Genomic DNA, 54,992 nt, shown 5'->3' with positions numbered 1-54,992 from the left:
CGCCTGAACCGCAGCCGGGCGAATCAAGCGATCCGAAGCGCGCGCGATTTCGAAGAGATCGAAATCGTCGATCTCAAAAAGACGTCTGGATGGTGGACATGGTGATGCGCGAACAAAAGGGAGGCGAACGTATGACAAACGAGAAAAACTGCCTGCTCGCTGGCGTTTGTAAATTCGCGGGAGACCCGGCGTCTTGTACGTCGCGGTGTCCCTTTTTCGTTAATCTGCACGGGGTCGACGGCGTGGGATCAATCGTCGGTAACGCAAATATCCCGCGCGACTACCGCATGCTCACGCTTAACACGTCGCCGGCAAAGGACGCTCACGTCCGAATAAGAAAAGACGACGATAAAAATAAAATCGTGGCGCCGGATGAAAATAACTCGACGATACCTATCGGTCATATTCTTAATCGATATGTCTCTTTATTCCCGCGTCAATTCGAAGAGGGAGCGGAGGCCATCCGCAGTCTTTACCTATACAGCGAGCAACCGGGAAAACGACGACGGCTGCCGCGCTGGCTAACGAGTTCATTATTCGCCACTATCTCGGCGCGAAGGCTCGCGGGCTCCAGCCGATGAGCCGTCCTGCGTTCTTTCTTTCGATGAACCGCTGGCATGCGAAATTTCACGAGTTCAATCGGCGCAATGTCCCGGAACATATCGGAGAACCTGCTGCGATCGAATATTACGAGACCCATAATATCGCGAAAAAGGCGCCTTTTCTCATTATCGACGATATCGGAGTACGGGAGGCGTCCCCCGCGTTCAATATGGACGTACTGGACCTCGTCGACCATCGCGTCGCGAATAGGCTGCCGACGGTTTATACGTCGAACGTACCCGTCGAGACCTTAAAGCGCATCTATGACGACCGTGTTTTCGACCGCGTTCGCGATCTCTGTCTCATTCTCGAATTCGCGGGCGAGTCTCATCGCGGCTTAAAATGGTAAGGGAGGCGGTATCATGCATAGATTTCGACCTGGGGAACGCGTTTTGCTACGAAACGAGGACGGAACGAAGGAGCTGACGCGGATCGTCGAGCTCCTCGTTTTTAATCAGGAGCCGCATTATATTGTATCGACCCGCGGTAATTTTCCGATCCCTGAATATGCGCTCGAGCCCGTGGTCGATGGACTTTTCGACGACATCGACGTTGAGCCCGACGCTTTGATCGAGTGCAAATTCGACCTCGGGGACATCGTAAAGGCTCGCGGGTACGGCGAGCAGAACTTCCGCATTATTAGTCGCCTGATTATGATCGAGGAGTCAATCGAGGACGACATCGCGTTCGAGGTCTCGTATCTCGTCGCACCTGTCGGCCATACTCCCGACCCGTGGAATACATTGGAGATGTACGAAGAGGATCTCGAGCTCGTACGGCGCGGACTAAAGAAGGACGTCCCGGAGTTTCACACGCCGACGCCCGAGGAGTTCATCGCGAGACGTGGCGGAACGATTGCGAGCACTCCGAAGCAAGGCGGACCAAAGCATCGCGAAGAGGAAAAGCGGAAGCTCGCCGCGTTGAAGAAGAACCGCGAGATGATCGAACGCGCAAAAGCGGAGATCGACGATTATCTCGCTCTTTATGCCGAATTCGGCGGCGAAAAATACAGACGAAAAATCGAACGATTGACTCGCTTTATTCAGCGCGTACCGTCCCGCGCTTATGAAATCGAATAATGCGAATGAGCACGGCAGGCATGCGGTTAATTTCGAAGGTTTCAGACTTGGGCGACGCGGGGGTATTCAAGCGTTTCGCCCTTCGCCCTTATCACTTCGCGACAGAGCTCGAGCGGAACCTCGTCAAATATATCGAAGAATACGGCCATCGGAACGCGGGCAAAGCGCCGAGCCCGGAAGAATTAGGTGCGGAATTCGGTGAATTTGCCGATGAGTACTTTCCGAATGTGCCTGCATCCTTCGATTCTCTCGCCGAAGAGATTAAAAGCGAATGGGCGGAGCGGGATCTTATTCAATTTTTACGCGAATATCCTCGCCTCGCAGAGAAACATCGCGGAACGGATCTCATAAAGGCGATTCGCGAACAGCTCGAAGCAATTGAGCGCGAGGCCACGACGCAGAAGAAAATCGGGTATACTCTCGCGGATCTCGGACGGATGGGGCGCGAAGAGTACGAGCGCCGCAAAGATGGCAAGTCGTTTAAAATCTGGAATACGCCTTTTCCTACGCTGACGGAAGGGATCGGCGGCCTACACTCCGGCGACGTTTACGGGATTATCGCCGAATCCGGCCGCGGGAAATCGTACCTCTGTATCGCATTTGTCGATGAGCTGCTGCGGCAAGGTGCGACGGTTCTCATTAAGTCTTTCGAGCTCAAATGGTATACGTTTTTCTCGCGGTTAATCTCCATCGCTACTGCTCGCGACGAGCTATTCTACGATGATCGCGTAAACCAAAAAGTCGGCATTAAGATCCGCGGTATTCTAAACGGAAAGCTCGAAGCCGCGGAAGAGTCCGCCTATTACGACATGCTCGAGATGCTCAGCGATTATTATCCCGGCGAGATTATCCTCCAGGCGAAAAGCGACGATCACCTCACGCGGTCGCTCGCCGATCTCGATCGGGAACTCTCCGCAAATCCCTCGATCGATGTCGTCGTTATGGACCCGTTCAATAATATATCGGACGTTTACCAAGGACGAAACGCGAACAAGACCGCAGGCGGCGCCGCTGAATACGCCGCCCGTCGTTTCGAGCAAATCATCGGGGAGCACGACGTCGTCGGTATCTTCACGATTCAGGCCACGATCGAGAACTCGAAGCTCGATAAGGAAAAGATCCGCGAAGGAAATCGCGAGCTCAAGCTCCCGACTCGCGACCAAGTCAAAACGACGAAGGCTGCGCTTGAGATCGTGTCGAACCTGTTCTCGTTTGACAATGTGAACGGGAACGCGCGGATCGGAACCGAGAAAGGAAGAAACGGGGGCTAGGGCATCATCGTCGATCTCATCGCGTTACTTGATTGCGGCGTGATTCGTGAAGTCCCGAGCGGGGAAGCCGTTCGCGAGCAATTCACCAATATTTTTTAAAAAAGTATTGTCACTTGTGGGAGATAAGTGGTAGAATAGTATTCCCTCCCTAAAGGAGAACGTAAGTTCTCGTTATGGAGGAAATTTCGAGAAAGTGGACAAAAAATCCGGGAAATTCCCGAATAAATTTTATAAGGAGGATAGGCTATGAGAATCGGCGGTCATTACGTTTCGGTAGATGTACGCGCTGAGCTCGAAGCGTTTGAATGGGACGGCGCAAAATGGTCCGAGAGGAAGCTCCAAGCGAGGAGTCCTTTCCGCGAGGATTCGACGCCGTCCTTTTACGTCTGGCTCGAAGATTCGCCGATTCATAATGCGTATGCTGGCCAATGGGGCGATAGCGGCGGGCGCGAATACGTCCGCGGCTCCTTCGTCACTCTACTCGCTTACCTCCGCCAAGAAACCGAAGACGAGACGCGAGAATATCTTCTCGCGAAATATGCGCCTGGTCTCGTCGGCGGGAATTTGATCGAAGCGCATCGGGCAGTCGCTCAGATTTTCGAGAATTCTCGAGAATTTAGTCGAGCGATTCGGAGAAAGCCGATCGATTTCTCGATTCTTAAAAAATACGCCTTTCGTCATCCGTACCTAGAACGGCGTGGAATCAGCGAACAGGTTCAGCGCGCGATGAGAATCGGATACGATCGCGAGCAAAAGGCGGTCGTTATTCCGTGGTTTAATCAGCGCGGCGAACTCGTCCAGATTAAGCGCCGGAGCGTATCTTCGAAATTTTTTCGCTACCTCTCAGCGGATGACGGAGGCTGGCCGGTTCGCGATCTCCTCTACGGGATCGACGTCATTCATCGCAAAAATATCGAGCATGCAGTTATTTGTGAAGCGGAGATCGACGCACTTTACTGCATGACGAACGGGATACCCGCGATCGCGGTCGGCGGCTCGAGCTTCTCCGATAAAAAGCGCGACTTGATTCTTCGGAGCCCTCTCCGCCGACTCACCATCGCGACGGATAACGACCAGGCAGGCGAGAAGCTAAAGCGTCAGATCCTCGCCAGCCTAGGCGGCTCGATTCAGCTTAATATCCTTAAATTCCCAAACAATTCCTATAAAGACCTGAACGACATGCCCGCGGATCTCCTGAAAAAGTGCGTAGAGCAAGCAGGAACCACGAACCTCTTGTCTAATTAATATATTCAGCGATGAAATGCTTTTCTACTTAATTATGGCTAATATTTACTATTTTTCATTGACAAGCTAACGCCTAATTTACTATATTTAATTTAATGAAATAAAATGGGATACTCGTGCGGCAACACGAGAAACCCGCGAACCCAAAAGAAAAAGACTGGCGGCAACCAGTCCTTTTCAAAGTGCGTCGTTATAGTTTTTACGCTTGCGGATAGCGGCAACTATTCGCGAGCGTCCCCGCCTATCGCATGGCATGCGAGGATAGGCGAAGTATGCGGTTTTTTGCAATACTTACTCGTATTGTATCAGACCGCCTCTATTTCGTCAACCTCTCTTTTAGCCTCACGGGTCGATCCTCACGACCTTCTCGATAGGCACCCCTAAGTATTTGCAGATTGAATCGATCGTCGAGAGCTGAACCGATTCGCCTTTTCGAAATTTGGCAGCGGTCGGCTTCGAGACAACGCCTTCATTTATCAACTCGATCAGCTTTTTATTCTTTTCCTCCAGAGTAGCGAAAAGGGGGTCGTATGAGATCATTTCCAATATTCCACCTCCGAGATAAGAACGCGAGAATTAAAGAAAAAACGAGATAAAGGTTAATAAACGCTAACCTTCGCCGTTTTTGGTCGAAAACAGGAAAAAGGAAGGTTAACATTTCTTAACCCTGGGAGTATTATATACATACGAACCAAACACACGAACCAAACGCATCTACACACGAAAAATTTTCTCGAAAAAATTTTCGCTGAATGTGTGACACTCGCTATTATGGCGTGTGTAATAGGAATGAAGGGCGAAAAACAAATCGAAAACAGAAGGTTAACGAACATTAACCACGGGCTAATTGCGCCCTAAAGGAGCGATTTTATTATGAAAAAATGTTTGTTTACTGTGATGAAAAATTCCGAAGAAGGTAAAAAACTAAACGAGATTTATGAGCAATACGCCAATGGTGACGATTACGCGCTTGCGGAGGCGGTTCATCTCTTGCGGAAAAAGATCGAAATAAGCGCTCGCTGTCTCGAGATTAGTTCAGGCATTCCCACAGAGGAGTTCAACAGTGCGATTACCTGCGCAATTTGGAACGCATTCGCAAACTTTAAGAAAGACGGAGACGGATGCTTCACGTCATATCTTAATAAGGCCGCTTCCTGCCGCATTATTAACGTCCTTAAAAGAGCGGAGGGAACATACGCAAAGCATGTCACGCTCTCCTCTCTCGAGTCCCTTTACGGCGATGAAGATTACGCAGTTCATGACGTAATCGAATATCGCGACGGCATCGCGACGGCATCCTCTTCGCTCTCATATGTAACCGATGACCACTTCGAGTCGATCGCGGACGCATCTAGCAACGTCGAGGCCACAGTCATCGATCGCATGATGGTCGAAGAACAGCGCGAACTCATCGATTATCTAAACGACCAGGCGCCCGAACATGTTCGCGTATATATCGAGGAAATGTACGAATGCGGAGGCGTTCGCTTTAATCCGATGAAAAAGCAAGATCCGAATAAGTCGAAACAGGAAGAACTAGAGGAAAAATCGCTTCGACAAATCGCGAACAAATACGGTGTGCATCCGTATAAAGTGAGTCGTGCGTACAAAAGTCTCCGCGGGTTTTACGATCCGAAGAAATTCGGCGATATTAACGACTATCTTTTCCGCGTCGGCGAAATTTTTCCGCGCTATTAACCAACGAAATAAACCACGATGCGCGCACACGTCGGGCATGTCCTTTAACCTTTAACATAATACCCGATTGTACCGCGCGCATGCAATACTTTTTAGAAATTAAACCAAAACACGCGCTTTTTACAACGGAAGGATGTACACCGACGTATCGAGCGGCAATACCGGTCGCTCCGTCGGCGAAACGGCACGGCCGCGCCTATGACACCGAATGCACGGAAATGCTCGCAGTCATGCCGTTCGTGCCGTTTCGCGGGCGTAGTGACGCCTAGTAAAACGAGAGGAGATGTGCCGTTACCATGCTTAAATGGCACAAGATACTCGACAGTCTACTCGTCGGTATAATGGCGATCGTTACACTGGTTGAGCTTTTTATCGCTCACGACTACAGCGAGGCGAGCGCCTGGAGTTTATCAATGTTTCTTTATGTTTTATTGATTGAGCGGCGATGACCGCCGGTCGAAGGGCATCCCGCGGGGTGCCTTTCCGCGGGCGTAGCGCATCGCCTACGACCCGGATAAATACAACCGGGAGGCTTGATACGATGAGTATCCGCGACCAACTGAAAAAACGCGAACAAGAGCGGGAAGAACGAAAAAACCAAACACAAGAAAGCGATTTGCCGGAGGGCGTATCTCGTTACATTCAGAACCGCGAGTTAAAAGACGGTAGAACTTTTATTATCCTCGACGATCCGGATGATTGGTACTTTTATTACGTCCATGAGGACAGCTCATTCAGTCCGCGTGAGACATACGTCAAAAAGCATTCATGCTTACACTCACCGCGCGACATTCACGCGAATTTTGAGAAGTACGCGAGACCAGGAAAAAGCGCCTGCCCGTCCTGCGCAGCCGGAGTCAAACGGAAATTGTATTTCATCGTCCGTTTGTTTGACGTAGAGTACGGAACATGGCGCGTGTTTGATACGAAGGAATTCCATGTGCTGAACCTCATCGAGGCTTACGATAAGATCGAGAAGACCGCACGCAAATTCAATAAAAATTATTCGCTGATCGGTGATGTCGTCACGCTGAGAAAATCGGACAAAACCTTTACGCTGGAGTCCTCCGACTTTGAGGTCCCTGCGGAAATGTCCGAAAAAGTAAAAGCGATGATCGACGACCGTCCGAATTACACCGACCTCGCATACTTCCGCTCCGTGGACGACGTTGTTGCGATCGTGGAGGAGGCGGCAGAAGGGCACGCTGATAAGTCTGCGCTGGCAGCGTTCCGTAATCAAGGAGCAGATGCTAAAACGGACGCACCTCAGGGTAAAGACGATTCCGTAAAGCCAATTGAAAACGACGGGGACAGACTTGATAACCTGCCGTTCTAAAATCGCCGGGCATTGTCCCGGCTTTTCTTATTTCGCGAGGAGGTGATCGAATGACTGCACAGCGGAAGATCCGCGAGAAGAAGAAGGCCGCGCAACCGTCCGAGACGATGGCGGAAGCATGGGCGCGTATCTTCGAGATGAAGTTATCCGACCGCGACCGAGAAAAGCTCCAGGCGGTAAAGGATGCGATGGACCGCGGCGAGATTGAGCGCGATCCCGCCGACATGTACACGAAAACGGGCGCGTTTAAGAAGTTCTCGAAGGCCGAAGCGCTCCGCATGTACGACCGGATAAAAGAAAGTATCCGCGAGCAGAAGATCCGCGATCTAGTCGAGAAGACACCGGATACCTATCGCCTGATTCTAGACGAAGAGGAACTCGAGCAAGTCGTCGACAATGCACTCCGCGAAGAATATGTCGCGCTCGATACCGAGACGACCGGTCTCGACGTTTACGAGGACGTGATCGTCGGGATCTCTATTACGTTACCGTCGCGCGACGAGCATTTTTATATTCCGGTCGCGCACGGCGAAGCGCATCCCGACGGATATTACGTCGCGCCAATGGACTTCGGGGACGATGCGGAAAAGGTCGCGCAGCTCCCGCGCTCGTTTGTCCTCGAGATGCTTCGCGACGTGCTCGAGAGTGAAAAAGTCGGGAAAGTGCTCCATAATGCGACATATGACGCGCACATGTTTATTCGCCACGGCTACGAACTAAAAAATATTGTCTGTGATACTCAAGTCGCGATGCACACGCTTAATGAAAACGAGCCGTCGTACAAATTGAAGGATCTCGCGACGAAATACCTCCGCGAGCCGTCGGACACATTCGACGAGTTATTCGGGAAAAATTGTCGCTTCGATACCGTCCCGCTCCGCGTTGCGTTGGCCTATGCTGCGAAGGATACGGACATCACGAATCGCCTTTATCTATTCCAGCGCGAGCACTTCGAGAAGCTCCCGAAGCTCAAAAACATATACGAGAAAGTCGAAAATCCGTTAATCCCGGTCGTAATCCATATGGAGCGTACGGGATTCATTCTCGATCAGGAAAAAGCGAAAGAGTACGGCGAGCAGTTATCGAAGGAGATCGCGGAATTACAGCGCCAACTCGCCGAGCATTTCGGCGACATTAACTTAAATTCGCCTGACCAGCTCGCGCGCGTGATTTACGACGACTTGAAACTCGGGCGGACGCTACCGCTTGACCTGCGCCAGAAGCGCTCGACGGACAAAAACGTACTCAAAAAGCTAAAAGGCGAGCATCTCGCGATCGAGGCTCTACTCGAGTATAAGAAAAAGACGAAACTATACGGGACATACGTCGAGGCGCTGCCGAAGCTCGTCAAAAAAGACGGGCGTATACACGGACAATTTAAGCAAGCATCGACCGTAACTGGGCGATTCTCGTCAAAAGACCCGAATTTGCAAAACCAGCCAAAAGACGCGCGGACGATGTTCGTCGCGCCGGAAGGATACGCGATCCTCGGCGCCGATTATTCGCAACAGGAGCCTCGATTGCTTGCGCATTTTAGCGGTGAGGAACGGCTCATCGAGGCATATCGCGAAGGAAAGGACCTCTATCAGCTCGCGGCGGCGGAGACGTTCGGGCTCCCGCTCGAAGCGTGCGGAGACGGGTCTAAGTACCGCAAGATGATGAAAACGGGTATTCTCGCGGTAATGTACGGCACGGGGAACAAAACACTCGCAGGACAGCTAGAGGTATCCGAAAAAGAGGCGGCGGACTTTATCAAGTCATTCTATAAAAAGCACCCGAAAGTAAAGCGATGGATCGACGGAAACGTCGAATTTTGCCGCCGACATGGATACGTCGAGATGCTCGGAGGTCGCAAGCGCCGGCTTCCCGATATCTACAGCGACGAACGATGGAAAGTCGCACAAGCCGAGCGCCAGGCGACAAACGCGATTATTCAGGGATCGGCCGCGATTCAGACAAAGCTCGCCTTAATCGAACTGTATAAATTAATTCAACGTAAGCATGGTTGGCGGATTCTCGCACAAATACATGACGAGATCTTATTTTATGTTCCGCTCACGATTACACCCGAGGAAGTTCTCGAGATTAGAGACGTTATGTTAAACGCGGTTAAACTGTCTGTCCCGAGCAAAACCGACATTGAGGCAGGCACGCGCTGGGGCGACTCGGTAAAGTTCCATCAAGATGAGCGCGTGTGGTATCGCACGATGGTAAAAGGCGATCAAAAAGCAAAAATCGTCACGCCTGACCTCGGGCTCGCGATTAAAAAGTTTTACGACGGAATCAACGCCGGATGGACGCCCGACAAAGACGAATAAAACGGAGGAGATACTATGAGCATCCGAGACCATTTACGAGAACGATCGACCGGAGAGAATCGAGGAGATCGCATCGTCCGCGAGTTTCTCGAGCAACTCGACATGTACTACTCGCATCCTAAATCGAACTTCTATATCGAACGGATCGAGCGCGAGTTCTACGAACAAAAGCTCCAGCATCTCACGTTTCAGCCATACCCGAATGATGGACTCGTGACATTTGGCGCCTCAGGTACCGATAAATGCGACCGCGAGGTCTACTATCGGAACCAAAAGGAGAAGCCAGAGAAGCGCGAAGATATTCCCTTTCGCGGACGTCAACGACGACAAGGGACGGCGATCGTCGATTACGTCCAGCTTGACCTTTTGCACATGCCGGAGCGGCTCGGCGATAAGGCGAAATTTACCGTTGCACGGACAAAGTCGGGCGAGTTCGCGTTCGAGGACGCAGTGAAGCATCGCGCCGTGTTTACTGTTCGCTTACCTGACGGTTATGTTTGCAAATTCGCTATTACTGCGAAGCCGGACGGGATTCTCGAATATGAAGGCCGTCGGCTTTTGTTCGAATACAAAACGAAAGCGACCGGCATTAAATCGATGAATCAAAAGCTCGATTATTCCGGGCCAGACGGACATCACATAGACCAAGTTGTCGCGGAATCCCTCGTGTTTGGTATCCGCGAGGGAATAATCCTTTACGAGTCAACACAAAAGCCGTCCTGGTTCAGCGACGAGGAGAAGAAAAGTGTATCAAAAGGTCAAAAAACGTGGATCGACGGGAAGCCGCTCGCAGACTTGCGAGCTTTTTATTTTTCCGTCACGGCCGCAAACCTTCTCGCGAATTCCTGAATCTCGTGTTCGAGATAATGCGTGCAGAAGGAGAGCCGGGATTCGTCAATCTTGAGGAGCTTGCACGGCGCCGACTGGCCGCGCTAGGCAATACGAATCCATCTCGCGAAGTACTCGACGACATGATTGAACGTGTCGGGATGAATCCATGCGCGGAAATCATCCTCGAAAGTTACCAAGTATGCAACCTAACGACTGTCAACGTCGCGGCGTTCGTAGATGACGGGAAATTCAATTATGACGAACTTTTCGAGGCGCAAAAACTGAGTGCCCGTGCTGCATTACGCATGACGCTCCCGAATCTTGAGCTCCCGCACTGGAACAAGACGCATCATCGCGACAGGTTGACGGGATGCTCGCTTACCGGTTGGCAGGACGCGCTCGACCGCCACACAGGCGGAGCTGATTCGATCGGAGAAGGCGGCGAAATCCTGCTCGGAATTCTCCGCAAACAAGCACGGAACACTGTGAACGAGTACGCGAAGGAGCTGCGGGTGCCTGTGCCGCTTCTTACGACTGCGGTTAAACCGGAAGGAACGTTAAGCCAGGTCGCAGGCGGCGTATCGTCTGGATTGCATTATTCGCACGCTCCATACTATATTCGTCGCGTACGAATTAGCGCTCATGATCCTATCTCGAAGGCAGTCCGCGCTATGGGCTGGCGCGTGTATCCAGAGGTCGACACACCAGGAGAAACAGAAGAAGAACGTTTGAAAAACGCACGGACTTTAGTCTTAGAGTTCCCGATCGCTTCCGGTGCAAAGCGAACAAAAGATGATATTACGGTCGAGGAGCAGTTTAAAACGTATTTCCGATTCCAGCAAGAATACACCGAGCATAATGCGAGCAACACGATCCACGTCCGCCCGCATGAATGGGAAATCGCCGAAGACATCGTCTGGAACACATGGGACGATTTCGCGGCTGTCTCCTTCATTTCTCATGGAGGGGGAACGTATCAGCTCGCGCCATACGAAACGATTTCTCGCGAGCAGTACGAAGAGATGAAAGCGAAAATGCCACCGTTTATCCCGGAAATTCTTCGCGCTTATGAGAACGGCGAGGAATTCGACATCGGATCGGACGGATGTGAGGCGGGTGTGTGCCCTATCCGCTGATTTCTGCGCCCTTCGGGGCGCATAATTTTTTTTTCTGAGAACGTGACACTCGTATTTATGACGTGTGTAATAGGAATGAGGGGAGGTTATACGATGACGAAATACAAACTGACGCCTCTCGAACGAATCGAAGCACTACGACGAAACATCCTTATCCATTCGTGCCTTTACTACGTGCTCGACTCTCCGATATGGGACGACGCGACATACGACGCGAAAGCGCGAGAGCTTGCCGAGCTACAGCGCAAGTATCCCGAGGAGGCAAAGCGCGGAGTATACGCGGAGGAGTTCGCGGACTTTTCCGAGTCCGTAACTGGCTTTAACCTCCCGATCCGCGGCGAATGGGTCGTTAATAAGGCGCTTTATCTGCGCCGACTTCACGACGAGAAAATCAAAGGAGGACGAGCAGATGAAACATGAAGCGCATATCATTCCGCGCGAAGAATGGACGGATGCGGACAATATATACGAAAAATTACTTGAGGAGGACGATAGAATGTCGAAGTATTACACATTCGTAGATATCGAGACGACTGGGCTCGACTACCGCGCGGATCAAATAATCGAGATTGCCGCGTTAAAAACTGACGGGGAGCGCTTGCTCTCCGTTTTTCATACGCTGGTTAAGCTCGGCGAGTTTTACGAATTAACGCCCGAGATCTCGGAGCTTACAGGGATTAAGCAAGAAGATCTCGCGAATGGCATGGACGAGTCAGAAACGACTGAGCGCTTTATGCGGTTCGCTGGCGATTCGATCATCGTCGCGCATAACGCACCGTTTGACCTTTCGTTTATTTACGGAATGCTCCCGTATTTCGATGACTCGGTACGGCCGGAGTTCATCTGTACTCGCGCGATGTCCTTCCTCGAGAATCCGTTCAAGTCCGCGAGTCTTGCGGAGTCATGCAAGCGTCATAAAATCCCGGTCGTTGGGCATCATCGCGCGCTGACTGATGCGCTCATGACGTTCGAGCTTTTTAAAATCCTTCGCGAAAAACTAGACGCCAAAGGGATCGACTATCAAAACGTCGTTATCGACTCGGAGGAGCGCCCGCTGAATTATATTCCGGTTGGTGCGAAGGTAATCAACGCGGAAAAATTCCGCGCGAAGCTGGAAGAGAAAGAGGAACAATGGATTGCCGAAAAGTTTGGCAATATACTAAGCGATCCGAATAAGAAATATTTCACTAAACCCGACGGCATGACGCACAAAGAGTTTATGGAGAAACTCATGAGGGAGGCAAAACGCTCATGAAATATGACGTTTATTACAACGGGAAGCGGTTCGATAAAATCGAGGACGCGGTGAAACAAATTCCCGCCGCTCCTCCGTCCTATCCGATTTACTTCGACCCGTCGCCAATGGCCGCGAAAGTAAAAATCGTCCCGACGCATCCCGACGCGGTGCTGCCGAAATACGCAACGCCAGGCGCCGCGGGCTTCGATATCTACGCGGTCGAGGACGTTATCATTCAGCCGGGAGAGACGAAAGTCGTACCGATCGGACTCGCATTTGAGATCCCGTTCGGTTACGAGTTGCAGATTCGCCCGCGCTCGGGGATTTCGCTCAAAACCCCGTTACGAATCGCGAACTCTCCGGGAACCATCGACAGCGATTTTCGGTCGGAGGTCTGCGCCCTCGTCTGGAACAGCGCGGAGACTCTATGGGAGTTTGACGAAGACATAAACGAATACTTTCCGATATTTGCTAAGACAGTTTTTACGATCGATGAAAAAGAAGTTGAGTCTCCATCGGGCGAAGTGGTTTACGGAGCGTACATCATTCGCAAAGGTGAAAGGTTCGCGCAGGGAGTCATCGCGCCGGTCGTCCGCGCTCAATTCGAGATCGTCGACAAGCTCAGTGAAACAGAACGAGGGGGCGGCGCTTTTGGCTCGACTGGGACACGCTGAGAAGGCCGCCGCTATCCTCCGTGCGGTCGAAGGGACGCTCAAACACGAGGGCATGCGCTTAACCGACGAGGAGCGCGCCCTCGTTCTTCGTTTTGCTCGCGGAGAGATCAGCGAGGATGAGTTCTACGCAGAGGCGCTCGCGTTGATCGAGCGTGGATAGGTTACGCGAATTTTTATATGACTTTATATACCCGTTATACCCGTTTAACCCGACGTTGTCGATCCTCGCGGCGCTCGTCGGGTTTATTTACGGGCTCAAAGTCGGAAAGAAAACGAAACGGAGGCGATCGAATGAGAAAAAACGTCATTCTTCACGGCGACTGCCTCGAAAAACTGCGCGAAATCTCCGATAACTCGATCGACGCAGTCGTGACCGATCCTCCAATTACGCCGCCGGGAGGTATCGTATTAGACCCCTTCGCCGGTAGCGGTTCGACCATCGTCGCCGCCAAGCGCGAAGGCTTCGACTATCTCGGAATCGAGCGCGAGGCGGAATACGTCGAGATCGCGCGCGCTCGGGTCGACGAAGATAGCGAAAAGATCGATAAGGAGGACGAATAAATGGGCGAATGGATGATAAGCATCTTTTCAACCAACGAAAAGATAGAGCGGGCGAAAGAGATAATTAAAGAGGTCTACCTCGCAGATAATCGACCGTGGGTTGTCGGATTTAGTGGCGGAAAGGATTCTTCGGCGGTCGTTCAGTTGACGTTAAACGCATTAGGTGAGCTGGAACCGGAGCAACGTCAGAAAAAGGTTTATGTCATTTCATCGGATACGTTGGTCGAGACGCCGCTAATCATTAACCAAATCGACAAGGCGCTAGCCAAGATCCAAGCGGAAGCAAATCGACGCGAGATTCCGGTCGAGACGCAAAAAGTCAAACCGGAAATCAACGATACTTTCTGGGTTTCCATTCTCGGGAAAGGTTATCCGACACCAAGACAAAAGTTTCGGTGGTGTACCGATAGAATGAAGATTAAGCCCGCCAACCGTTTCATTCAAGAGAAAGTATCCGAACACGGCGAGGTCGTCATGGTACTCGGGGTACGGATGGATGAGTCGAAAAGCCGCGCCGAGTCGATAAAATCGCATACGATCGAAGGAACGCACCTGATGAAGCATTCCACGCTCCCGAATGCCTACACGTTCGCACCGATCAAGGACTGGACAACAGACGATGTTTGGGAATTTCTTCTCGACGAGCCCGTGTGGGGCGAGGAAAACCGAAATCTCCTACAATTGTATCAGGATTCGGACGGAGAGTGTCCGCTGGTAATTGATGCGGATTCGAAAAAAGTGTCTTGCGGAAATAGCCGCTTTGGTTGTTGGACTTGTACGGTCGTCAATGAGGACAAAGCTCTCAGCGGCTTTATTAATAATGGCGTCGACTGGCTTCGCCCTCTCTTGGAATATCGGAATTACCTCGTGAAAGCCCGCGAAGACCGACGAATGCGGCAGAAGTGCCGGACAAATGGGCGGATTTACCTTACGGAGAATATGAAGGGACTGGACATGGAGAAAGCGGTCGTTATTCAAGAGTCCGAATTAAACGAATACTTGACGAAAAACAACATCGATCTCAAAACGGTAGAGGATCTAAATTTAATTGTTGAGGTTCCAGTCGAGGGCGAATTACTTCCGAAAAAGAAGACGCTCGGATTAGGTCCATTCACTATAAAAGCGAGGAAGCAGCTTTTTCATCAACTCATGGAGACGCAAGAGGAGATCAGAAAATATTATGGGGTAGACATTGAGCTTATCAGTCCCGAAGAAATCGAGGAGATCGAGCGGCTATGGGCAAAGGAGGGCGCATAAATGGGCGAAACGACATTAAACGTAAAGCTACTCGCTCACACACAATTGTCGGCAGGCTTTTTTAATATACTCGCGGAGGCTGACGAGGATCTCGTCACGCATACACTCGTCGATAAGGACTCGCAAGCGGTCGCGCTGACCGCGATCCGTACGTGCTATTCCGCGAACAAGCCGACGGAGATCATCGTTAAGGAGGGCTCGCGGTATTTCGGCCGCGAGGCATCCGACGGAGAAGGCGGGAGCGAGGCGGATCGACTGATTCGCCATATTATGCGCTCCCGCCACCTCTCGACCTTGGAGCACCTAAATTATACGTTCGCGATCGAGGGACTATCGCGCGCCGCGCTCGCACAATTAACCCGGCACCGGCACATGAGCTTTAGCGTCCAGTCTCAGCGCTATGTCAAATTCGGCAGCGGCGACCGCTCGGGCGGGTTCGATTACGTAATGCCGCCAATCGTTCGCGAAGAAATCGAGGACGCCGAGGCAGAGTACGACTACTTAATGCGAATTATTCAGGAAACATACGACCGGCTCCGTGGGATGGGAGTACCCGCCGAGGATGCCCGCGCAGTCCTCCCGAACGCCGCCGCGACGAATCTCGTAATGACCGCGAACCTGCGGACGATTCTCGAATTTTACAGCAAGCGCAAACCTGGGCGTGGGGCTCAAATAGAAATTGCTACGCTTGCGGAAAAGATCCGCGAAGAAGTCGTCGCCGTTGATCCATGGGTATCTCAATTTTTCGAGGAGGTCTGATCGGATGATTAAAATCGGGCTGGTAGGCGAAGCGGGGGCGGGAAAAGATACCGCCGCCGCTTATCTTTGCGCAAATTACGGCCTTTACCGTCTCGCTTTCGCGGATCGCATGAAATGGTATTTTGGAATGATGCACGGGCTCATAGGGACGGTCGAGGAGATTCGCGAGTTGGTCGACGCACGCAAGGAGCGTGCTGCGCTGATCTCCTACGGACAGGCATACCGCGAAGCATATGGCGAGGACGTGTGGATCGAGGAACTGTTCCGCGACATGGACGCATGCTGGCGATGGATGGAGCCCGCGGGATTCGTCGTCACTGACATCCGCCAGCAAAACGAGCTCGACGCGCTGAGAGAGCGCGGATTCGTCATCGTCCGAGTAACCGCGCCACTTGACGTTCGAATCGAGCGCATGAAAGAGCGCGGCGACGATTTCGATCCGTCGTTTATGCGCCATCATACGGAGACATTCGCGCAGACCGTCGAGCCTGATTTCGAGATCGACAACGGCGGAAAATGGATCGGGCTCGCGAACCAATGCGACTATATCATGCGCGAGCTGCAAATCAGAGAGTCCCGAGAGGAGGCGATGCAATGAACGGCGCATTTACTTTCGTCATCAAAGACGCGATTTCGCGGCCGAACGGAGAGCACTCGCTTATATTCGAGGTAAGAGATTCTAAAGAAATGAGCGCGGAGGCGGTCGTAATAGGTCTCCTCGATCATATCGAGAAGATATTCGGAGAGTTCGACGGGACAATTATGGCGGTATTCAATCGTACATGTGAGCGATGGATCGCCATCTGGACATATCAAAGCATAGCGGGGAGGTGATCGCGTGATCTTTCGCGCTCTCGGCGCCGTCGCGCGATTATTGTGGGCGGAGGACGACGAGCGAGCGATAAGAATCGAACGAAGAGGAGAAAACGATATCAACGACGAGGAGTATATCGAAGATTTAGGCGACGGCTGCTTTTCGATTGACTTTGCTGCGTATGACGCATCCGTCAACGACAAAATATACGACTTAACGACGAATCAGGCGCCGAAGTGCTCACAATGCAAAAAGCGACTCCCTGCGCCTGAGTTTTCGTGGCATGGGCGGCTATATTGTCGCAGGTGCCTTCTAACCTATGACGTGCTCAAGTCCGAGATGGACCCGAATTTGAAATGTTATCGCTGGCCGATCGCGATCGTGTATCTCGAGGATGGTGTACGATTTCCGATTCTCTGGAATTTTCGGAGGGATACGCTCGAAGAGTGGAGATATGCCCGGCGCCACGGCCTCGACGTCGAGTTTTACGACCCGATCGGCTCGAAAATCATCATCGAAGCGGATATGATCACGCGGTTTAAGGTCCCGAATGAGTGCTACGTTGAGGTATGGACGACGTCGATCGATGATTTCGTCAAAAAGAAAACGGGGAGATGATCGTATGATGAAGCGCGCGGAAATGGAGGCGCATTTAAAAAGCGGGGGCCGGCTCGGGTTTTTCTGCGACGATGCTTTTTGCGAAGCCTGGCTCGCGGAGGACGGCGTTCACCTGGCGATCTTGCCTAAAGACGGTGAAGAGATGGAATTCGTCGGAGACCTCGACAAATTATACGAGATGCAAATCGATCTTGAATTATCGCTCTTTCCTACTGCGGATAGAAGGCAATAACAAAGCGCCCCTTTGTGGGCGCCTTATTTTTTGCCCAAATTTCGCGGATCGTCTGGCGCGTCGTATCCCTCGAGCCTAAACGTCCACCATCCGTCGCCCTCTTTTCCGTCGTAGACATAGCGATACGCGCGATCGTGCGGTATTTGAAACTTGCGAAGGAACCCGGTTACGGTCGCGTAGGCTCGCTGCCCGTCGAATGTGACGGGGCGGTGATCGGTGAGACGCACGACGTCTGGCTTAGCGAGTCCGATGCGCTTATTAACGGGATCGTACGCGAGGTATAACTTTATCGACCGACCTTCGCAGCCTAATTCGCGCTGGAGCGGCTTATTTAAGCGGATTCGCGCCTGCTTATCGATCGTTATCGCAGGCGTACCTGACGGCCTGCCCTCGCGCGCAGAATACGGAATCAACGGCATGAGTTTCACCTCCGATTTTTGCTTACGCTTCAATCTTACCTTATCGAACCAACTCGCGCAACGTAGACGAGCAAGGACGACAAAACAAGCGAAAAATTTTCGCTTTAAATGTGACACTCGCTTTTATGACGTGTGTAATAGGAATGAGGACGATAAATAAGAGGAGATGAGCGAAATGATTAAAACGATTAGAACTTACGAGGTCGAAAAGGTGAGCGGAGTCGCTCGCTTTATTAATAGTTACGCCAAAATATACGAAATGACTCGCGACCATAGAATCGACGCAAAGGACGCAATCGCAGACATGCGCGCCGCCATCAAAAAGGCGGATCTCTCAGTCGGAGAAAAATTCGCGGTTATTAAGGCGTCATCCACTAGCGAATATCTATACGATGAAGAAGAACGCCTGTTTTTCTCGGCATGCGCGAAAATCGCCGAGGTTTTCCGCGCCGAGGGGTACGGCGTGATGGAGATTAATCGATTCGTTTATTAAACGAGGAGGCGATCGCGTGATTAAAAATCACATTGGTTACGGGCTTCGTAACGATGAGAAGCCCTACGCTCATAAAATCCCGCCGGGTGGTAATTGGCGGGACTTACCCGAAGAAGATCAACGTGCATTTATGAAAGGTTCGTTTAACAACGGCGGAGGTAACGCGGGTCACCTTCGCCGTTTGTCGTGGGATGAGCCCGCGCTCACGGTTACGGCGTCAGTCATGGCTAAAGCGAATTGTCAGTTACACCCCGGACGAGGAGGCGATCCGATGGAATATCGCGAGTTTAACGTAACCCCAACGCTTCCGCGAAACGGATTAACCGTCGCGGAGCTTTTCTGCGGCGGCGGACTGATGGCGGTCGGACTGAAAGAGTCCGGTTTTTCTATTGTCTGGGCGAACGATTTCGATAAACGCGCGGTCGAGGCGTATCGCCATAATATCGGCGATCATGTCGTACTCGGAGATATAACGAAAATCGACCCGAACGACATCCCGGACGTAGACGTAATCGCGGGCGGTCCGCCTTGCCAAGACTACAGCGTCGCCGGTAAAGGCGAAGGAGAAAACGGAGAACGCGGTCGCCTCGTCTGGACGTACCTTAACATTATCGAGAAAAAGCAACCGAAAGCGTTCATTTTCGAGAACGTAAAAGGACTTGTCGGAAAACGCCACCGCAAAACGTTTGACGCGCTCCTCGAAAAATTCGACGAGATAGGATACGTCGTAAGCTGGCGAGTTATCAACGCTTGGGACTATGGAGTCGCGCAAAAACGCGAGCGCGTATTCATCGTCGGGATTCGGAAAGATCTCGGCTTTACTTTCGAATTTCCCGAGCCTGATCCCGCGGACTACCGAACGCAAGTCCTTCGCGACGTGATCGGAGACTTACCGGAGCCTCACGGTATTGAATTATCGGAAAAGGCGGTCGCGTATCTCGAACGCGATCCGCGTCACTTGCAAAAGCACCGTCCGCCGACGTATAACGAGGCGGTGCCGACGCTTCCCGCAGTTTTGCATAAGGGCGTCCCCTATGGCCTTTTTTATCCGAATCACGATGACAAATCCTACTGGACGCCGAAAAGCGAATACACCTACGACCAAGCGAACCGTATCCAGTCGATGGATGCCGCGTCGAATACGATACCCGCGCATCATAACAGCGGGCAACCGATTCACCCAACGCAAGCGCCGCGCCGCTTTACCGTTCGCGAGTGTCTCCGCATTCAATCGGTTCCCGACTGGTACGTCATTCCCGAAACGATCTCACTCTCTGCCGCGTATCGGATCGTAGGGAATGGAGTCGCGAGTCGGGTCGCTTGGTATCTCGGAAAGGCACTCGCGGAGCAGTTAAAGCGCTAAATATCCGGTCGCGCTAGGGCGTCCCGATCCGCTCGGGGCTCCCGATGGGCGCTCGGATATGATGACACCGAGGCCTAGAGGAAAACGGTAAACGAGGAGGAATGCGCTTTATGAAGTGGAAAGCGACCGTAAAATGCCAATACGTAGGTGCCGGCGACTGGAAAACAGAGACAACCGTCATCGATGCACCGACGCGCGAGATCGCCGAAGAACTTGCGGATCAATGGGCGGCCGCGTTCGACCTGGACGGTTATTATCCTGAAACTCCGGTCGTAGAGCCCGCGCAATAAAAGGAGGCGATATCATGCGCGACAAGTGCCGCTTAAAACGGCGCGGATATGTCGTCGTATTGAGGAAAGATCGCAACTTTGACGGCGAGGTAAACGTCAAGCTATACGAGAAAAAGCGGATGCCGCTCCTGCGCATCCCTTACCGCAAGAAGGTCGATGAATCTACGCTATCCGCGAGTGAGTTTAATTTCGATTATCTGAAAATCATCGATAAGGTAATCGACACATATGAGACGTCGAAGCAGTCGCAGAAGATCCTCGAAGATACTCAGCGCTTCCACTGGAGGAAGCTCGAGGAGCTTATCCGCAAACAAAAAGAGCGGGGATAATTCCCCGCTTACATTCGATCGGTTTTCCCTTAGCGATTTAGAACCGTCAAAACCCGTTCAAAAATCGTACGCACATGTGGTACAATATGAAGCGACTAATCACTAACCTACTCATTAACCTATTCCGCCTCATGCGCGAAGACTTGCGTCGGTGGCGCGACGCGGTCCTCGGCGCGTGGGCATGCTCGCATGTGTTTCGACATCGCCTCATATGCTCGCCCGAGGCTGACGTCATCCGCGACTAGGCAGCCGTTAGGACAGCGCAGGCGATAACGATCAGGGTCGAGGATAGTAAACTCGTAACCTTCGATCGTGGTATATCCCGCGAGGCTCACGAAATCGCCTCCTTTTCTAAAAATTCGGTACAGGTATAGTATAGCGCGTACGTCGAAACATTGCAACATTGAAAACAATGCGGGCGAAATATATAATAGAAACGGGTGGAGCTCATGACGACTAAACCGCGACGCAATTATAACACGACGTATAGAACGGACTTATTAAAAGCGATCAAAAAGCTCGCCGTAGAGCTCGACAAGCGAGAGAACGAGCTGATCGAAGAAGGAATGGAGCTCGTCCTCGAGAAATACGCTAAGGGAGCGGATCGGTTAGATGGAAATGAAGGAGATAACGGGAGTTCTTAACCAACTTTTGCAGGGACAGTGCGAATTATTAGAGGATAACCGCGAGTTTAAAAAGACGCTCGTAAGCATGCGCGAGCAATTCGAAAAAGAGCTCGAGTGCATTCATGAGCTCTTGGACAAAGTCGAAGAGAGCATCGCAGGAATTCTCCGCGAGCTGAAAACCGCCACGGAGGCGACCGCGTATCTTTCGCGCGATGTCCTGATCCTGAAAAATCGAATCGGTTAATGTTTTATTCCGCGAGGCGTCCGAATATCGGGCGCTTTTTTATTTACCAGAAAGGAGCGATCGCATGAAACGAAACGAAATTTATAACGGCGACGTTATCGAAACCCTGCGGACTTTCCCGGAGGGTATTTTTAATACCTGCGTAACCTCTCCGCCTTATTGGGGACTGCGCGATTATGGTGTCGAGGGACAAATCGGCCTCGAAAAAACGCCGGAGGAATACGTCGCGAAAATGGTCGAGGTATTCCGCGAAGTGCGGCGGGTGCTTCGGGATGATGGAACGCTTTGGCTTAACCTCGGGGATAGTTACGCGGCGAACCGTCCGAACGGTGCAGTTCCTCCTACGAATACGAGAAATAAAACCGGACACTACGGAAAGACAATTGTTCCGGACGGTCTAAAACCGAAAGACCTCGTCGGCATACCCTGGCGCGTGGCCTTCGCTCTCCAGGCTGACGGCTGGTGGCTTCGGAGTGACATAATATGGGCCAAACCCAACGCGATGCCGGAAAGCGTGAAAGACCGCCCGACCAAAGCGCACGAGTATATTTTCCTTTTGTCGAAAAGCCCGAAATATTACTACGATGCGGACGCGATAAAAGAGCCGCTTTCAGCAGCGACGGTAAGCGACTTTAAACGCCGCAAAAACCTTAATAACAAAGGGACGCATGGAGGAGTTCGAGCTGACTTGGCTCGAAGTCGTGCTGATTATATCCCGAAAGACGGTAAGCGAAATAAGCGGACAGTTTGGAGCGTAAATACACGAGCATTTAAAGGCGCACACTTTGCAGTGTTCCCGCCGGATTTAATCGAACCATGTATTCTCGCGGGATCGCCCGAAGGCGGGCTCGTCCTCGATCCGTTTTTCGGTTCCGGTACGACGGGACTCGTCGCGAGACAAAACGGAAGGGACTTCGTCGGGATCGAATTAAATCCTGAATATATCGAGATCGCGCGCGAGCGTCTCGGGCTTTGGATTAACGAATAATAAGACGAAAAGGGACGATGAGAAATGGCGAGTTTCAGTTTCGATAAGGACAATCACCGCGAGCAATTCGCGAAGGCGGTAACGCGCTTGGTGACCGACGATTACCCATACGCTGAAAAAATCGCGAAGATCGAAGCGCTCACCGAGGCGTATGTTCTACAGACCGGCAAGCGTCCCGATCCGCGAGAACTCGATGAGCTTGCGAGCTGGTTGATCTTTGGGACCAAAGGACTCTCGCTGAGAAAGAAAAACGAGATAAAAGCGATGAGAGATAAATGCTAGGGTTTACATTTCTTAACCCTTTTCGTATACTGAAACGGACGAATTAATGATACGAAAAATAAAACGAAAAGGGAGACGATAAGATGAAAATGTTTAAATCGCCGAGCGTTTTCGATATCGCCCGCGCTGTCGGTTACTTGTTGCTCATCGGAAATATGCTTATCTCGTATTACCACGCGCTAGAGCTGGAGAGGGCGCTCGTAGCACTTCCCGATCCCCTTCCGCATGTTTGGGTCGTAAGCCTCGATCTCGTGTTCATCTTGTCGGTAATCGTTCTCTCTCAGTCGGGAGGGAGGGGATTCCTCCCCTGGCTACTCTTCTTATTCGGACTGGCCTTTACGGGGTGGTCAAATATCCGCGTAAGTTTCCTCGCAGGCGATCGCGAGGGGATAATCGTGAACGGATCGACCGTCGTCGCGCTCCTTCTCCTCGAGTTACTCCTCCGCTGGATGGAGAAAAATCGCGAGATGTTCGGACACTCAGACAAAAAATCGGACACCTCATCGGACAGTCGGACGGACGACAAAGCGGCCGGACAGCATAGGGGACAATCGAACACTGCCGGACAAATTAACGGACAGTCGATCGGACACCTCGGACACTCCGACTCGTCGGACAGTAAACCGGACATTTTGTCGGACAACCAGGCGGACGAGACGGACAGCCTAGTAATTACAGGCTCAGCGACGGACACATCGGACATGTCGGACACTGCCGCGAAAATGCGGGCGGACACTGAACCGGTCACTCGGACAGCAAAAGAATCGGACGGACAGTCGCATAAAGCGGCGGACACCAAAACGGACACCTCGGACAGCGGAGAGAATCGGACGAAAAAATCGGACACTCGGACGGAACGCAAAACGGACAAACGTACGGACACCCAGACGAAATCGGACAATAAAACGGACAATGTGTCCGAACATCCGATCGCAGTCGCAAAGCGTCTCATAGAAGAACTCGGAGATTATCCGAGCATTCGGAAGCTCGCAGCAGAAGCAGGCATCAGCAAGCATAAGGCCGACAAGATTCTAAAAGAACTTAAAGCGCAGGCTAGTTAATAATCATCAGGGGGTTATAAAATGAAAAACAATGCTTTACACTCTCGCATGGCTGACGTTCTGTATCGTAGATTTAAAAACGACTGCATGGAGTACGGACTGTCTATCTCGGAAGCGATCGAGATCATTATCGACCGCGAGATCGATCGACTGGAAGCGCTAAAAGAAGCGATCTCGCATGAATTCGTTTCACCGAAGAAAACCGCTGATCCCTACGAATGGGCTGCTCGTTTCGTACGCGAGCACGGCGCCTTACCTAGTCGCGGAATGATCGCAGAAGCGACGGGCGCGTCTGAGTGGACTGCCAGAAAAGCAAGACAGGCCGCGGAGGAGCTTTTAGACGAAAAAGAATAAAGCAAGCGCACGAGGCACCTCTCCCCTACTCCGGGAGGTGCCTTTTTCGTTAATCCAAACGGGAGGGATGCGGAATGAAAGATAAGGGAACATGTGAAACCTGCCGCTATTGGACACAAACCGGAATCGAGGATAGCGGGCTGAAACTGACCAAAACCGAAAATTGGTTTTATGGCGTTGGTAAATGCACACATCCCGACACTCTTCACGATTCCCCGCCGAGCTTTAACTCATGTCACCTTTGGAAAAAGAAAAGGAGGGCGAGATGATGCGCGACGTAAATCGCGATCTATACGGCGAGTATATGGAATACTCACTCAAATGTTTTGAGGAAGGTAAATTCCCTGTCAATTATACGGAATGGCTCGAGGAGCAAGTTTTAAAACTGCGGGGAGGCGATGCGGAATGAAACCGACGATCCTCACGGGGGCGGATATGTTTCCGCTCAAAAAGGGAGACCTGGCGATCCTTAAGCATACCTATTTCGCGCTCAAAGGCGATATGAAGCCGAGCTATTCACCGGCATATGTAGGCTTCGGTGGCAAGAAGCCTCGCGAAGAAAATAAGTCGCCTATCTATCCGGAGCAGGTCGTCGCGGTCGTTCGCCCAGGCTGGCGACTGTCCTCCGCTTTTATTTCCGGTGATACCGTCGAGGAGACCATCGAAAAGGCATGGGAAAATCGCAAGGGAGGCGATGCGAGTTGATTCTCGACATAATCTATACGATGGATAACGTCCGAGGCCTGCGCGAGCTTGTCCCGGACGACTCGATCGACTTGACCGTTACGAGTCCGCCTTACGATAACCTGCGGACTTATAACGGCTTTTCTTTTGACTTCGAAGTGCTGGCGCATGAGCTTTATCGCGTAACAAAACCGGGCGGCGTGGTCGTTTGGGTAGTAGGGGACGCGACTATTAAAGGATCGGAAACTGGAACGAGTTTTCGACAGGCGCTTTATTTTAAGGACGCGGTAGGGTTTAACTTGCACGATACGATGATTTATAAAAAGGTTGGCTGTGGCGCCACGGGATCTAATAAGGCATATCTACAAAGTTTTGAATATATGTTTGTCTTTTCTAAAGGGGCGCCAAAAACCGTAAACCTCCTTTACGACAGGAAAAATAAACACTGGAATACTACTGGGAAATATTCAACAAAAACAACGAGGAAAAAGGCAAACGGAGAGATAAAAGACGAAAGGAGAAAACCGTCTAAAGAATACGGAAGGAGATTTAATATTTGGGAGTATAACCATGCCGAAATAAGATGGAATGCTGTTAGATATGGCTTCAGGCATCCCGCCCCTTTCCCAGAAAGTCTAGCGAAAGATCATATTTTATCGTGGTCGAATCCTGGCGACGTTGTCCTCGATCCGTTCATGGGCAGCGGTACAACCGCGAAAATGGCGCTTTTAAACGATCGGCACTATATCGGCTTCGAGATAAGCGACGAGTACGTCGCGATCGCGGAAGAGCGCTTACGTCAAGCGAAAACCCAACGAGGAGGCGGTCGATGATGACCAAACGGGATTTATTACGCGATCTTGAGATCGCCAAAAATGCAACGCCGGGGCCGTGGTTCGCTTATCACCGCGGCGGGGTCGGTGGGTTCGATTATGAGGTCACACTCCCGGACGATACGTTTTACGTAATCGCAGCGGAGTTATCCGAGCATAACGCTAAATTTATCGCCGAAGCCCGTGAAGGATGGCCGGAAGCGATCCGCCGGGCGATCGAGGCGGAAAATGAGCTCGCCCAGCTTCGCGCCGAGATTCAGCATCACATCGACTTAATGATGAGCGCCGCGGAGCTAATGTCGGACGATGTTGACCCGGAGCAACGCGGGAAGGCTGACGCATATCTGACAGTCGTGAAGGCTTTGCGGGAGATTTTAGACTGCAAAACGGAATAGATGCGCATATAACTCGTATGAATTGGAGCGCTCCATGTTGGGGCGCTCTTTTTATATCCACTTATAGCGAAAAACAATACGAAAGGGGCGCGCGGATGCATCAACGAATTTTCCTCGAATTGAAACTTGAAGGCAAGCGAAAAAAGAATCGGAAGCCTACAGTCGAGCACATATACGAGTATAGCTTAAACGATGATGGTACCGCGATTTTACGAGTCGATGACGGACGGCGAAGGGTCGAATCGCTAGTCGACGCGGAGACGATCGACATCCTCCGCGAGAATGCCACGCGATTGTATACCATCGCGAATGCAAACGACGAGATATACATTCTCGCGGCTGTAAACGGACGAAATAAACCGATTACGCATCTCGTCGTCCCTCCGGGTCCGGACGAAGTCGTCGATCACCTGAACGGGGACACGCTCGACAATCGCCGCGAAAATCTGCGCGCAGTCGATCGGGCAACCAATCAAAGAAACCGGAGGGTCTCGCATACAAATAAGACCGGTTTTCGCGGCGTACACGAAAATAAACAAACAGGTAAATGGACCGCGTCTATTTTTCTCGGTCAATTTGACACGCCAGAAGAAGCGGCGAAGGTTTACCGCGAAGCATACGAGAGGCTTTTTCCGGGTGTACTTTTCCAAGAGTAACGCAAATAAAAGGAGGCGGTCGATTATGGCCAAGTTTGAGAAGTGCTATTGTCTCAATTGTGAAGATTATTTTTATGTACTCAAATGGCAACCATCAAAAGAATGTCCAAACTGCGATTGGGAAGAGCCATGCGAAATGCTTATCGAAGAGAAGGAGGCGGAATAAATGGGCGCAGGCTCAATCGATTTAGAAAGCAAGCGCAAGCGGGTCGAAGATCTTTACCCGTACGAATCGGAAGGCATCGCGGCATTACTCGACGACTTTTATCGCGTGGAAGCGAGAGCGTATGACCGCGCGGATCTCGACTCGTACACGGTGATCGCGGACTTAAAAATCGCGTTGGATACGGACTGTTTAACGCCGCGGCAGCGTCAATGTATCGCACTGTACTATTTTTGCGAACTCTCTCGTGAACAGGTCGCCGAGCTTCTCGGAGTCGCGCGTCAGTCTGTCGATGAGTATCTCGCAACGGCGCACGAAAGGCTCGCGCGCGAAATGAAAGAAGGTGGGGCAGCGAAGAAAGGACGGCGAGTCAAACCGCTGCCAGGATCGCGACCTCTTAATCGATGGATTAACGACATAGCCGATGGCGCGCCGATCTACGATCTCCCGGAGGATGTTGCGGAAGATCTTCTCTATTGGCTCAGCGAGCGCGGGGATGAGCGCGCCTGGGAGACGATAAGACAACGCAGGCACGGCGCGCCCGAGTTAGTTTACGATACCGTCGAGCATGCACATATACACGATCGCCAGCTCTGGTATCGATATAAACGCGAAATATACGACGATCATCGAAACGAAAAAGAAGATCGATTCGGCTTTTATTGGTGATCCGCGAAAATATTTTTCGGGTTATCCCTGCAAAATTGTCGTTTTCTTTGTATCGTCCTTATGAACGGGAAGGAATTTAAAACCAGCGCCAGGGGCGAGCGCATAATCGCCCCGCTTTCGTTATCTTAACGCGGCGAGCAGGACAGGAATGGGGTAACCCTCGGGATTACACTCATGACCCTCTCTTGCTCGCTCGGCTAACCGAATCAAACATACGAGGAGGACGGACAATGGACGAAAAACGACTCGAGGCGCTTTTCGCCGCGCTGAGCTTGCTCGTGCAAGTGCAACAAGCCGGACATAAGGTAAGCGCGGAGATTAATCGCGTCGTCGCAGCAGTGCTGAAAGAAATCGGCGTATAACATATCGATATTTGATTAGTAGCCGCGCACCGATTCGCCAAGACCGCGAGCGAGGGCGATAGGGCGCGGTGAGGCGGGGGACTAAGTTACTCGCGGTGCGTCTCCCGGTGCCCACAGGATCTGGAGGTGGTGGGCGTTTTATATGCGCATCTTATTCTATCGCAACAAGGACGGAAATGGTTTTCCGCCACTACTTAGCGCGTAACATAACGCACACAGCACGCGCCTCACGGGGAGCGCTCGCCTGGACGGGCGGGACGCCACGATCCGCGGGGCGCGGTATACATACCGACGGAGTAGGGTCGCTCCCGAAAAGGACTCCCCCGGTCCCTGCCGTCGGATATTACTTTTAATGCGGGGGACAAAAATCGAATGGGGGATTCGATAAAATGAGCAAGAACGAGCAGCTTAAAAAGGGTGCAGAATTAGCAAAGCGCCAAAAAGGGCAGCTTATGCATGACGGAGGTTACGCGATGATTACTCACGAAATCGGCCGCGATCTATTACCGCGACTCGTTGAAGAGCACGGAGGAAGAGACGCAAGGGACGCGATCGCGCTTTACATTTACCTACACGCACACACCAGCGGCGAAAGCGCGAACGATTTATATTTATGGGCATTTCCGACCGTCGAACGAATCTGCACGGATACCGGGATCGATAAAAACCGCTTAAAGAAAGTAACGCGGATATTAATAGACAACGGACTCCTACGGGCGATTAAATTACCGTGGAGGGGAAACGTCAAAAACGTTTACTTACCGCTTTATTTTCCGATAAATCCGAGCGATTATGCTAGAACGGAACCCGCCGATTATGGAAAAACATAATCCGAGGGGGTGTAAAAGCGGAAAGTAATAAGAACAAAGTAATAAGAACAAAGTAATAAGAACAAATATAATAAGAATAAATATTACGACAGTAAATAAAAACGATTGATAACGAGTATTAAGGCGAATAAAAAACGATTGATTAGCTCGCTTACGCTCGCTAAAACTCCTATCGGAGTTTTCACTCATACCTTTATAAGCGATTAATAAATCGATTATAAAAGATAGCGCGAGACATCGTTAATATACGATGAAGGGGCGACTTTATCCCTTACCTCGCGCTTATCTTTTACGAATAATATAGACGAGATATGAAGCGATGAGTCACCAGGCAGCCAGCCGGCCGCCGCCACACATCATCGTCCCGGCGCTGATTCTCTCGCGCCGTGTATATGCGCATGGATATGCGCATGAATATCAAACGAGGAGGAATGGCGAAATGGAAAACGAGAAGGACAAAACGCGCGAAGAACTCGAGGAGTTGTACGCAGAATTAAACGCCTATAAAGAAACGATGAAAGCAAACGATGCGCAAGAGGTCGCCAGCAGTCAAGCCGAGGACTTTATCCGCGAGCATAGCGACACATTCGCTGATTTAAGAGAGCGGGTAATGAACGCAGGGACAATCGAGGTAAAGTTAACGCGACCCGAACTCGTTTTAATTTGCGAAGCCCTTACCGAGTATATGCGCATGTATATGCGCATGAATAACTACGACGGTGTATGCGCATCTAAACACACAGTGATTGAGCCGCTGTTAAATCGTCTCATCAGTCGCCACTTAGACTATCAAAACGCGCGGGATTATGAGCTAGAAAAACTTATGCGCGAATTTGTCGAAGGTGTCCGGCGCTTGTTTCGCGTTAAATGAATGCTAAAAACGAGGAGGAATGATCGAATGGAGTTTACGAAAGAGGAGGTCGCGCTTTTACGGACGGCGCTCTATCTCTTAGCGAATCAAGTCGCGGGAACTTTTTATATAGGTAGTGCCACGGAGGACGAAGTTACGGCGAAATTACTTGCGCTGAAAAAGTTATCCAATAAATTCGATCGCTATCAAGCGGAGGAGGAATGACACGATGAGTTTAAAAGCGCAATTCTCGAAAAGGGAGCTCGAGGCTCTCCGCGCAGGAGTCACTATGTTAATCGTGCAGCAACACCGCGAGATCGCCGACTATGGCGCGAAAATAATTGCGTATTACTTAGCCGATGATTCGACCTTCGCGTCTCTCTCGAGCACTCTCCGCATGCTGCAAAATCTAAGTCGGAGATTATCCGAAGAGCTGGACGCGTGGGAGCCCGAGAAAGAAGAGGAGGAGTGAGCGATGAAAATATCGGGAGATAATCTTAAGCTGGTACACGATGCGCTTAACGAATACGTTCACGTCCTGGCGCAAAAATATCGCGATGAATTTTGTAAAGTGCGAGAAGACCGCGAACGGTCGACTGTTTATCTCGACATACTGGATGCCAAGATGATAAAGGCGCGGGTTCGCCGAAGAGATTGACGAATATTTGAGCGAGGAGGAATGACGAGATGGATATGCACATCTATAAACCGTCCCGCGAAAGGTTGCGTGCAGCCCGAGAGCGTTTAAACCAGCGCGACAAAACGCGTGGAACTCCCGAGGAGCGTATGCGCCATCAGCTCGAGGTTTACCTCGATATGAAGGAGTTTCAGGATCGCGTATATGGTTATATACAAGCGCTTTTAAATGCGCATATAGAAGAGGAGGAATGAGCGATGAATATTACCGTTGAGGTAACCCGCGATGATATTAAACGCTTAATCAACGGTCTTTTTACGTTTAAGGAAAACTTAACTCGCACGTATTATTCATATCCTCCAGAAGAACGCGAGGAGATCACCGCGGAGATTAAGCGCATTTACGAGTTACGCAACTATCTCGCGCGCGTTGTCGAGGAGCACGCATATGGAATCAATGCCGCGCAATATTATCCGCATGAATCTGATGCGCTTAAAGAGCTTGAGCGCATATTTGACGAATACGACGAGACTTTCCGCAAATTAAAAGAGCGATGACCGCAGTCACGCCAGCAGACATCCGCATAGCTTCATCGATTGCTATGTCGCGAGTTTGTCCGTACCATAGTCGCGACTATTAAGCGAAGCGTCCGCTACCCTCGCGAAAGGAGGCCGCGATCATGATCCGCTATAAAGGAGACCCGGAGCCGATCGAAACCTGATCGAATCGCATGTAAAACTTCAAAACTTCATAACCCCGCGACGGGATGCTCAACGCGTCCCTTTCTCGCGGGGGCTTTTTTCGTTTGGAGGGATAATCGATGAGCGAGACGGTTCGATACGACGAGGAGCATGACGTATTATATATTTTCTTCGGTTCGGTAGCGCCTGGTTATGAGGACGAGGTATATCCAGGCGTTTTCTTGCGAAAGTCCGAAGAAACCGACGAGATAATCGGCGTTATTATTTTTTGGCCGCGAGCTTAACGACTATATGCGTAACTATTATTTTCACGGAAAGGAGGGCGCACGGTGGCTAAAAGGGGACGTAAACCGGATCTAACGAAGCTAAGCGCGGAACAAATTGAGGCCGCGATGCTTCTTGCTGATCCGCACAATAAAATGACGCAAAGAGAAGTCGCGCAAAAAGTCGGAGTGCATTATAACTCCGTCTGGAATTGGCTGCATAAAAACGAAGATTTCCGCGACTTGATCGAATATTACCGCGATCAATTCCTTAACGACTTATATGGACTCGCGATTAAGGCGCTCGAGACGCAGTTAAAGCGCAATAATACCCGCGCCGTCGAGATTTTCCTTAAATCGCAAGGCAAACTTACGGAACGGCACGAAGTCGAGCAAACGATCGAGGACAAGCGCGACTCCGAATCGCTCGAGGCTCAGCTCGAAAAATTAAAGCGCGAGCTCGACGGAGCGGAGGGTTAACGATGGGCGCTTATTTTATCGGCGGGCTCCTTATCGCGATCGGGCTCGTTTTGCTAATCGGACCGTTCGCGAAAGATCGGAAGGAGGACGACAAATGAATGACACGGTTTTGACGCTATTTATTTTATTCGTAAGCAAGGACGAAATTGTGTCCTTTTTATCGGGGGTGTGAAATATGTATATCCATCTAGACAAAGATGATGTATTCAAAGCAGTCTTGCAATATATAGGCATTCAGGGTCAGGATATGGGGAAATTTTTTGTATCGGAAATTTACTTCTCTTATGACTGCGATGCCAATGGGTATGAGTACATCGACGGCGTTCGCATTCATGTTGAGCCGAAGTAATAGAACCTCTTTTTGTTTGAGGTGATATCATGATGAACAGCGAGGAGTTAGCGCTTTTAGTTACGCACATCAGCCAAAGCGCGGGTATGTCTCGCGATCGCATTAAGCGCGAGTATCTCGGAACGATCAAGCGGCTCATTCGCGCTGAGTTCCGCGCAGATGATATTTACGTGATGGTCCTCGCTTTAGTCGAAAATAACAAGGCGCGCGATAAGTGGCTCGCGAAGCAGACGAAGCCTGGCGCGATGAAAAGAGTAAAGCGCCTTCTTCGTCGTTTGGGCGGCGTATAGTCGCGGTGCCGTTTTGGTAAGATTCGATATGATTTAGCCGTCAAAAATCCGCTCGTCCTGCCGGACGAACAGACCGATGAAAAATATCGGGGGAGGATAGACGAGGCCAGATTTTAAGCGGGATTCGGGCGCTTTTTCGGCGGAGGCAGGCGCAATAATTGCGGATATACCCGCGTATTATCCGTAATAATGCGCGCCTAATCGATCGCGCAAACCTAGACGAATTAAGCGCTCCGGCAATCGCGATCGTACGCGCGAATAATACGCGTATAAATAGTACGTGAATATAACGCGACATAAAATCGAAATGGATTACGAATAATTGGGTATGCGACTAGGGTACGGGCAGGGAGTCGCGGAAGGGAAAGCGCCAAGCCTAGCGCGCCTGCCTACCGCATCCGCATGCGCTATGCCTTGCGCTTGGACCAATGCTTGATGCTCGTTGTCGTTGCGCTTGACTCAGCGTTTAGGCTCAGCGCATATCGCTCGTTGCATCATTCGCTTGTTGCTTGTTCGTTTGATTGTCTTTTCGCTTTGACTTTTTCGTTTTGCTTCAATCGAAACGAAAAACGCTTTTGATTCGCTTTGCAGTCAGCGAACGGCACGGACGGTGAGCGTTAAGTCCCCCACACCGCCCCCACACCCCGGCAGGGCTCGGGAGCTAACGCCAACAAAAAATACGCGACGGGTTCCGAGATTCGGAGGTCGCCGCGAGAGGAGGATTTTGCGATGGATAGACCGCGAGACGTGATCGCCGAGTTAGTCGAGAAAATCGACCGAAATCACTCGATCAAATACTGCGAGCAGTTGGGCGATCTATTCGTAAGCGTTAAGATGCACGACGGGCAATACGGATCGATAAGTCGCGTTTGTAGGGTACGAAAAACAGGCGACGAACACGCGGACAGGATTGCCGCGCTTGAATGCCTCGTTAAGAATCTCGCGCATGATCTCGCGCAAAAGGAGGCAGCCGAAAATGATAAACGTTAGGGATGCGATTAGATGCGCATATAAAGCGGCGCTGGCCTCCGTAGCGCTGACGTTTTCCGCGATGATCTATGCGCATGATCCCGCGCAGGTACACGCCGCGGGAACTCCAGTCGTTTATCTCGTGCCTCACGCAGACGATGAGACGCTCTCGATGTCGATCGATATACGGAATCGCATTCACGAAGGACGGCCGGTGATCCTCGTCCTCGCATCCGACGGAAAGCACTCGAAGGCTCGCGAAGTAGCAAACGGCCAATATGACGCGGAGAGCTACAACGCACCGACATCCGGTGCGGTCTATTGCCACTACCACAAGCGCTATCACAATCCGATCGCGGAGCATTACGCGGACGGATATCTTACGATGACTAAATTCGCGCAGACACGAATCGACGATTTTATTCGCGTAGCTGGGGGCGCGTATGGCACGCCGTCCAGCCGGATTTACATCGAGCACCTTCCGAATGATGGCTTTACGTATTCAGACGTACACGCTTTAATCGCGAAATACCACGCGCTCTATCCTACCGCGGACATTCGGACGACGTCCTGGGGCGATGTTCACGCGGATCATGCAATGCTCGGTCGCGTTCTGCACGATATGAAGGTAAACGGCGAGCTCGGAAACGTCGGGACCGTCTATTTCTGGTCGATCGCTTCGCGGATGGCCGACGCTACACCGCCGCGAACACTCTATCACGGCGTGCTCACCGACCCGTCTTACGATTGGTGGTACATCGAAAAGGCGATCACATATTACAAAACGTTCGATCCCGCACACGGGCGCTATGCTAACGGATATCATAGCGTACCGACTCAGTTCGACTATTTCGAGAGTAAACGCGATATTTACTATCATTACAACTAAACGAGCGATGATTGAGAGGAGGTGAAATCGATGGATAAATTCGTGCGCTCCTGCTGCTTCGACTCGAGCTGTCCGGGCGAATGCAAAGAAACGAGCAACGGCGTCGTTTACTGCCCGGAATGCGGTCGCGAGGATTTCTCGACTATGAAATAAGTCGACAAGATGTTATAATCGAGAGCGGATCAAATTAAACGGAGGTTCGCTCATGGAATTGATGCCAGCCGAATCGTTTCTCGCGGGAATTAAGCCGTCTTGCTACGAAAACATGTCCCGAGTACCGATTGATGTATTGAGAAAACTCGAAAGATTCCCGCGTTTTTCTGTTTTTCCTGGGTACGATATATTCTTTCGCGACGAGCAGTCGCGTAATGAGTTTGCAGAAGCAGTCGTAAAAATCCCTCGGGATAGCGCAGAATTTCACCGCATTTTGGGTCTTGCGCTTGGTTTTCCTCCGCGGGCTGTTGATTTCTACGTAAAGAGGGTTAGCGGAGAGATCAGCCTCGAACAATTTTATGAGCAAAAGGTCGGTTTGTATCACGCCGGAGTATGGTGTACAGGGCATAAGCGCGACATCGTCGTAAATATGCGCTGGCTATGGGAACGATATCCATATAACGATAAATCAAGAGTCGCGACTTACTACAATAACGACCGCCAGGCGTATCCAATCCAATATGGCGACTATGAAGCTTTACATAACCTTGCGGAGGCGCTGAATAAAACGCCTACCACAACCGCATGACCGCTGAAGCGGTCTTTTTTGTTGCGCTTTTATCTGCGCATATACATAACACGCGCCGCCTCAAGGTGGCCTTTTAAAACGCGCTCAGAGCGAATCTAATGCGGTTATCAGCGCGATTAATTCGCGCCGATACCTACCATACCAGAGCGAAAATAAATGCGCTTAGATCGAAAAATAGAAGGCGATTTTACACGAGAGGATGATGCGAAAATGGACGATCGCGAGCATCGCATGCTCCGCACGCTCGGCCAGCAAGGGCGTCAGCTAAAGAACCAGCTCGACAAAGCGCGGGCGCAGATGGAGAAAAGTCGATCACTCCGCGATAAAAAGCTATATGAGGACGCATATCGAAAATGGCTGCAGCACGTCGAGAGTTATCGGAAAGCATTTCTCGGATGAAAGGAGGCGGGGACGTGCTCGACTACAAAGAACGGATCGACCGCGAGAAGCGGCGCGCGAGAATGAAGTTACTCGAAGAATATAACGACCTGCTCGAGAAAAAGAAGCGTAAGGAGAGCGGTCTCAGTGAGCGCGAGCTTAAGACGTACATTGATAATCTCGAGGAATTAAAGGTACTCCAGCGCATCGACCGCGCGGAGGAAGACATCCTCTATTTCATGTACGAGTATTTCAGCGCGAACCGTAACCCGGAGAACGAGACGAACCTCGTCCCCGATCCTAACTTTACGATGGACGACGCGCCCGAGTTTCACCGGGAATTGTGCGACATGCTCCGTCAGGTCACGCGGCGCGAGCTGAAAAAGGTCGCGTACGCTGCACCTCGGGGGCACGCGAAATCGGCTTATCTTTCGAACTGCTTTCCGCTCCATGAAGTCGTATATAACAAGCGGAAATATATTCTCATCATTTCCGAAACCGACGGGATGGCGCAGAAGTTCGTCGAGTGGATTGCGGACCAATTGAAGCATAACGCGAAGCTCCGCAACGACTTCGGCTCGCTTCTCGAGGTTAACCCGCGGAAGAATGAGCGCGATAATCAGGAGGCGTTTTTGACGCATACCGGGATACTCGTCGAGGCGTCATCAATGGGTAAGCAGCTCCGCGGGAAGCGGAATAAATCGTATCAGCCGGATCTCGTGATTCTTGACGACTTGGAATCCGCGAAGAATACGAATACGGCGGATTTACGCGAGAAAAACCTCGAATGGTTGAATAAGGTCGTAATGCCGATCGGAGACAAAGAGACCGCGTTTGTTTATATGGGGACGATCGTCCATGTAAACGGACTGCTCCCGTATGTTTTGAATAGCGCCGATTTTAAGTCGAAAATATACCGCGCGATTGTCCAGCCGGCCGAGCGTACCGACTTATGGGATCAATTCGCGGAGATTCTTCGCAATCGTACCGATCCCGACCGAATGGAGAAGGCGCGGCGACTATACGAGGAGAATCGAGACGAGATGCTCCGAGGCGCTCGCGTTCTTTGGGAATATCGCTGGTCATATTTCGATCTCATGGTCGAGAAGGTCGAGCGCGGGACGAAGGCGTTTAACTCCGAGTATCAAAACAACCCTATCGACGAGGAGTCACAACGCTTTCGACCGGAGACATTTATTTACTTTGATTATAAGGATCTCATCGATGAGAAAACGAAAAAGCCGATCACACTCGAGTATTACGGCTTTTGGGACCCTGCAGTCGGCAAAAAGCGCGGTTCCGACTATAATGCGATTGTCATTATCGGGCGATGCCGTCGTACGGGCGTCCTTTATGTCCGCGAAACCTGGGCGAAACAGTGCCCGGCATCGGTCGCGATGACCGCCGCGATCGATTTAATACAAAAGTATAATCCGCGGATATTTGGCGTCGAGACGATTCAGGCGCAGCATGACTACTACGTCCAACTTCGGACGGCACTTACGAAGGCGGGGCACTATACGACAAAATTAAAGCCCGTTCCATATCAGGCAGGGAAAAAGGAAGATCGCATCGACGTTTTAGAGCCACTTTTTGAGAACGGAACGCTCCGACTTATGCGGCATCAGCATTTACTAATCGAACAGTTGGAAATGTTTCCTAGCGGAGATCACGACGATCTCCCGGACGCGCTCGCGAGTTGCGTAAACCTTGCGGGCGGAACACGCATGCGGAAGTCCTACTATAAAAAACCGCTTGGATTATAAGGAGGTGAGCGCGCGTGGCATTCGATAATCTGCCCGATCTTTTCGAAATTGGCGAGTATTATCCGCACCCAGCCCATGAAGACCGGATCATGCGGTACAAGTATAATAAAAAGCTCTTTAAAGGCGAGCATCAAGAGATATTCAAGACTTACACGAACCAGTTAAAGCGCGATCTCGGCCAGGACGTCCTTTATGTCGCGTCGAATATCGCGGGCATCATCTGCAAAAAATCAGCCGATTTCCTTTTCGGTGAGAAGCCGATTTTCAGCGCGGGCAATAGCGAAAACTCGCCGGAACAGGCGAAACTCAACGAGTACGTCGATAATAACCATCTCCATATAACGAACTATGAGAGCGCGCTCTCGAACGCATACCGCGGCGACTCGTTCTATAAGATCATGTGGCGCCAGGAATACGGCGGAGAGTTACCGCAGGATATCGACCCGTTCCGCGTATTCATCAGCGCGCAGAATGCCGAGTATGTTTTTCCGCAAACCGACCCGAACGATGCGACTCGGATCATCGCGTACCATATCGCCTATCCGCAACAAATCGTGGGCGATAACGTACCGCCGCAAGTGCCGGGAAGCGGATATATCCCGACAAACAATACGCAGGCACTCGCGCAAGTGCCGAACGTGCGGCACGAATGGATCTTAAACGTTGAATCTCATTATCCCGGCGAGATCCGCTATCGTAAATTCAAAATGGACGAGGTGCAGTACGACGCGAATCTCGGCGAGGTCGTAACGTGGCGCATTACAGAAGAGATTGACGCAGGAAAAGATCCCGTCATAACAGGCGTACCGTTCCCGTTAGTTGTTCACGTCCCGAACTACGCGACGGACGACACATGGGAGGGAATCGACGACCTCTCGGAGCATTACGGACTCCTCGAGGAGATAAACAATCGCTTGACACGGATCGCTGCGATTCTCGACAAACACTCCGATCCTGCGATGGCGGTCCCGGCGGGCTCGCTCCAAGAGGACGAGAACGGGAACCCGGTATTTTATCCCGGCCGCGACAAAATGTTCGAGGTCATGGATAAAAACGACATCATCCCGCAGTATATCACCTGGGACGGCCAACTTCAGGCTGCTTTTGAGGAGCTAAAAATGGTCGTCGACCAATTGCTTATGAACGCGGAGATCCCGCCCGTTGCATTGGGTCGCGATAACTCCGGGACTTCGGGCGCGTCCGGCCTGTCGATTAAGTTTCGCATGAACTCGTTACTCGCAAAAATTAACCGGAAGCGCCAATATTACGAGAAAGGACTAAAGCAAGTCCTTTTCATCGCGCAATTACTCGAGCAGGCGCGGCGCAAGGCGACCAGAAAGCCCGTCGACTTTACGCCGACCATTCCGCGCATTCACTTTAAGGATGGCTTACCACGGGACGACATGGAACTCGCACAAATCGCGTCGATCCGTACCGGCGGTAAGCCGACATGGTCGCAGAAAACCGCGATCATGGTACTCGACGACAAAACGGACGCGCAGGCGCAACAAGAGCTCGACGCGATTCAGCAAGACGAACAGGCCACGCGGCGCTTCAGACGATCTTCGGGACGGAAGCGCTCAGCGGTATGATGACGCTTATTAATGCTTCGCCGGGACAATTCAAAAAATTAAAGCAATCGCTTCTCGACTCGGCGGGCGCATCCGCGCAAATGGCGCAGCAAATGCAAAACAACTTGAAAGGCGCCGTCGAGCAGCTCGGGGGAGCCGCGGAAACTGCCGCGATTCAATTCTATAATGGGCTATCTCCCGCGCTGAAAGACGTTGTCGTAAGGCTGACCGACTTTTTGAATAAACTCTCGGAAAATGGAGCTTTCCAACGCTTCGGCCAAGAGATCGGAAAGCTAATCGAATTCCTCGCGAGTGGTGAGGGTCGCTTTATCTTAACCGCAAGCGCGATCGCTCTCGTCGGGTCGAAAATCGTGTCGATGCTGCCAACCGTCGGGGAGCTTACGATCGCGGTCCGCGGATTATGGGCGTCATTAGCTGCGGGCGAACTCGCGCTCGGTCCCGCTGGATGGCTTGTCGCTGGACTCTCGATCGTGGGCGGATTAATGGCAGCGACCGCGGGGGATGTCCGCGAATATACCGGCGTTACCGTCCAGTCGGTAAAATCTACTCTTTCGCAGATCAGCGCGCAAAATAAGCTCATCGACTCATTTACCGCGTTGCAACAAAAGAGCAACCTCACGACGGCTGAGTTCGGGCGATATCTCGACCTCCAAACGCGCCTTAAAACGGAAACCGACCCCGCAAAGCAACGTCAACTCGCGAACGAAATGGCGAACCTACAGAAAAAGTCGGGACTGTCTAATACGGAATTACAGCGCATGGTCGACTTAAACGCGAAGATCGTCCAAACGATGCCGCAGGCCGCGACGACCGTCACCAACTACGGGAACAAAATCGCGAGCGCTGCGTCACAAGTTCGCAAAATGAACGACGAGCAGTGGAAAATGACCGAGCTTAAGCTATGGACGCAAGTCGCGAACGGGGTCGCAAATGTCGCACAATGGCAAAAAGAGGCGGCAAACTACGCGAAGCAATACAACGAGGCATCGGCGAAAGCTATGAAGGCGCAACAAGATCTCGCCAAAATAACACCGCAGGTAACCGCGGCGGAAAATGCGCTCGCAGAAGCGCGTAAAACCGGGAATGGCGCGGCGATTAGAAACGCGGAGCAATACCTCCTCAAACTGCAGCTCCAGAAAAAAGAGATCGAGGATCAGTTGAATGAATCGACCGCTATCGCAGATGCGAACTATAAAAGTTTACAAGCATCTAATGCAAAAATCGCATCGCTGAAAAGCCAGCAAGCTCTTTTAAAAGAAATAATTTTCCAAGAGCACGGGATCACACAAGAGAACCTAAAAAGCATCCCCGCGCTCCAAAAACAGGTCGATTTAAATAATATTAAATTAGTAAAGCTACAGCTCCAAAAAGACGAACATCGCGGAAATACAAAAGAAATAGATGCGCAAATCAAAAAGCTCACCGATCAGAATAAATCGTATCAAGACGCGATCAACAAGCTAAAACAAATCGAAGGCAGTCAGCAAGACATAGGCGGCGAGATCGATAAAAACAAGAAAAAGCAACAAGATTTAAACGCAGAAATCAACAAAAAGACGAAAAAGAATATCGACAACTCCGACATGGACAAAGGGAAGCAAAAGGTCGACGACGTAAACAATCGCATCCATCAGACGATAAAGAAAAATATCGACCTCTCGCAGTTCGGAATAGGCATAAAAAACGCAGACACAATGAATGGCAAAATTCGCAGCGTCGTAATGAAACCCGTCGACCAGTCGTCGATTAACTCCGCAATTAGTCAAGCGAACTCGTTGCACCAAAATTTAGGGCGGAGCCAAACGAAACACGTATCAATTTTTACGACGATATACGAAACCATCAAGTCGATTGTAACCGGCGAGCATCATCACGGAGGAATCGTAAAACGACACAGCGGCGGCCCCATTCCCGGTGGCGTTGTCCCTGGCCGCGAAGAGGTTCTCGCTCGCTTGATGGGCGGCGAAATGGTGCTCACGCAGCACCAGCAGGCGAAACTGTGGGCGCTCATCAATGATGCGACGACATTCGCGGCTAATAGCAACGCGGCAACCGGAGCGGAAATCGGAGACGGACAGAAAATCGAGTGGCACACGACCGTCGTGCTTGACCGTCGCGTCTTAGGAGAAGCAGTCGACGAGGTTATGTATGATCGACAAACTAATAAGCTACGCGCGAAAGGCATCAACGGGAAAAGGAGGGCGTTTTAATGGAAATCAATTTTAACGGGGTATCAAGCGCAGATCATTCGCTAATCGTAACGCAGGTTAAGCGCGGCGTCCTCCCTCCCAAAGCCGCGCAAATGCTAACGGCTCCCGGACGTCCGGGGGCGTACTTCTTCCGCTCCGAGACGGGCGTCACTACGTTTACGGTCTCGTTCGATCTTATCGGAGAGGCTACGATCGCCGATTTCGAGAATAGGAAGCGCCTCATCGCCGAATGGCTCGACGTCGATGAGCCCGCGCCGCTCGTTTTCGACTATGAGCTCGATAAAACCTACTATGCGATTCCCGACGGTAACTACGACCTTGAACGAGCGGGGACTTACGGATCGTTTGACGTGACGTTCATCTGTCCCGATCCGTACGCTTACGGGATCACGAAAACGGGGACAGTCGCGCAAGTATACCCGGCATTCAGTCGCGGCGGAGGTATCCGCTATAGGAACGACGGGACGCAAGTCACCGCGGATTATCCGTATTACCAGCCGGGAAAATTCGGCGACGCGATTCTCATCGAGGAAGGCACGTCGAATCTCCTCACGACCGCGAGCGTTCCCGCGGCAGAAGAGGTCAGCGTTACGCAAGGCGGAAACTATACGCTCAGCATTTACGGAACGAACCCGAGCGCCAAAATCGAGCATAAGCGCGTCGAAAATATCGCGAATACGACTCTCGCAAAAGAGGGCACCGATTTCTCGCAAACGATCGACACGACATGGAACACCGGAACATTATCGGGAACAGTCGCCGCCAGCGACGGAACGAATCAATACGGCATTCTTCAACTCGCGAAAAGCGGGACGGATCTCTCGAAAACTTGGACGAGTGACACGGACTTCAGCGGTGGATCGTTTTCAGGTACCGCGGTTTATGGAACGGGTACAAACGCTTATATCGCGCTAAATAACCAGCCTAACTGGGGCACCCGCGACGGCATGACGAGCCTCTCAACGTGGAATGGCTCCGGTACTGCTGGAGCGACCGTCGATCCCGGCGGATTTATCCGCGTTACATCGTCCGCGTCGGTGAATGTTGGGATCGATCGGCAACCAGCCGTTACATTTACGAATGGCTTTACGCTTGATTTCCGCGCACGTACGAGCGACGGAAACAGCTCGTTTTATATCTCGGACGGTTCCGTTCGATTTAGCGACGCGATTCCGTCGACTAATGGTAATTGGTCTTGGTTCCGTATCCGTATTACGAACTCAACGACGGGCTACCTTTACCAAGACGGGACACTCATCAAGACGCTCACGAGTTCGTCATATTCGACTCGGCGGATTCTCCTCGGATATCGTTCGTCAGGAACTGCGGGCGCGACGTACGATTTCGACGCGGTATACTTTACGATCGGCGCTGACTACGGACCGCCTCCCGCGAATCATACCTATACGGGGACTTATATTTCGCCTGGTCTGGACTTATCGTCTGTGGCGCTCGAAGGTACTTCCAACTGGACAGGAACAACATCAAACAGCTCCCTTTATTCTTTGGAAGTAGGAACAAACACGATCGAATTTCAGGCCGGGACGTATTCGGGCGGTTCTGTAACATGGGATACGACGTGGAGTTCGGAATTTCCATATACTAAAGGGGCGGATCTTACAAATAAATGGGTACGGTGGCGCACAACACAATCGATCAAAGATTCGGGCGACGCTCCATGGCTCCGTGATATAACTATTTCGCTCACCTCTGGTTATGTTGCATCGGGATCTTATGAGTCGCCAGTTGTCGACATCTCGCAAGTTGGTAAAGCGGCTAGTACCTTGCAAAACTGGACGATGTTTAGCACACAACCTCCGGGGACTACTGTTACGCTATCGACGCGATATTCTCTCGACGGAGGATCGACATGGAGCGCGTACGCAGACACGACGAACGGCGGCACGATTCCCGGCATCTCGCAGTCGACCGACCTCAGCAATGCGCGCTTTCAATATAAATTTACGCTATCGACGACGGACGTCGGAGCGACTCCTCAAATCGATAAAACGACGTATACCTTTACGACCGGATACAAGACATCGCAGACGTTCACACTTCCGGGATATTCCGTAGGGTCGATTGGCACGTCCGCGGGATCTCTCGCATCGTGGACGGAGACGAAACCATCCGGTACGAATATCGTCGTCGAATCGAGCCTTGATAATACGAACTGGTCAGTGGTAACGAATGGCGGGACATTATTCGCGAATGGAACGGACTTAACCGGAAAAACGCTCTATTTGCGCTATACACTTTCGACCACGGATACGAGCCAAACGCCGACGATGGGCGCGTCGTTAACGTGGAAGATCGCGCAACAAGACCCGGCGAAGATAATCCCGGCGACTTCTACGCTCTCTTTCACCCCGACGAACGTCGCGCGCTGGCAGCTAGAGGCGAAGCCGTACGCGACCGGCTGGCAGCCGTACGGGACGGCACGAAACGCAGAGACACTCACGTATAAGGCAAGCATTTTAAACGCCGCGCAAGGCACGGCCGAGCTTTGGGCGTACGAGGAAGGCGAAAATGCTGTTCGGCGCTACCTCCTCGACATCGACGGCTCGAGCCGCTTTTCGCTCTATCGCGATACGGACGGAAAATATCACGTCGTATTTAACGGTACGGACGCGATGAGCACGAACGCTCCCGCTGTCGGCTGGCATCACGTCGCGATTCGTTGGAACGGAATGGACGTCGCGCTATTCATCGACGGAGCACAAGCCGCAAGCGCTACGCTCGCGGATGCAGTCGCATTCACTGGTGCGACGAAGCTATACGTCGGAAGTCGAAACGACGGGACGCTCCAATGGAACGGTCTTCTCGACGATCTCATGATCTCGAACATCGCACGCTCAGACACGGAGATTCTCGCGCATGCAACGAACGGGCAGCCGATGACACCGGACGAAAACAAAACGCTAAAGCTCACTTTCGACGATTCGCTCGCGCCGTCTATGGATACGAGCGACATCGCCAACAACGGGACCGCGCCGACTTATCCGGTTATTACCGCGACGATGGGTCAGGCGTCAACGTACCTAAAAATATCGAGCGGCGCCGATTTCGTTTATATCTCGCGGAACTTCGTAGCGGGTGACGTCGTCGTGATCGACTGCGCGAAGGCAATCGCGACAGTTAATGGCGTTCGTGTACCCGTGAGCCTCGATTCGAACTTCTTCGCGCTGAGCAAAGGGGCGATCAATATTACGACCGACCCCGCGGGAGTCGCCGACGTGACGATCTCGTACGCTGAGAGGTGGAAATGATGCTTGATCGGATCTTTCTATTTGATAATACGGAAACTTATCGCGCCGTAGCGGTTAACGACAACCCCGGCGCGCTTTCCTTTTTTGACGCCGTATGGACGGAAAAGTTAAATGCGGAAGTCACGCTCGAATTTAGCGTAGACGCGAATCATCCCGACGCGCAATACGTCGTCGAGGACGGCTACGCGGTGATACCAGACCTCGACAACGGGTATCAGGCGTTTATCATCCGCAAGGTCGACGAAACTCACTCCGCGCAGGGGCTTGTCAAGCATGCATACTGCGAAAACGCCGCGAATGAGCTTCTCGATGAGCCCATCCGCGAATACTCGACCGCGTCGGATAATCCCGCGAACATCCTCGAGCAACTACTCAGCGGGACGCGCTGGCAAGTCGGGACAGTCGATACATTCGCTGCACAGGCTTTCAGCGTCAAATATAAAAGCGTATTGGCCGCGATTCAGGACGTTTTAACCACGTTCGGAGGCGAGATCCGCTTCCGCGTTGAGTTCACTCCAGGAAATGCAACGATCACCGGGCGCTATGTCGACTTAGTGATGCAACGCGGGAGCGATACTGGGCGCCGCTTCGAGTATAGCCGCGACATTACTTCGATTAAGCGGACGGGGGACTCGGGCGAATTAAAAACCGCGCTGATCGGACTCGGAAAAGCGGACACCGACCCGGAAACGGGCGTCGAATCGCGCGTAACATTTACCGACATTGTCTGGTCGAAGGCCAACGGCGACCCCGTCGATAAGCCAGCGGGACAAGATTGGGTCGGAGATCCCGACGCGCTAAATGCTTACGGCAGGCTTAACGCGGACGGATCGCTCCGTCATCGCTTCGGATTCTTCGAGGATGCGGACGAATCCGACCCCGCGAACCTTCTCCGCAAAGCATGGGACGCGTTGCAGGCGATGAAAGTCCCTGCCGTTCAATACGATATGAGCGTCGTCGATCTCGAGCGCTTGACCGGATACGATCATATGAAGGTACGGCTCGGCGATACGGTACACGTTATCGACCGCGAGTTCGCGCCGGCATTACTCGTTGAGGCGCGCGTGATTGAGATTGACCGCTACCTGAACGAACCAGAGAAAACGCAAATCAAGCTCGGGAACTTCGCGCCAGAGCTCACCGACGGCGCCGATCGACTCCAAAACATCGAGCAACGGCTCGCGGACCGCTCCGGCGTATGGGACGGAAAAATCGGACTCGGGCAGGTAATCGACGTCTATAATAACGAGATCCGAAGCTCGAACGGGTACGTTTATATCACGGACCAGGACGGAATTCTCGTACTCGATAGGCCTAAAGATCAAAACCCGACAAAGGCCGTACGCATTAAAGGCGGTATCGTGGGGATCTCGGACAATTACCAAGGCGACAATACCGTCTACAGAACCGCGCTTGACGGCTCGGGAATCGTCGCGGACGTTATCACGACGGGGACGATGCAAGCCGACCGCATCAAAGGCGGGAACCTGACGCTCGGCGGCTCCGGCCAAATGGGTCATATGTGGGTCTATGACGAAAACGACAAGCTCGTCGCGGACTTCGACGCAGGATACGGCGGATATAAAACGCTATTCGTCGGCGATCTCAAGAGCCCGACGGTAGTCGCGCGCACTCCCTCGGAAATGAAGCAGGACAGCTATTACAACCCGGCGCCGTATACGCTCTATGTACGCCCGACAGGGGACGACGTGAACGGCGACGGATCAAGCGCGAACCCCTTCCGCACGATTCAGCGTGCGATCGACTATATCCCGACGTATAACTCGGCGGTATGGACGATCGACTGCAAAACGCCGTCGGGCTCTTCCGCTTATGAGTATTACGAACACGTCGAGATTCAGGGATTCGTAGGGGACGGATATATTAAAATCGACCTCTCCGGCTCATATTTCATGGGCGAGATTAGAATGTCCGCGAACCTCCAATATATCGAGATCGTCGGGGGAAAATGGCGCCATGATGGAATACAGCACCCGCTCGACACGCGCCCATATGCGACGATAAACTGCCTGCGTACGCATTGGGTTTATCTCCATGACGCAGTAATTTTCGCGGATAATGCGGATTATTGCGTCGCTTCGCAAGCGGCGCACATCATCTTATCGAAAGTGAAGCTCGTTAACTCGAAGGTGTCCGCTTTATATGCCCGCGACGGCGGATCGATTCACGGTGCGAACCTCTCCGGGTCGGGACATTCGTACGCGGTTATGGCGGCCGCTTGCGGTCACATATCACTTATCGACCAAAACACAGGAATTACGACCCCGATCCCTGCCGCGTCCGCAAATGCCCAAACAGCAGGAGGCGGAACGTTTTTGTATAACGGATCACTCGTGACGTCGTCATATTCGGAAACGCCTCCGATGACGGGTTTTACTCGCCAGCTCCTGCCGTTCGACGGCGACTCTTGGCGATATTCAAAAATCGGCCAATCATACGACGGCGGAAACGTCGACGACGGTTACGGGTGGCAGAACGACTCCGACCCGATGCAAGGCGCGGAATTTTACGCGCGCGATAACGATTACGGACACAATCACGCCGGCTTTGTCTGGTGGTGGTCGACTGACCTATCCGACCTACAGACGACGCTCGCAGGAAAAACGATTGTTTCCGTACGCCTTCGGTTTAAGCGCTTGAATGAGTTCGGAGTAAACCAGCCGCATAATATAAAGGTTTGGATTCACGATTACTCGAAAACTGGATCGGAGCCCGCGACATTCGACCCCAAATCCGCCTTAACTAACGGGACGGTCGTCGGTACCTATCAATGGGGTGATGACATCGCGGCGAACCTCCCGACATCATTTGCGACGGCGATCATAAACGGGACGATGGGCGGTATCGCGTTTTTTAATGAAGACTACACGCAAAGCGCGAAAATCGCGCTTAATTCAGTGATTATGGAAATCTCGTATAAGTAGCAAATAAGGAGGAGCGGTCGATGAAAATCGTAATCTATGACAGCTCACGCATAATTGACGTAATCGAAGGATGCGAGGGCGTCGTCGTCGATGGCAACAACGTCATATGGCAAGGCGGAGCGCTCGAAGGAATTAACGCCTCGTTTGTGGTCGTGGACGACTCCGTCGATGCATCCGCGGCCACTCCCGAGCTTATCGCGGCGGACCAGTCCGCGAACCTAAAGCCTCACCGCGTAATAGTAGACGAGCGACTCGCAGCGCTCGAACAAAAAGTCGCAGACCTCGAGCAACGTGTCGCGGCACTGGAGGCGCGGGGATGATAGCGCCTTTCCATCCGGGGAGGGGGTGCAGTATGAGCAGCGCTTATAAATTCGCGGTATCAATCGCGGGCAGCATATTCGGATATCTTTTCGGAGAATGGAGCGCATTATTTACGACCCTCCTCGTTCTATCCGTCATCGACTTTCTATCGGGAATACTCGCCGGGACTATTCGCGGAGAATTGAGCTCGAAAAAGGGGACGGTCGGCATCGTCCGAAAAATCCTCATGTTTTTCGTGATCGCTGTCGGCCATCAACTCGACGTCATGCTCGGGACTCATGCCGCGATTAGAGACGCGACTCTCGTCTTTTACGCCGTAAACGAGGTTATTTCAATATTCGAAAATTGCGGACGGGCGGGCATGCCGTTGCCGGATAAAGTCATGAAGGCGATCGACGTGCTCCGCGAGTCCGATTATAAAAAAAAGGGAGAGTGATACGAATGCAACCAATGAGCGCCGGTAAAGTCAAAGGGATCGACGTCTCGCACCATAACGGCGCGATTAACTGGTCGCAGGTCAAAAGCGCAGGGGTTCAGTTCGTCTATATCAAAGCGACCGAGGGGCGAACATATACCGATCCGACGTTTCTTACGAACGTCAAAGGCGTAAAGGCCGCAGGACTTAAAGTCGGCGCGTACCATTTCGCGAATCCGGCGAACCGCGCAAGCGACGACGCAGCGAACTTCATCAACGCGCTAAAAAAGATCGATTATGACTTAATGCCGGTACTCGATCTCGAGAGCGCGCCTACCGGAATGACTGCTGCGCAACTCGTCGCCTGGGCGAAAGATTTCTTAAGTCGCGTCGAGGCCGCGACAGGTAAACGCGCGATGATTTACACGGGTGTGTGGTTCGCGAACAAATACGCCGGATTTAACTCCGCGCTCGCCGATCGTCCGCTTTGGGTGTCGTACTATAAGACGACTCTGCCATCGAGCTTCGCAGGCTGGACGAAATGGACCGCCTGGCAGTATACAGACTCCGGTAAAATCGTAGGGATAAGCGGTAACGTCGACCTCAACATCGCGGAAAGTCTGGATGATCTCCTCGCGGACACTGTCGCCGCATACGATGCTAACCCGGCATTTCATCGTGCGCTGTCGCTTACCTCGCCTTATATGAGAGGCGCGGACGTAAAAGCGGTACAGGAGCGCCTGGGCTCGAAACCCGACGGAATTTTCGGACCGAAGACGAAAGCAGATGTCGAGATGTGGCAAGCGCACCACGACATGGACGCGACCGGAGCCGTCGATGAGATGACGTGGCGCGCGCTCTTTAATCACGAGAATGACTACGACAAAAACGAAAAATATCATCGTTCGCTCAGCTATACAATCCCGATGATGCGCGGCGCGGATGTGGAGCGCTTACAAGGTCGCCTTAAAATCCCGATTAATGGATTTTTCGGGCCGAAGACTCGCGAATCCTTAATTATGTGGCAAGAGCGTCACGACGCGGACGGGAACGCGGTCGAAGTCGGAAAAGGGCTGCGCCCGTCTGGCGGTGTAGACGAGACGACATGGTTCGCACTTTTCCCCGATGACCGCCCAGAGGAGCCCACGCAACCTCAACCGGAGCCCGAACAACCAGCGCCACAGCCAACGCCGGAAGCGCCGAGCAATCCCTCGCCGGAACCGAAGCCAGAACCAGAAAAGCCGCAAGATCCGAAACCGGAACCAGCAGAACCTGCGCCCGCTGAGTCGGGCGAACAACCCGAACCGCCAAAGGAGGATAAACCCGTGAAAAATAACCCGTTTGCATGCATCGACTGGAAAGCGCGTTTAAGGAACCGCTGGTTTTTAATGGCCGTTGGCGCGTTCATTCTGCGCATGTTGACGTCGCATGGACTGCTCGATCAAGCGATCGCGAACGAGTACGAGCAATATATAAACGAGATCCTCGATCTCTTAATGTTCGTCGGGATTGTCGTCGACCCAACGTCGAAAGGCATCAGCGACGATCAGAAATCGGAAGAGTCCGCGCAAGAAAAAGCGCAGGAAAATGCGCAATAAATGCGCGATAAAAAAGAAAAGCCCTCCCGCAAATGGGAGGGCGTTATTTATTCGCTATTTTTCCTGCGGTATGGATCGCGTCCTGGAGTTTCGCGAGTCCTTTATTAAAAAGATTGGCCGTGTCGTCTCCACTTTGTGCAATCGCGGCTTGCGTAAACTCTTTATCCGCGCTTTGTAGATCAGAAAAAATCGCGAGATGCTCTTTTTCGTAAGAAGTCGGGGCGGATGTTTCCGCGAGATTAATCACCTCTTTTGTCGTGAGCTGGTCTATTTCATGTATAACGTCCTGCTGCGCACGTAAAGAAGCGGAGTTGTTATACTCTTTTATTTTCGCATTAACTTCGTCTGTCAATTTGCTCATATGATTCGCGATGAACGTCTGATACTCGGAATCGCTCATCTCATGAAATGTCTCCGCAGTAGATGGCGGGACGGTCTGAGAGCAACCGCATGCACTTACTAATAACCCCGCAGCAATTAAACCGCCATACATAATATTTGACCACTTCGACATTACAATCGCCTCCGTTTTTATCCCTCTATTTCTAATATACGAGGCACGCTGCCATTTTCGCGCACTTTTAGCGAAAATTTTTTCTATTATATTCCCGTTGACATCCCGCGAATGGGTTTATATAATAGTAAATGTTCCGCGCAAGATTAAAGCGCGCACGACACCCGAGGCACTCGAAATTGATTTATCGTACAATCCTAGCGATGACGAGTTTCGAGTAATACGAATGCCCGCGAATCTTACGCGATGACGCATTCGCTGAAAATCGCTATACGCCTAGCGCAAATATGCCGAAGTGGCGGAATTGGCAGACGCGCACGACTCAAAATCGTGTTCCCGAAAGGAGTGTGGGTTCGAGTCCCACCTTCGGCACCAACCTCTTGCTGGGGTGGCGGAATAGGCAGACGCACAGGACTTAAAATCCTGCGGTAGGTGACTACCGTGTCGGTTCAAGTCCGACCCTCAGCACCAAGCATGCGGAAGGCCTTGCCCGGAAGGAGCAGGGTCTTTTTTTGTGATAAGTGCGTTGCGATTTGGGCTTGGTTTCCCTTTCTCCCTCCTGATCCTCCCGGCAATTCCTGAATCTTTGCCTCTCTGAAGTCAAATAAAGGAAAGTGGTGTATAATAACGGAGGAGGGGTTGCGATGAAATCTCCGGCTTATGAGACAAATACCCGTTATTCCTACCGGGATTATTTAAGTTGGGATCCGGATGAGCGCTGGGAATTGATCGATGGTCTCCCGTATAACATGACTCCGGCCCCCTCATCGAAACACCAAGAGATTTTGGGTAATATCTTCGTTCTCTTTTACCAGTATTTGAGCGGAAAACGGTGCAAGGTTTACTTGGCTCCGTTTGAGGTGCGCCTTTCGGAGAAAGAGGAGGATGAGCACACCTTTAACGTTGTGCAACCGGATTTGTCCATTATCTGTGATCCGCGGAAAATCGATGAGCGCGGGTGCAAAGGCAGCCCGGATCTGATTGTGGAAGTGCTCTCGCCGGGTATCGCCGAGAAGCGCGACAAAACCGACAAATTTGAGCTTTATCAAAAATATAAGATCAAAGAATACTGGATTGTTGACCCGTTTAATGAAAATGTGGAAGTTTTTCTGCTCGAGAATAACCGTTTTGCCAACCGGCAGGTTTATGTCAAGGGCGATGTTTTTACGGTCAGCATTTTCAGCGATCTCTTAATTGATCTGAACCGGATCTTTAAAGACGAGTCTTTCGAATAATCGGGAGGCTATTTTTTTTGCATAAAAACATGAGCCAATAAACCGTTTGTTGACGGAGGCATGATCAAGTATCCCGGATTCCCCGGGGCGGATTATTTATGTAAAAAGGGTTGCTGACCTGAACGAGAGCAAGGGACTGGAGGCGTCAGGATCAGCAACCCGTTTGTTTGTTATTTACAATGGCACTTGTGATGACGGTGACGGTGGTGGTGGCGACGGCGCGGGCAACAGATCAAGAAGCATCGACGGCGTCTTCTTCTTCTGCAGCACATACCCATCACCTCCTTTCAAACGGGGTAAGAACCTGGATAAAAGATTGAAGATCTATGAGAAGGAGTAAAGAGGGGAGTGCATCGGAGAAGAGATGATCAGAATCTATCATATTATATGAACGGGGAGAAGATAGAGTAACGGACAAGTTGCTCAGTTTGGCACAAACAGGCTGAATCGGCGAAAAATTATGCATAAATGGACTGTGTTTGATTAATTTTTAATAATATTACCATTTTCGCTTGCCATTTGTTTTAAAAAGGTGTATTTTATTATAAAGCCAGTCGGAATACACGGGATTTAGTCGAGTAATATTCCGACTCCTTGTAAAACTTTATTTACATAGAGGAGGTCTTGTCTATGGCTGATCTGGACGCCAATGTTCTTGTGACCACTGAGTGGTTAGCGGAGCACAAAGATGATCAAAATGTGCGTTTGGTAGAAGTTGATGTGGATACAACGGCTTATGATACCGGGCATATCGAAGGGGCGATCGCCTGGAACTGGACGACACAATTGAACGACCAAGTACGCCGGGATATTCTTACCCCTGAGCAATTGGCGGAACTGTTGGGAAAATCCGGCATTACCCCTGATACGGAAATCATTCTTTACGGTGATAACAATAACTGGTTTGCAGCTTATGCTTATTGGCAACTGAAAATTTTTGGTCATGATAAAGTGAAATTGATGAACGGCGGACGCAAAAAGTGGGAATTGGAAGGACGCCCGTTTGTTAAAGAGGTGCCGTCAGTAACGGCAGTGCAATATCCGGTCAAAACGGCTGATCAGTCGATTCGTGCTCTCTATCAGGATGTGAGATCGGCCATTGGCAGCGATTCCACTGTACTGGTTGACGTTCGCAGCCCGCAGAGCCCGCAGGAATTCAGCGGTGAAGTAATCGCACCCCCGGGCATGACGGAAACGGCCCAACGCGGAGGACACGTACCGGGAGCCGTGAACATCCCCTAGGCAAAAGCGACCAATGAAGACGGTACCTTCAAATCCCTTGATGAGCTGAAAGAACTTTATAACTCGCTTGGCGTTACTCCGGACAAAAACGTGATCACCTATTGCCGGATCGGCGAACGTTCGGCACATACCTGGTTCGTCCTGCGCGAATTGCTCGGCTTCAAAAATGTCCGCAACTATGACGGCTCCTGGACCGAATGGGGCAGTATGGTCGGAAACCCGATCGAGCGGTAAACAATGAAACTGGAACCTCAATCCATTGCAGGCGAACCGATTTTACGGCAATTATATGCGACGGTCTTCACGGGGACGAAATTGGAAAAACTTCCCCTGTTTTTCGATGCCAAGGTGCTCGATCATTATCGGCAAAATCCCAATTTCCAAATCATTCGGACGGATACTTCCGGAAGATTAAAGAAAACCGGGGGCTGGTCACTCGATTTCGGCATCAGCGGCGAGGGCGATTCCATTATCCAAGTCGCGCTGGAGAGTTTGGCCGGACGCCTTCCGGAGTCGGAACATGAGCATTGGCTTTCCCATGTCATAACGCTTCCCCTCAGCAGCAACTATGTAAAAGGATTAATTCGGCCCGGTTGCCTGGATGATGGTCCGATCCGGCCGTGGTAACAGGCAAAAACCGTCCGGTTCAGCGGAACATGCCGCTCGAGCCGGACGGTTTTTTAGGATGAACGCAGAAAAGTATGCTGGTTTTTATAGAAAAATACGGCTTTTTGCCGACACCGAATTGCAGCGAAGGGTTCGGGTTATCCGCATGTAACAGTCGGGCCGCGGAAAGTGATGTTACAGCAGAATTAGGATGTTTTGCACAACGGTTAAAAGGGGATTTTCTCCTTGTCCGCAGCATTGCCTGTGGCTACGTCGGGATGAGTGGGGAAAATCGGAGACCCGGGAGGGAACCAGGATGAAAAGAGCATTGGAAAAAAGAGAGATTCCGAGGATCGGTGCCGCGGTCACCTTTTTGGGCTTTGGCGCTTTGGAAATCGGACGGGACTGGGGATTGGGAGACGGCAGGGAGAGGCAAAAGCCTGACGACAGACAAGCGGAAAAAGTACTGCATGCGGTGCTTGATGCCGGCATCAATCTCATCGATACAGCCAGCGCGTACCACCGGAGTGAAGAGCGGATCGTCAAGTTTTTGTCCTCCCGCCGCCATGAATTTATTCTCGCCACCAAATGCGGAGAACACAGCAAAGAACCGGACACCTACTACGATTTTTCCTACCGCGCCGTCAAAGAGTCGATTGACCGCAGTCTCAAGCAGTTGCAAACCGATGTGATCGACATTATGCAAATCCATTTTGGACCTGACCCCGAACGGGTAATTGATGAGGGGGAAACGCTGGCCGCGATGAAGGATGCGCAGAGGGAAGGAAAGATCCGTTACCTCGGTGCCTCGATCGACGGGGAATTGGCCACGCGGTTAATCGAATCGGGCGAATTTGACGTAATGCAAATGGGATATAATCTTCTTGATCAAACCAACGAAAAAAACATTGCCCTTTGCCGTGAAAAAGGAATTGGCGTCTTCATCCGTTCCGGCCTGGCCGCCGGCCTCCTGTCCGCCCGTGTCCTGCCTCATCTGAACGAGCAATTCAAGCATAAGAAGAAAGTGCTCGCCCTGCTGGAACTCGTCGGCGGAAACGGTGACCAACTGACGGCTCTCGCTCTGCAATTCCTCTATCGGAATCCGGGTATCAGCTCGATCCTGGTCGGCAGCAAACGACCGGAGCGAATCGGGCAAAACATCGCATTATTGCAACAGGAGATTTCCGATCATTTGCTGGAAAAAGCGCTGGAGATCGTAAACGATTAAAATTAGCGAAGAACCGGCCCATAAAGAGTTAGAGGCCGGTTCTTTGTGCTGAGGGATGAGCTTTGGGGGTGTAAGAAATAGCAGAACTAATCGATTGGTTTAATCGTTGGTTTTTTGCAGGAATTTGAATTTTGTAAATATATGATTAAAAATTTACTTTTATTTCTTGGAGACTTTTCTATATTTAAAATTGAACGCATTAGCATTAGGATCAAGAGGCTCAATTTTCCCTTGTTTTCTTAATCGTTGGAATGCCCTTTTTACTTTGTTCTCCGAGTTCTCTCCTGTCAAGTTTCGGATGATTTTGTTCGTTACAAACGAATGGTTTTCTAGATATTCCATAATCTGATCTTCGATTGAAGCAAGTTTTTGATGTTTTAATGTAACAACTACAGAATTTTCTAACTCCTCGATTTCCGGAGCCACAAGACCTGCTTTCATCATTGCATTCTTTGCAGTATTTAAACCTTCTCCAATATCATAATTAACTGGATCAGGTAGGTTATGGAGCAATCGGACAATATTAGGATTGCGTGCATATCGCTCATCCATAATATTTTCTTTTGTAATATAACCTGGTAGTTTTCCAGGACTTTGAATTTCTACTCGATTGTCGTAAATCCTAACATGAATGTCATCATTTAAACTATAGTCCCGATGAATAACAGCGTTTACAAGAATCTCTTTTAATGCTTCGTAAGGATAATTTAATTTAATTAAATTATCTCCAACTTGATATGAGTTAAGTCCGTATAATTGTGTAAAAATGGCAGCTGCGAAAAATAATTGAGCC

At 51.3% G+C, this 54,992-nt stretch carries 72 protein-coding genes, 2 tRNA genes and 1 pseudogene (1 of these 75 running past the window's edge); 71 read left to right on the top strand and 4 right to left on the bottom strand.

What is annotated here, in order from left to right:
• The 6 genes from JG50_RS0102125 to JG50_RS0102105 all read left to right on the top strand — a co-directional run.
• Nucleotides 1–105, top strand: partial view of a hypothetical protein gene (locus tag JG50_RS0102125; RefSeq protein ID WP_052153920.1) — the final stretch only. 147 nt of this gene lie to the left of the window's left edge; only the last 105 of its 252 coding nucleotides appear in the window; its start codon lies beyond the left edge, outside the window; its stop codon occupies nucleotides 103–105.
• The gene (locus JG50_RS20590; protein WP_052153919.1) at nucleotides 105–581 is read left to right on the top strand and encodes a hypothetical protein; all 477 of its coding nucleotides are present in this window, start codon (nucleotides 105–107) and stop codon (nucleotides 579–581) included. The genes JG50_RS0102125 and JG50_RS20590 overlap by 1 nt, the downstream gene beginning before the upstream one ends.
• Nucleotides 578–952 (top strand): ATP-binding protein, encoded by a 375-nt coding sequence (locus JG50_RS20585; RefSeq protein WP_052153918.1) that lies wholly within the window; start codon nucleotides 578–580, stop codon nucleotides 950–952. The genes JG50_RS20590 and JG50_RS20585 overlap by 4 nt, the downstream gene beginning before the upstream one ends.
• 13 nt (nucleotides 953–965) lie before the next feature.
• On the top strand, nucleotides 966–1,682 hold the full coding sequence (locus JG50_RS0102115; protein ID WP_033099449.1) for a hypothetical protein: 717 nt from the start codon (nucleotides 966–968) through the stop codon (nucleotides 1,680–1,682).
• A 20-nt stretch (nucleotides 1,683–1,702) separates the two neighbouring features.
• Nucleotides 1,703–2,953, top strand: a complete 1,251-nt coding sequence (locus JG50_RS18010; RefSeq protein WP_235281580.1) for a DnaB-like helicase C-terminal domain-containing protein — start codon at nucleotides 1,703–1,705, stop codon at nucleotides 2,951–2,953.
• Nucleotides 2,954–3,199: 246 nt separating this feature from the next.
• A complete protein-coding gene (locus tag JG50_RS0102105; RefSeq protein WP_052153917.1) occupies nucleotides 3,200–4,198 on the top strand; it encodes a toprim domain-containing protein in 999 nt (332 codons plus the stop codon).
• A gap of 342 nt (nucleotides 4,199–4,540) precedes the next feature.
• Here JG50_RS0102105 and JG50_RS0102100 read toward each other — a convergent pair whose 3' ends face one another.
• Nucleotides 4,541–4,738: a helix-turn-helix domain-containing protein gene (locus tag JG50_RS0102100; protein WP_033099584.1), complete on the bottom strand. Its 198-nt coding sequence runs from the start codon at nucleotides 4,736–4,738 to the stop codon at nucleotides 4,541–4,543.
• A gap of 333 nt (nucleotides 4,739–5,071) precedes the next feature.
• Between JG50_RS0102100 and JG50_RS0102095 the strand changes: the two genes are divergently transcribed.
• From JG50_RS0102095 to JG50_RS0102020, 16 genes are all read left to right on the top strand, one after another.
• Nucleotides 5,072–5,896 (top strand): hypothetical protein, encoded by an 825-nt coding sequence (locus tag JG50_RS0102095; protein ID WP_033099448.1) that lies wholly within the window; start codon nucleotides 5,072–5,074, stop codon nucleotides 5,894–5,896.
• 541 nt (nucleotides 5,897–6,437) lie between these two features.
• Entirely contained in the window at nucleotides 6,438–7,232 is a 795-nt protein-coding gene (locus JG50_RS0102090; RefSeq protein ID WP_052153916.1) for a hypothetical protein, read from the top strand.
• Nucleotides 7,233–7,282: 50 nt separating this feature from the next.
• Nucleotides 7,283–9,550 carry a DNA polymerase gene (locus JG50_RS0102085; protein WP_052153915.1) on the top strand — a complete coding sequence of 756 codons (2,268 nt, stop codon included), beginning with the start codon at nucleotides 7,283–7,285 and terminating at the stop codon, nucleotides 9,548–9,550.
• Nucleotides 9,551–9,565: 15 nt separating this feature from the next.
• Nucleotides 9,566–10,399 (top strand): hypothetical protein, encoded by an 834-nt coding sequence (locus JG50_RS0102080; protein ID WP_052153914.1) that lies wholly within the window; start codon nucleotides 9,566–9,568, stop codon nucleotides 10,397–10,399.
• Nucleotides 10,318–11,517, top strand: a complete 1,200-nt coding sequence (locus tag JG50_RS0102075; protein ID WP_235281578.1) for a glycyl radical enzyme family protein — start codon at nucleotides 10,318–10,320, stop codon at nucleotides 11,515–11,517. Before JG50_RS0102080 ends, JG50_RS0102075 begins: the two co-directional genes overlap by 82 nt.
• Nucleotides 11,518–11,610: 93 nt before the next feature.
• Nucleotides 11,611–11,937 (top strand): DNA ligase LigA-related protein, encoded by a 327-nt coding sequence (locus tag JG50_RS0102070; RefSeq protein WP_033099447.1) that lies wholly within the window; start codon nucleotides 11,611–11,613, stop codon nucleotides 11,935–11,937.
• Nucleotides 11,927–12,772, top strand: coding sequence for a 3'-5' exonuclease (locus JG50_RS0102065; protein ID WP_052153912.1), 846 nt, complete (start codon nucleotides 11,927–11,929; stop codon nucleotides 12,770–12,772). The genes JG50_RS0102070 and JG50_RS0102065 overlap by 11 nt, the downstream gene beginning before the upstream one ends.
• Before the next feature lie 107 nt (nucleotides 12,773–12,879).
• The gene (locus JG50_RS0102060) at nucleotides 12,880–13,428 is read left to right on the top strand and encodes a dUTP diphosphatase (RefSeq protein WP_033099578.1); all 549 of its coding nucleotides are present in this window, start codon (nucleotides 12,880–12,882) and stop codon (nucleotides 13,426–13,428) included.
• A complete protein-coding gene (locus JG50_RS0102055) occupies nucleotides 13,406–13,588 on the top strand; it encodes a hypothetical protein (RefSeq protein WP_033099446.1) in 183 nt (60 codons plus the stop codon). The genes JG50_RS0102060 and JG50_RS0102055 overlap by 23 nt, the downstream gene beginning before the upstream one ends.
• 131 nt (nucleotides 13,589–13,719) lie before the next feature.
• Nucleotides 13,720–13,989, top strand: coding sequence for a DNA methyltransferase (locus JG50_RS20955; RefSeq protein ID WP_309485162.1), 270 nt, complete (start codon nucleotides 13,720–13,722; stop codon nucleotides 13,987–13,989).
• On the top strand, nucleotides 13,990–15,246 hold the full coding sequence (gene dndC, locus JG50_RS0102045) for a DNA phosphorothioation system sulfurtransferase DndC (protein ID WP_052153911.1): 1,257 nt from the start codon (nucleotides 13,990–13,992) through the stop codon (nucleotides 15,244–15,246). It abuts the gene before it with no gap.
• Complete coding sequence (gene thyX / locus JG50_RS0102040; protein ID WP_033099445.1) at nucleotides 15,247–16,005, top strand: FAD-dependent thymidylate synthase; 759 nt, start codon at nucleotides 15,247–15,249, stop codon at nucleotides 16,003–16,005.
• Nucleotides 16,006–16,009: 4 nt separating this feature from the next.
• Entirely contained in the window at nucleotides 16,010–16,603 is a 594-nt protein-coding gene (locus tag JG50_RS0102035; RefSeq protein ID WP_033099444.1) for an AAA family ATPase, read from the top strand.
• On the top strand, nucleotides 16,600–16,839 hold the full coding sequence (locus tag JG50_RS0102030) for a hypothetical protein (RefSeq protein WP_033099443.1): 240 nt from the start codon (nucleotides 16,600–16,602) through the stop codon (nucleotides 16,837–16,839). The genes JG50_RS0102035 and JG50_RS0102030 overlap by 4 nt, the downstream gene beginning before the upstream one ends.
• A 331-nt stretch (nucleotides 16,840–17,170) precedes the next feature.
• Nucleotides 17,171–17,437 carry a hypothetical protein gene (locus JG50_RS19635; protein WP_152568455.1) on the top strand — a complete coding sequence of 89 codons (267 nt, stop codon included), beginning with the start codon at nucleotides 17,171–17,173 and terminating at the stop codon, nucleotides 17,435–17,437.
• Between the two features lie 4 nt (nucleotides 17,438–17,441).
• Nucleotides 17,442–17,669 (top strand): hypothetical protein, encoded by a 228-nt coding sequence (locus JG50_RS0102020; protein WP_033099441.1) that lies wholly within the window; start codon nucleotides 17,442–17,444, stop codon nucleotides 17,667–17,669.
• A gap of 23 nt (nucleotides 17,670–17,692) precedes the next feature.
• On the opposite strand, the gene JG50_RS0102015 is transcribed toward JG50_RS0102020, so the two are convergent.
• The gene (locus JG50_RS0102015) at nucleotides 17,693–18,088 is read right to left on the bottom strand and encodes a hypothetical protein (protein ID WP_052153910.1); all 396 of its coding nucleotides are present in this window, start codon (nucleotides 18,086–18,088) and stop codon (nucleotides 17,693–17,695) included.
• Nucleotides 18,089–18,263: 175 nt separating this feature from the next.
• Between JG50_RS0102015 and JG50_RS0102010 the strand changes: the two genes are divergently transcribed.
• The 42 genes from JG50_RS0102010 (at nucleotide 18,264) to JG50_RS20845 (ending at nucleotide 49,374) form a co-directional block, all read left to right on the top strand.
• The gene (locus JG50_RS0102010; RefSeq protein ID WP_033099440.1) at nucleotides 18,264–18,581 is read left to right on the top strand and encodes a hypothetical protein; all 318 of its coding nucleotides are present in this window, start codon (nucleotides 18,264–18,266) and stop codon (nucleotides 18,579–18,581) included.
• Nucleotides 18,582–18,804: 223 nt separating this feature from the next.
• Nucleotides 18,805–19,944 (top strand): DNA cytosine methyltransferase, encoded by a 1,140-nt coding sequence (locus tag JG50_RS18575; protein ID WP_160173788.1) that lies wholly within the window; start codon nucleotides 18,805–18,807, stop codon nucleotides 19,942–19,944.
• A gap of 110 nt (nucleotides 19,945–20,054) precedes the next feature.
• Nucleotides 20,055–20,234 (top strand): hypothetical protein, encoded by a 180-nt coding sequence (locus JG50_RS0102000; protein WP_033099439.1) that lies wholly within the window; start codon nucleotides 20,055–20,057, stop codon nucleotides 20,232–20,234.
• Nucleotides 20,235–20,248: 14 nt separating this feature from the next.
• Nucleotides 20,249–20,563 carry a hypothetical protein gene (locus JG50_RS0101995; RefSeq protein WP_033099438.1) on the top strand — a complete coding sequence of 105 codons (315 nt, stop codon included), beginning with the start codon at nucleotides 20,249–20,251 and terminating at the stop codon, nucleotides 20,561–20,563.
• A 449-nt stretch (nucleotides 20,564–21,012) separates the two neighbouring features.
• Nucleotides 21,013–21,207 (top strand): hypothetical protein, encoded by a 195-nt coding sequence (locus JG50_RS0101985; RefSeq protein WP_033099436.1) that lies wholly within the window; start codon nucleotides 21,013–21,015, stop codon nucleotides 21,205–21,207.
• On the top strand, nucleotides 21,176–21,433 hold the full coding sequence (locus JG50_RS0101980) for a hypothetical protein (RefSeq protein WP_152568454.1): 258 nt from the start codon (nucleotides 21,176–21,178) through the stop codon (nucleotides 21,431–21,433). The genes JG50_RS0101985 and JG50_RS0101980 overlap by 32 nt, the downstream gene beginning before the upstream one ends.
• Before the next feature lie 64 nt (nucleotides 21,434–21,497).
• Complete coding sequence (locus tag JG50_RS0101975) at nucleotides 21,498–22,421, top strand: DNA-methyltransferase (RefSeq protein WP_052153908.1); 924 nt, start codon at nucleotides 21,498–21,500, stop codon at nucleotides 22,419–22,421.
• Between the two features lie 24 nt (nucleotides 22,422–22,445).
• Nucleotides 22,446–22,703, top strand: a complete 258-nt coding sequence (locus JG50_RS0101970; protein WP_033099434.1) for a hypothetical protein — start codon at nucleotides 22,446–22,448, stop codon at nucleotides 22,701–22,703.
• A gap of 83 nt (nucleotides 22,704–22,786) precedes the next feature.
• Nucleotides 22,787–23,764 (top strand): hypothetical protein, encoded by a 978-nt coding sequence (locus JG50_RS0101965; protein ID WP_033099433.1) that lies wholly within the window; start codon nucleotides 22,787–22,789, stop codon nucleotides 23,762–23,764.
• 21 nt (nucleotides 23,765–23,785) lie between these two features.
• Nucleotides 23,786–24,118, top strand: coding sequence for a hypothetical protein (locus tag JG50_RS0101960; protein WP_033099432.1), 333 nt, complete (start codon nucleotides 23,786–23,788; stop codon nucleotides 24,116–24,118).
• Between the two features lie 268 nt (nucleotides 24,119–24,386).
• Nucleotides 24,387–24,527: a hypothetical protein gene (locus JG50_RS19910; protein WP_160173787.1), complete on the top strand. Its 141-nt coding sequence runs from the start codon at nucleotides 24,387–24,389 to the stop codon at nucleotides 24,525–24,527.
• Nucleotides 24,524–24,823: a hypothetical protein gene (locus JG50_RS0101950; protein ID WP_033099430.1), complete on the top strand. Its 300-nt coding sequence runs from the start codon at nucleotides 24,524–24,526 to the stop codon at nucleotides 24,821–24,823. The genes JG50_RS19910 and JG50_RS0101950 overlap by 4 nt, the downstream gene beginning before the upstream one ends.
• Complete coding sequence (locus JG50_RS0101945) at nucleotides 24,820–25,635, top strand: DNA-methyltransferase (RefSeq protein WP_052153907.1); 816 nt, start codon at nucleotides 24,820–24,822, stop codon at nucleotides 25,633–25,635. The genes JG50_RS0101950 and JG50_RS0101945 overlap by 4 nt, the downstream gene beginning before the upstream one ends.
• Nucleotides 25,632–26,030: a hypothetical protein gene (locus JG50_RS0101940; protein ID WP_033099428.1), complete on the top strand. Its 399-nt coding sequence runs from the start codon at nucleotides 25,632–25,634 to the stop codon at nucleotides 26,028–26,030. Before JG50_RS0101945 ends, JG50_RS0101940 begins: the two co-directional genes overlap by 4 nt.
• Before the next feature lie 95 nt (nucleotides 26,031–26,125).
• Nucleotides 26,126–26,686 (top strand): HNH endonuclease, encoded by a 561-nt coding sequence (locus JG50_RS18570; protein WP_052153906.1) that lies wholly within the window; start codon nucleotides 26,126–26,128, stop codon nucleotides 26,684–26,686.
• Between the two features lie 25 nt (nucleotides 26,687–26,711).
• A complete protein-coding gene (locus tag JG50_RS19905; RefSeq protein WP_160173786.1) occupies nucleotides 26,712–26,852 on the top strand; it encodes a hypothetical protein in 141 nt (46 codons plus the stop codon).
• Nucleotides 26,853–27,518 (top strand): RNA polymerase sigma factor, encoded by a 666-nt coding sequence (locus JG50_RS0101930; RefSeq protein WP_033099427.1) that lies wholly within the window; start codon nucleotides 26,853–26,855, stop codon nucleotides 27,516–27,518.
• 230 nt (nucleotides 27,519–27,748) lie between these two features.
• On the top strand, nucleotides 27,749–27,880 hold the full coding sequence (locus JG50_RS20855; RefSeq protein ID WP_258560220.1) for a hypothetical protein: 132 nt from the start codon (nucleotides 27,749–27,751) through the stop codon (nucleotides 27,878–27,880).
• A 389-nt stretch (nucleotides 27,881–28,269) separates the two neighbouring features.
• Nucleotides 28,270–28,710: a helix-turn-helix domain-containing protein gene (locus tag JG50_RS0101925; protein ID WP_052153905.1), complete on the top strand. Its 441-nt coding sequence runs from the start codon at nucleotides 28,270–28,272 to the stop codon at nucleotides 28,708–28,710.
• Nucleotides 28,711–29,149: 439 nt separating this feature from the next.
• Nucleotides 29,150–29,581, top strand: coding sequence for a hypothetical protein (locus JG50_RS0101920; RefSeq protein ID WP_033099426.1), 432 nt, complete (start codon nucleotides 29,150–29,152; stop codon nucleotides 29,579–29,581).
• Between the two features lie 27 nt (nucleotides 29,582–29,608).
• Nucleotides 29,609–29,785 carry a hypothetical protein gene (locus JG50_RS19900; protein ID WP_160173785.1) on the top strand — a complete coding sequence of 59 codons (177 nt, stop codon included), beginning with the start codon at nucleotides 29,609–29,611 and terminating at the stop codon, nucleotides 29,783–29,785.
• A gap of 4 nt (nucleotides 29,786–29,789) precedes the next feature.
• Nucleotides 29,790–30,032: a hypothetical protein gene (locus tag JG50_RS0101915; protein ID WP_033099425.1), complete on the top strand. Its 243-nt coding sequence runs from the start codon at nucleotides 29,790–29,792 to the stop codon at nucleotides 30,030–30,032.
• 3 nt (nucleotides 30,033–30,035) lie between these two features.
• Nucleotides 30,036–30,218: a hypothetical protein gene (locus tag JG50_RS0101910; protein ID WP_033099424.1), complete on the top strand. Its 183-nt coding sequence runs from the start codon at nucleotides 30,036–30,038 to the stop codon at nucleotides 30,216–30,218.
• 29 nt (nucleotides 30,219–30,247) lie between these two features.
• Nucleotides 30,248–30,451, top strand: a complete 204-nt coding sequence (locus JG50_RS0101905) for a hypothetical protein (protein ID WP_033099423.1) — start codon at nucleotides 30,248–30,250, stop codon at nucleotides 30,449–30,451.
• A 3-nt stretch (nucleotides 30,452–30,454) separates the two neighbouring features.
• Nucleotides 30,455–30,754, top strand: a complete 300-nt coding sequence (locus tag JG50_RS0101900) for a hypothetical protein (protein ID WP_033099422.1) — start codon at nucleotides 30,455–30,457, stop codon at nucleotides 30,752–30,754.
• 263 nt (nucleotides 30,755–31,017) lie between these two features.
• Entirely contained in the window at nucleotides 31,018–31,182 is a 165-nt protein-coding gene (locus JG50_RS19185) for a DUF2283 domain-containing protein (protein WP_081943658.1), read from the top strand.
• A 45-nt stretch (nucleotides 31,183–31,227) separates the two neighbouring features.
• Nucleotides 31,228–31,641, top strand: a complete 414-nt coding sequence (locus JG50_RS0101895; RefSeq protein ID WP_033099421.1) for a phBC6A51 family helix-turn-helix protein — start codon at nucleotides 31,228–31,230, stop codon at nucleotides 31,639–31,641.
• A 175-nt stretch (nucleotides 31,642–31,816) separates the two neighbouring features.
• The gene (locus tag JG50_RS19895) at nucleotides 31,817–31,990 is read left to right on the top strand and encodes a hypothetical protein (protein ID WP_160173784.1); all 174 of its coding nucleotides are present in this window, start codon (nucleotides 31,817–31,819) and stop codon (nucleotides 31,988–31,990) included.
• 32 nt (nucleotides 31,991–32,022) lie between these two features.
• A complete protein-coding gene (locus JG50_RS0101890) occupies nucleotides 32,023–32,280 on the top strand; it encodes a hypothetical protein (RefSeq protein ID WP_033099420.1) in 258 nt (85 codons plus the stop codon).
• A 729-nt stretch (nucleotides 32,281–33,009) separates the two neighbouring features.
• Nucleotides 33,010–33,270 carry a hypothetical protein gene (locus JG50_RS0101885; protein WP_033099419.1) on the top strand — a complete coding sequence of 87 codons (261 nt, stop codon included), beginning with the start codon at nucleotides 33,010–33,012 and terminating at the stop codon, nucleotides 33,268–33,270.
• Entirely contained in the window at nucleotides 33,257–34,138 is an 882-nt protein-coding gene (locus JG50_RS0101880; RefSeq protein ID WP_033099418.1) for a PIG-L family deacetylase, read from the top strand. Before JG50_RS0101885 ends, JG50_RS0101880 begins: the two co-directional genes overlap by 14 nt.
• A 30-nt stretch (nucleotides 34,139–34,168) precedes the next feature.
• Nucleotides 34,169–34,291, top strand: a complete 123-nt coding sequence (locus JG50_RS20850) for a hypothetical protein (protein ID WP_258560219.1) — start codon at nucleotides 34,169–34,171, stop codon at nucleotides 34,289–34,291.
• A gap of 52 nt (nucleotides 34,292–34,343) precedes the next feature.
• A complete protein-coding gene (locus JG50_RS0101875) occupies nucleotides 34,344–34,880 on the top strand; it encodes a hypothetical protein (protein ID WP_033099417.1) in 537 nt (178 codons plus the stop codon).
• Nucleotides 34,881–35,090: 210 nt separating this feature from the next.
• Nucleotides 35,091–35,279 carry a hypothetical protein gene (locus JG50_RS0101870; RefSeq protein WP_033099416.1) on the top strand — a complete coding sequence of 63 codons (189 nt, stop codon included), beginning with the start codon at nucleotides 35,091–35,093 and terminating at the stop codon, nucleotides 35,277–35,279.
• 14 nt (nucleotides 35,280–35,293) lie between these two features.
• Nucleotides 35,294–37,024: a phage terminase large subunit gene (gene terL, locus JG50_RS0101865; protein WP_200880743.1), complete on the top strand. Its 1,731-nt coding sequence runs from the start codon at nucleotides 35,294–35,296 to the stop codon at nucleotides 37,022–37,024.
• 14 nt (nucleotides 37,025–37,038) lie between these two features.
• Nucleotides 37,039–38,616 (top strand): phage portal protein, encoded by a 1,578-nt coding sequence (locus JG50_RS0101860; protein WP_235281576.1) that lies wholly within the window; start codon nucleotides 37,039–37,041, stop codon nucleotides 38,614–38,616.
• Complete coding sequence (locus JG50_RS20575; RefSeq protein ID WP_033099414.1) at nucleotides 38,613–40,826, top strand: phage tail tape measure protein; 2,214 nt, start codon at nucleotides 38,613–38,615, stop codon at nucleotides 40,824–40,826. Before JG50_RS0101860 ends, JG50_RS20575 begins: the two co-directional genes overlap by 4 nt.
• Complete coding sequence (locus JG50_RS0101850) at nucleotides 40,826–44,095, top strand: distal tail protein Dit (protein WP_033099413.1); 3,270 nt, start codon at nucleotides 40,826–40,828, stop codon at nucleotides 44,093–44,095. Before JG50_RS20575 ends, JG50_RS0101850 begins: the two co-directional genes overlap by 1 nt.
• Nucleotides 44,095–47,040 carry a phage tail protein gene (locus JG50_RS0101845; RefSeq protein WP_033099412.1) on the top strand — a complete coding sequence of 982 codons (2,946 nt, stop codon included), beginning with the start codon at nucleotides 44,095–44,097 and terminating at the stop codon, nucleotides 47,038–47,040. The genes JG50_RS0101850 and JG50_RS0101845 overlap by 1 nt, the downstream gene beginning before the upstream one ends.
• Before the next feature lie 20 nt (nucleotides 47,041–47,060).
• The gene (locus JG50_RS0101840) at nucleotides 47,061–47,360 is read left to right on the top strand and encodes a hypothetical protein (RefSeq protein ID WP_033099411.1); all 300 of its coding nucleotides are present in this window, start codon (nucleotides 47,061–47,063) and stop codon (nucleotides 47,358–47,360) included.
• Nucleotides 47,361–47,392: 32 nt separating this feature from the next.
• Nucleotides 47,393–47,797, top strand: coding sequence for a phage holin family protein (locus JG50_RS0101835; protein WP_033099569.1), 405 nt, complete (start codon nucleotides 47,393–47,395; stop codon nucleotides 47,795–47,797).
• A 5-nt stretch (nucleotides 47,798–47,802) separates the two neighbouring features.
• Nucleotides 47,803–49,374, top strand: coding sequence for a phage holin (locus JG50_RS20845; RefSeq protein ID WP_052153904.1), 1,572 nt, complete (start codon nucleotides 47,803–47,805; stop codon nucleotides 49,372–49,374).
• Nucleotides 49,375–49,417: 43 nt separating this feature from the next.
• Here JG50_RS20845 and JG50_RS0101820 read toward each other — a convergent pair whose 3' ends face one another.
• Nucleotides 49,418–49,888: a hypothetical protein gene (locus JG50_RS0101820; RefSeq protein ID WP_033099410.1), complete on the bottom strand. Its 471-nt coding sequence runs from the start codon at nucleotides 49,886–49,888 to the stop codon at nucleotides 49,418–49,420.
• A 289-nt stretch (nucleotides 49,889–50,177) separates the two neighbouring features.
• Here JG50_RS0101820 and JG50_RS0101815 point away from each other — a divergent pair.
• The 7 genes and pseudogenes from JG50_RS0101815 (at nucleotide 50,178) to JG50_RS0101785 (ending at nucleotide 54,199) form a co-directional block, all read left to right on the top strand.
• Nucleotides 50,178–50,263, top strand: a tRNA-Leu gene (locus JG50_RS0101815).
• 7 nt (nucleotides 50,264–50,270) lie between these two features.
• Nucleotides 50,271–50,359 (top strand) — tRNA-Leu (locus JG50_RS0101810).
• A gap of 173 nt (nucleotides 50,360–50,532) precedes the next feature.
• Nucleotides 50,533–51,123, top strand: coding sequence for a Uma2 family endonuclease (locus JG50_RS0101805; protein ID WP_033099409.1), 591 nt, complete (start codon nucleotides 50,533–50,535; stop codon nucleotides 51,121–51,123).
• 630 nt (nucleotides 51,124–51,753) lie between these two features.
• Nucleotides 51,754–52,365, top strand: coding sequence for a sulfurtransferase (locus JG50_RS18005; RefSeq protein ID WP_220184932.1), 612 nt, complete (start codon nucleotides 51,754–51,756; stop codon nucleotides 52,363–52,365).
• A 36-nt stretch (nucleotides 52,366–52,401) separates the two neighbouring features.
• Nucleotides 52,402–52,599 (top strand): annotated as a pseudogene (locus JG50_RS20560) (sulfurtransferase); the annotation flags it as partial.
• A 3-nt stretch (nucleotides 52,600–52,602) separates the two neighbouring features.
• Complete coding sequence (locus JG50_RS0101795; RefSeq protein ID WP_033099408.1) at nucleotides 52,603–52,992, top strand: hypothetical protein; 390 nt, start codon at nucleotides 52,603–52,605, stop codon at nucleotides 52,990–52,992.
• Nucleotides 52,993–53,287: 295 nt separating this feature from the next.
• Nucleotides 53,288–54,199, top strand: coding sequence for an aldo/keto reductase (locus tag JG50_RS0101785; RefSeq protein ID WP_052153903.1), 912 nt, complete (start codon nucleotides 53,288–53,290; stop codon nucleotides 54,197–54,199).
• Between the two features lie 159 nt (nucleotides 54,200–54,358).
• On the opposite strand, the gene JG50_RS0101780 is transcribed toward JG50_RS0101785, so the two are convergent.
• The coding region (locus JG50_RS0101780) for an ATP-binding protein (RefSeq protein ID WP_327147035.1) at nucleotides 54,359–54,992 on the bottom strand (634 nt) is incomplete at its 5' end.

This window comes from Thermoactinomyces daqus (genome assembly GCF_000763315.1).
GTDB classification, from domain to species: Bacteria; Bacillota; Bacilli; order Thermoactinomycetales; family Thermoactinomycetaceae; genus Thermoactinomyces_A; species Thermoactinomyces_A daqus.
The sequence above is the reverse complement of the archived record's forward strand: the minus strand, read 5'-3'. Positions and strand labels throughout refer to the sequence as shown.

Coding starts and splice junctions, on each gene's coding strand:
- JG50_RS19185 (WP_081943658.1), top strand. CDS start 31,018: ATGAGCGAGACGGTTCGATACGACGAGGAGCATGACGTATTATATATT.
- JG50_RS18570 (WP_052153906.1), top strand. CDS start 26,126: ATGCATCAACGAATTTTCCTCGAATTGAAACTTGAAGGCAAGCGAAAA.
- JG50_RS0101890 (WP_033099420.1), top strand. CDS start 32,023: ATGAACAGCGAGGAGTTAGCGCTTTTAGTTACGCACATCAGCCAAAGC.
- JG50_RS0101840 (WP_033099411.1), top strand. CDS start 47,061: ATGAAAATCGTAATCTATGACAGCTCACGCATAATTGACGTAATCGAA.
- JG50_RS0101820 (WP_033099410.1), bottom strand. CDS start 49,888: ATGTCGAAGTGGTCAAATATTATGTATGGCGGTTTAATTGCTGCGGGG.
- thyX (WP_033099445.1), top strand. CDS start 15,247: ATGGGCGAAACGACATTAAACGTAAAGCTACTCGCTCACACACAATTG.
- JG50_RS0101845 (WP_033099412.1), top strand. CDS start 44,095: ATGCTTGATCGGATCTTTCTATTTGATAATACGGAAACTTATCGCGCC.
- JG50_RS20590 (WP_052153919.1), top strand. CDS start 105: ATGCGCGAACAAAAGGGAGGCGAACGTATGACAAACGAGAAAAACTGC.
- JG50_RS0102100 (WP_033099584.1), bottom strand. CDS start 4,738: ATGATCTCATACGACCCCCTTTTCGCTACTCTGGAGGAAAAGAATAAA.
- JG50_RS0101915 (WP_033099425.1), top strand. CDS start 29,790: ATGAGTTTAAAAGCGCAATTCTCGAAAAGGGAGCTCGAGGCTCTCCGC.
- JG50_RS0102105 (WP_052153917.1), top strand. CDS start 3,200: ATGAGAATCGGCGGTCATTACGTTTCGGTAGATGTACGCGCTGAGCTC.
- JG50_RS0101930 (WP_033099427.1), top strand. CDS start 26,853: ATGGGCGCAGGCTCAATCGATTTAGAAAGCAAGCGCAAGCGGGTCGAA.
- JG50_RS0101985 (WP_033099436.1), top strand. CDS start 21,013: ATGACGACTAAACCGCGACGCAATTATAACACGACGTATAGAACGGAC.
- JG50_RS0102070 (WP_033099447.1), top strand. CDS start 11,611: ATGACGAAATACAAACTGACGCCTCTCGAACGAATCGAAGCACTACGA.
- JG50_RS0102000 (WP_033099439.1), top strand. CDS start 20,055: ATGAAGTGGAAAGCGACCGTAAAATGCCAATACGTAGGTGCCGGCGAC.
- JG50_RS0102080 (WP_052153914.1), top strand. CDS start 9,566: ATGAGCATCCGAGACCATTTACGAGAACGATCGACCGGAGAGAATCGA.
- JG50_RS0101910 (WP_033099424.1), top strand. CDS start 30,036: ATGAAAATATCGGGAGATAATCTTAAGCTGGTACACGATGCGCTTAAC.
- JG50_RS0101960 (WP_033099432.1), top strand. CDS start 23,786: ATGAAAAACAATGCTTTACACTCTCGCATGGCTGACGTTCTGTATCGT.
- JG50_RS0102085 (WP_052153915.1), top strand. CDS start 7,283: ATGACTGCACAGCGGAAGATCCGCGAGAAGAAGAAGGCCGCGCAACCG.
- JG50_RS20845 (WP_052153904.1), top strand. CDS start 47,803: ATGCAACCAATGAGCGCCGGTAAAGTCAAAGGGATCGACGTCTCGCAC.
- JG50_RS19910 (WP_160173787.1), top strand. CDS start 24,387: ATGCGCGACGTAAATCGCGATCTATACGGCGAGTATATGGAATACTCA.
- JG50_RS0101940 (WP_033099428.1), top strand. CDS start 25,632: ATGATGACCAAACGGGATTTATTACGCGATCTTGAGATCGCCAAAAAT.
- JG50_RS0101835 (WP_033099569.1), top strand. CDS start 47,393: ATGAGCAGCGCTTATAAATTCGCGGTATCAATCGCGGGCAGCATATTC.
- JG50_RS0102090 (WP_052153916.1), top strand. CDS start 6,438: ATGAGTATCCGCGACCAACTGAAAAAACGCGAACAAGAGCGGGAAGAA.
- JG50_RS18005 (WP_220184932.1), top strand. CDS start 51,754: ATGGCTGATCTGGACGCCAATGTTCTTGTGACCACTGAGTGGTTAGCG.
- JG50_RS0101870 (WP_033099416.1), top strand. CDS start 35,091: ATGGACGATCGCGAGCATCGCATGCTCCGCACGCTCGGCCAGCAAGGG.
- JG50_RS0101875 (WP_033099417.1), top strand. CDS start 34,344: ATGGAATTGATGCCAGCCGAATCGTTTCTCGCGGGAATTAAGCCGTCT.
- JG50_RS0101785 (WP_052153903.1), top strand. CDS start 53,288: ATGAAAAGAGCATTGGAAAAAAGAGAGATTCCGAGGATCGGTGCCGCG.
- JG50_RS20955 (WP_309485162.1), top strand. CDS start 13,720: ATGAGAAAAAACGTCATTCTTCACGGCGACTGCCTCGAAAAACTGCGC.
- JG50_RS19905 (WP_160173786.1), top strand. CDS start 26,712: ATGGCCAAGTTTGAGAAGTGCTATTGTCTCAATTGTGAAGATTATTTT.
- JG50_RS0102065 (WP_052153912.1), top strand. CDS start 11,927: ATGAAACATGAAGCGCATATCATTCCGCGCGAAGAATGGACGGATGCG.
- JG50_RS0101965 (WP_033099433.1), top strand. CDS start 22,787: ATGAAAATGTTTAAATCGCCGAGCGTTTTCGATATCGCCCGCGCTGTC.
- JG50_RS0101900 (WP_033099422.1), top strand. CDS start 30,455: ATGAATATTACCGTTGAGGTAACCCGCGATGATATTAAACGCTTAATC.
- dndC (WP_052153911.1), top strand. CDS start 13,990: ATGGGCGAATGGATGATAAGCATCTTTTCAACCAACGAAAAGATAGAG.
- JG50_RS0102060 (WP_033099578.1), top strand. CDS start 12,880: ATGGCCGCGAAAGTAAAAATCGTCCCGACGCATCCCGACGCGGTGCTG.
- JG50_RS0101970 (WP_033099434.1), top strand. CDS start 22,446: ATGGCGAGTTTCAGTTTCGATAAGGACAATCACCGCGAGCAATTCGCG.
- JG50_RS0101995 (WP_033099438.1), top strand. CDS start 20,249: ATGCGCGACAAGTGCCGCTTAAAACGGCGCGGATATGTCGTCGTATTG.
- JG50_RS0102115 (WP_033099449.1), top strand. CDS start 966: ATGCATAGATTTCGACCTGGGGAACGCGTTTTGCTACGAAACGAGGAC.
- JG50_RS20585 (WP_052153918.1), top strand. CDS start 578: ATGAGCCGTCCTGCGTTCTTTCTTTCGATGAACCGCTGGCATGCGAAA.
- JG50_RS0102035 (WP_033099444.1), top strand. CDS start 16,010: ATGATTAAAATCGGGCTGGTAGGCGAAGCGGGGGCGGGAAAAGATACC.
- JG50_RS19895 (WP_160173784.1), top strand. CDS start 31,817: ATGTATATCCATCTAGACAAAGATGATGTATTCAAAGCAGTCTTGCAA.
- JG50_RS0101925 (WP_052153905.1), top strand. CDS start 28,270: ATGAGCAAGAACGAGCAGCTTAAAAAGGGTGCAGAATTAGCAAAGCGC.
- JG50_RS0101975 (WP_052153908.1), top strand. CDS start 21,498: ATGAAACGAAACGAAATTTATAACGGCGACGTTATCGAAACCCTGCGG.
- JG50_RS0101795 (WP_033099408.1), top strand. CDS start 52,603: ATGAAACTGGAACCTCAATCCATTGCAGGCGAACCGATTTTACGGCAA.
- JG50_RS0102030 (WP_033099443.1), top strand. CDS start 16,600: ATGAACGGCGCATTTACTTTCGTCATCAAAGACGCGATTTCGCGGCCG.
- JG50_RS0102020 (WP_033099441.1), top strand. CDS start 17,442: ATGATGAAGCGCGCGGAAATGGAGGCGCATTTAAAAAGCGGGGGCCGG.
- JG50_RS0101980 (WP_152568454.1), top strand. CDS start 21,176: ATGGAAATGAAGGAGATAACGGGAGTTCTTAACCAACTTTTGCAGGGA.
- JG50_RS19900 (WP_160173785.1), top strand. CDS start 29,609: ATGGAGTTTACGAAAGAGGAGGTCGCGCTTTTACGGACGGCGCTCTAT.
- JG50_RS0101880 (WP_033099418.1), top strand. CDS start 33,257: ATGATAAACGTTAGGGATGCGATTAGATGCGCATATAAAGCGGCGCTG.
- JG50_RS20855 (WP_258560220.1), top strand. CDS start 27,749: ATGGACGAAAAACGACTCGAGGCGCTTTTCGCCGCGCTGAGCTTGCTC.
- JG50_RS20575 (WP_033099414.1), top strand. CDS start 38,613: ATGATGACGCTTATTAATGCTTCGCCGGGACAATTCAAAAAATTAAAG.
- JG50_RS0101805 (WP_033099409.1), top strand. CDS start 50,533: ATGAAATCTCCGGCTTATGAGACAAATACCCGTTATTCCTACCGGGAT.
- JG50_RS0102010 (WP_033099440.1), top strand. CDS start 18,264: ATGATTAAAACGATTAGAACTTACGAGGTCGAAAAGGTGAGCGGAGTC.
- JG50_RS0101950 (WP_033099430.1), top strand. CDS start 24,524: ATGAAACCGACGATCCTCACGGGGGCGGATATGTTTCCGCTCAAAAAG.
- JG50_RS0102095 (WP_033099448.1), top strand. CDS start 5,072: ATGAAAAAATGTTTGTTTACTGTGATGAAAAATTCCGAAGAAGGTAAA.
- JG50_RS0101905 (WP_033099423.1), top strand. CDS start 30,248: ATGGATATGCACATCTATAAACCGTCCCGCGAAAGGTTGCGTGCAGCC.
- JG50_RS20850 (WP_258560219.1), top strand. CDS start 34,169: ATGGATAAATTCGTGCGCTCCTGCTGCTTCGACTCGAGCTGTCCGGGC.
- JG50_RS0101885 (WP_033099419.1), top strand. CDS start 33,010: ATGGATAGACCGCGAGACGTGATCGCCGAGTTAGTCGAGAAAATCGAC.
- JG50_RS0101850 (WP_033099413.1), top strand. CDS start 40,826: ATGGAAATCAATTTTAACGGGGTATCAAGCGCAGATCATTCGCTAATC.
- JG50_RS0101920 (WP_033099426.1), top strand. CDS start 29,150: ATGGAAAACGAGAAGGACAAAACGCGCGAAGAACTCGAGGAGTTGTAC.
- JG50_RS0102015 (WP_052153910.1), bottom strand. CDS start 18,088: ATGCCGTTGATTCCGTATTCTGCGCGCGAGGGCAGGCCGTCAGGTACG.
- JG50_RS18575 (WP_160173788.1), top strand. CDS start 18,805: ATGGCTAAAGCGAATTGTCAGTTACACCCCGGACGAGGAGGCGATCCG.
- JG50_RS18010 (WP_235281580.1), top strand. CDS start 1,703: ATGCGGTTAATTTCGAAGGTTTCAGACTTGGGCGACGCGGGGGTATTC.